The following is a 57,608-nucleotide window of genomic DNA, read 5'->3' as shown; positions in this document are numbered from 1 at the left end:
TAACTGAAACAGCATGAAGCGGTCCAAGATTAATCCGATTGCTGAAAAAAGAGCCACTTCGCTAAGTGTTTGCAAATGAGTGCGTGTAGACATAAAAGAACCTCCTTAGGTGAAAGGAGGCCCATGAAAAAAAGCAAGCAGACACAATCCCTACGCTAGTACGAACTAGATCAGGTTTGAGGATTTTGCAGATGCAATCTCAGCCAGAGGCACTCCTTTGTGATAGTTTTTTGACGAATAAGCAGTCAAAATAAAAATTATAAACAAAAATTAGTTAGCAGATCCGCCGAATAGCTTTTTGTAGACTTCATTTGGATCTTTTAGGGTGGTTAAAATATTGAGATCCAGGCTATTGGCAAATCCATTTAGATGACCTTCAGAAGTATATTGATGGAGGTCATAGTCAATATCGGTATTTGGTGCGGCATCAAAATAACCATTGTTGCTACCATAAATCGGAATCCAGACAGAATCAAATTTATCTGTATTGATGCTGTGTTCATTCATGAAATAGGTTCCGATATAGATACCAATTTTTTTCGCTCCCAGACTAGAGAGTTCAGATCGAAAAGCTTCAACACCTGCATTCATATCCGACATGGTTTTTTCTTCTACATCGATCCAGTAAAAGGTCGGATGATAGGGACTAGCAGCCTTGTAAAAACTTTGGGCTTCTTGTCGCATGGACTCGTCACTGGTACCTGTCGCATAGGCATATACAGCAACAGGGATTCCGCGAGCTTGAAACTCTTTGATGTGCGTTTCAAAGGCTTTGTCTAATCCGTTCGCATCTGAGGCGGTATTGTCTTTTTTCGTGCTGGAACCGCTTTGAACCCGAAGGATCACTCCAGAGATATTTTGGGACAAAGTGTCATAATCAATATCTTGAGGGAGTTGCCATCCAGAAAGATCAATAATCGGTTTCATGGTGAGGGCGTTATCAATATGCACTAACTGAGTAGTTGACGAAGCTGTCGTGGCATTTTGAGACGCTGTTGAACGAGGAGGATCGGACTTGCCTATTTCGTTGATTGTCTCAACTACTCCGTAGTTCATGATGAAAAAAATCATGAGAACTGCGAAGAAGAGATAGACAAAAATAGGTTTAATTTTCTTTCTCATCCGTTTTATTTTACCTTAAAAACCTTTTAAAAGTCAATAAAGAAGCCCTGAATAGAAAATTTTTCTTGACTTCTAGCTCTTTTTGAGATAGCTTAAAGAAGTATGAAAAAACAGAAGCAACAGCTAAGGTCTCTTCAGTACCTGACCCAAATTGCGATGTTAGCTGCCCTAGCAATTGTCTCTAGGCAGGTATTTGCCCCTTATCCGAATATTAAACCCATCACGGCTATTTTTCTGGTGACAGGTCTTTACATGGGCTATTGGCCCAGTTTTTGGGTGATGGCCATCACCATGCTGATCACTAGTTTTTATCTAGGATTTGGAGTGATCGTTTTATGGCAGATTGTCTCTTTTGGGCTAGTCTTGGGAGTTTGGCAATTACTCGCTGTAAAACTTCATGCGGATACTAGCAAAAATACACTGATTCAGATGGTGATTGCAGGTTTGCTTCCCTATCTCTATGGGGGTGTTATCGCCCTACCTGATTCAATTTATTGGCAAATTCCCTTGCCTGTCTATCTGCTAGGAAACATCCCTTTTGACACCTATCATGGTGTTTCGACCTTTTTGTTCTACCCATTTATTAAAAGCATTTTTAGGAGATTTTATCAATGAAAAAACAATCCTTTTTTTACTTAGTTTGTTAGCTGTCGTGTCCTTGTCAGCCTGCAGTCAGACGACTGACCAAACACAAGCTTCTAGCAAGGAGTCGGTGACCAGTCATTCTACTAGTCAGAGCCTATTGAAAGCTACGATTACTGTGACGGACTACGAGAAAAAAGAAACCAAGACAGATGTTGAATTTGAAGAAGGGCAATCCCTGATGGAGGTTTTAAAGGCTCATTTTACCATTGTGGAGGAAAATGGTCTGATTACTTCTATTAATGGTGTTAGCCAGGATAAAGACAAGGGGATTTACTGGATGTATAAAGTCAACAATGAGATGGCCTCTGTTGGAGCGAAAGATTTCGTACTCAAGAATGGAGATACGGTTCAATTTTATCAAGAAAAGTATTAAAAAGGTGCCGAAAGGCGCTTTTTCTATGCCATAAGGAGAATCCGATCTTTCGGATCAAATACGCGGATTTGATTAGATAGGACAGTCGAACTATGATATAATGGAACGAGGCTATATCCGAAGTAGAAGTAGCCAAGTTAGATGAAAGAGAAATTGTGAGAGAGAGAGCATGGATAACCAACTGAAACAGATTGACAAACGACATTTTTTAAACTACTCCATCTTGATTCCCTATCTGATTTTGTCCATTATCGGCTTAATCATGGTTTATTCAACCACTAGTGCGGTCCAGATTCGAGCAGGTAGAAGTGCAGAACGTTCCTTTGTGACCCAGGCAGCATTTTGGGGAGTGAGTTTAATTGGTATTTTTATCATTTATCGGATGCGCCTTAGTTTTTTACGAAGAGCAAGGGTTGTAAATGTTGCCATTTTGGTGGAAATTCTCTTACTGATTGCTTCTCGCTTTTTTACTCCGGTAAACGGGGCATACGGCTGGATCAGTTTTGGAGCCTTCACCATGCAACCTGCAGAATATCTGAAACTCATTATAGTTTGGTTTCTGGCGTATAAATTCTCAGCTATTCAAAAAGATATTTCGATCTATGATTACCAGGCCTTGACCAAGGGGCGTTGGATTCCAAATAGAGTCAATGATTGGCGCCTGGTCAGTCTCATCTTATTACTACTAGTTGCTTCTCTCCCCGATTTGGGAAATGCGACGATTATTGCCTTGACCATATTGATTATGGTATCCGTCAGTGGTGTCGGTCATAGGTGGTTCTCGGTGATTTTAGGAGCTGTTGTTGGAATTTCAACGATTGTTTTGGGTTCCATTTCCATCTTAGGTGTCAAAGTGGTGGAGCGTATTCCTGTTTTTGGTTATGTGGCGAAGCGTTTTGAAGCCTTTTACAATCCTTTTGTCAATCAAACAAGCTCCGGTCTACAGCTATCACATTCTTACTATGCGATGAGTAACGGAGGTTGGTTTGGTCGTGGATTGGGCAATTCAGTTGAAAAAAATGGCTACTTGCCAGAAGCTCATACTGACTTTGCTTTTTCCATCACGATTGAAGAGTTAGGATTGATCGGAGCCAGTCTCATCTTAGCCATCCTCTTCTTTTTAATCCTGCGAATCATCATCGTTGGGATTCGAGCCCGAAATCCATTCAACGCGATGATGGCGCTAGGGGTAGCAGGGATGCTTTTGATTCAGACCTTTGTGAATATCGGTGGAATTTCGGGATTGATTCCTGCAACAGGGGTTACCTTCCCCTTTATTTCGCAAGGAGGCAGTAGCTTGTTGATTATCTCCATCGCGATTGGCTTTGTGTTAAATATTGATGCCAATGAGAAACGGGATCAATTGCAACGAGAACTTGAATTTGGACATAGAGTAGGATAACCAGCGAGTTCTTAAAGGGAAATGAGGAAAATTATGTCGATTGAAAAATTAGAAAATTTCAGTAACAAGCAGACCGTAGCAGAGGAAATCACGATTCTCCAAGAAACGCTCAACCATGTTGCACGCAAGATTCTGACAGAAGAGACTGTTCAAAAGATTGAAACCCTATCAGAACTGGCAAAAGAGGATCACTACCAACAAATCCTCAGCATTATCAAAGAATCGAGCAATCGAGAACTGGGCTATATCTCTCGTTATTTTTCCATCCTCCCCTTGTTGATCAATATCTCGGAGGATGTGGATTTAGCCTATGAGATCAACCGCCAAAACAATACAGAACAAGATTATTTAGGGAAATTATCTACGACTATTGAACTCGTGGCCAAGCGAGAAGATGCTCCCTATCTTCTGGAACACTTGAATGTTGTCCCTGTCTTAACGGCTCATCCAACGCAAGTTCAACGGAAGACTATGCTTGATTTGACCAATAATATCCACGATCTCCTACGAAAATATCGGGATGTTAAGTCGGGTCTTGTCAATGAAAAAAAATGGCGAAAAGATCTCTTGCGCAATATCGAAATCATGATGCAAACGGATATCATTCGTGAGCGAAAGTTAAAGGTTCGCAATGAGATCACGAATGTTATGGAATACTATAATAGTTCGTTGATTAAGGCCATTACGAAATTAACCAGCCAGTACAAGGAACTGGCTGAGGAAAAAGGGATTTACCTGGACAATCCAAAACCTATTACGATGGGGATGTGGATTGGGGGAGACCGAGATGGCAATCCTTTCGTAACGGCGGATACCTTAAAACTTTCAGCGACTGTACAGAGTACGGTTATTCTCAATTACTATATAGAAAAACTGGGAGGACTCTACCGCACCTTCTCGCTATCGACTGCACTGTCTACTCTTTCTCCCGGAGTGCTCAAAATGGCGGAAGACTCAGATGATCAATCGGTCTACCGGGAAAATGAACCTTACCGCAGGGCCTTTCGGTATATCCAGTCTAGAGTGAATGAGACCTTGGAAGATCTTTCTCATTTGGAGGAGGCTAAGACGAAGGGTTCTCACCAAAGCGAAAGTAAGGCGACGATTCGTGCGTATGCATCCGCTCAGGAATTTAAGGCTGACCTGTTAGTGATTACCGAATCCTTGATGGAAAACGGGAATGAGGACTTAATAGCTGGTGATTTGGCAGAATTACTGCAAGCAGTAGATATTTTTGGTTTTTATCTTGCGTCGATTGACATGCGCCAAGACTCAAGTGTATTAGAATCCTGTGTAGCAGAACTTTTAAGGGGGGCAAATATTGAGGAAGATTATAGCAGTCTCTCTGAAGAAGATAAGATTCGTCTTCTCTTAAAGGAATTGACGGAGGATCCTAGGACTCTTTCATCCACCCATGTACCCAAATCAGAACAGTTACAAACAGAACTGGCAATATTTCAGACAGCACGGGTACTCAAAGATAAGCTAGGGGAAGATGTGATTAAACAACACATTGTCTCCCATACCGAAAGTGTCTCTGATTTGTTTGAGCTGGCAATTCTTCTAAAAGAAGTTGGACTAGTAAATCAAGATCAAGCTCGTGTTCAAATTGTCCCGTTATTTGAGACGATTGAGGATTTAGAGCATTCGAGAGAAATTATGCGCCAGTACTTAGACTACGACGTAGTAAAAGCTTGGATTGCTAGCAATCATCATTACCAAGAAATTATGCTGGGCTATTCCGATTCGAATAAAGACGGGGGGTATTTGGCGTCAGGTTGGACTCTCTACAAGGCTCAAAATGAGTTAACAAAGATTGGCCAAGAGTTTGGAGTTAAAATCACCTTCTTCCATGGACGCGGAGGAACAGTCGGGCGAGGAGGCGGCCCATCATACGATGCCATTACTTCCCAGCCGTTTGACTCCATTCGGGACCGCATCCGTTTGACAGAACAAGGAGAAGTGATCGGCAATAAGTATGGCAATAAAGATGCGGCTTATTATCACCTGGAAATGCTCGTGTCAGCGACGATGAATCGAATGGTCAGCAATATGATTACAGATCCAGATGAAATTGAAGGATTCCGCGCTACCATGGATGAAATCGTTGGCAACTCCTATGAAATTTACCGAAGTCTTGTTTTTGGAAATCCTTATTTTTATGATTATTTCTTTACAGCAAGCCCTATCCGAGAAGTATCTAGTCTCAATATTGGTTCACGTCCAGCTGCTCGAAAGACGATTACAGAAATTTCAGGCTTACGAGCTATTCCATGGGTCTTTTCATGGTCTCAAAATCGAATCATGCTTCCAGGATGGTACGGAGTTGGTTCTAGTTTCAAACAATATATCGACGCAGCCCCCGAAAATCTTGAGAAGTTGCAAAAGATGTATCAGAGTTGGCCGTTTTTCCGTTCCTTATTGTCCAATGTAGACATGGTTTTGTCCAAGTCCAATATGAATATCGCCTTTGAATATGCCAAATTGTGTTCAGACCCGCAATTAAAAGAAGTCTTTTATACCATCTTAGATGAATGGCAATTAACAAAAGATATTATTTTGTCAATTGAACAACACGAGGAACTGATAGAAGACTTGCCGTCTCTAAGGGAAAGCTTGGCCTATCGTCTCCCTTACTTTAATGTACTAAATTATATTCAAATCGAACTCATCCATCGTCTTCGTACCGGTCAGATAACGGATGGATTAGAAAACTTTATCCATATCACCATCAATGGTGTAGCTACAGGTCTTCGGAATTCTGGATAAGATGATTCCAAGAAACAAGAGCAATGGCGGTTTCATCTCTTATGAAATCCATGAGAAAGTGCAGTCACAGACTGATTTAGCTCTTGAAGAAGAGAATCCTGAGAAATTAAATAGAAAAAGCTTGCAATTCTAATGGAATTTGTTAGAATAGTAAGGTAAAGATAAACTGTGTTGACACTGTCTATCTATAAAATATATTTTATTGGAGGCTTTTACCAAAATGGCAAAAGAAAAATACGATCGTAGTAAACCACACGTTAACATTGGTACCATTGGACACGTTGACCACGGTAAAACTACATTGACTGCAGCTATCACTACTGTATTGGCACGTCGCTTGCCTTCATCAGTTAACCAACCAAAAGACTATGCGTCTATCGATGCTGCTCCAGAAGAACGCGAACGCGGTATCACCATCAACACTGCGCACGTTGAGTACGAAACTGAAAAACGTCACTATGCTCACATCGACGCTCCAGGACACGCGGACTACGTTAAAAACATGATCACTGGTGCCGCTCAAATGGACGGTGCGATCCTTGTAGTAGCTTCAACTGACGGACCAATGCCACAAACTCGTGAGCACATCTTGCTTTCACGTCAGGTTGGTGTTAAACACTTGATCGTCTTCATGAACAAGGTTGACTTGGTAGATGATGAAGAGTTGCTTGAATTGGTTGAAATGGAAATCCGTGACCTCTTGTCAGAATACGATTTCCCAGGTGATGACCTTCCAGTTATCCAAGGTTCAGCTCTTAAAGCCCTTGAAGGTGATTCTAAATTCGAAGACATCATCATGGACTTGATGAACACTGTTGACGAGTACATTCCAGAACCAGAACGTGACACTGACAAACCACTCTTGTTGCCAGTCGAAGACGTATTCTCAATCACTGGACGTGGTACAGTTGCTTCAGGACGTATCGACCGTGGTACTGTTAAAGTCAACGACGAAGTTGAAATCGTTGGTATCAAAGAAGAAATTCAAAAAGCAGTTGTTACTGGGGTAGAAATGTTCCGTAAACAATTGGATGAAGGTCTTGCAGGAGACAACGTTGGTGTGCTTCTCCGTGGTGTACAACGTGATGAAATCGAACGTGGTCAAGTATTGGCTAAACCAGGTTCAATCAACCCACACACTAAATTCAAAGGTGAAGTTTACATCCTTACAAAAGATGAAGGTGGACGTCACACTCCATTCTTCGATAACTACCGTCCACAGTTCTACTTCCGTACAACTGACGTAACTGGTTCAATCAAATTGCCAGAAGGTACTGAAATGGTAATGCCTGGTGATAACGTAACAATCGACGTTGAATTGATCCACCCAATCGCCGTTGAACAAGGTACTACTTTCTCTATCCGTGAAGGTGGACGTACTGTTGGTTCAGGTATGGTTACTGAAATCGAAGCTTAATTCGATTAAGTTCCCAAATTAACAATTATAATCAGACAAAAGAGAGGTTGGGACAAAAGTCCTAGCCTCTCAATTTTTTTTTGGATTGTCGAGCAAAACGCAGTGGTTGAGTGGGCTCTACTAGGCTGATTTCATCAGCTATTACAGCCCTACTCAACTGTGCGGAGGTGGGACGACGAAATCGCATTCTACCGAATGACCGATTTCTGTCCCACTCTCTTTTTTGATTTACGAACCATCAGGACAGAGAAGCGTCATAAAGCGCTAGAAAGATTTGTCCAAATGTGATATAATGATCAAGTAAATAAATAAAGAAGAGGTATGTGAAATGTCACGTAAACCATTTATCGCCGGTAACTGGAAAATGAACAAAAATCCAGAAGAAGCAAAAGCTTTTGTGGAAGCTGTAGCTGCTAAACTTCCATCAACCGATCTTGTTGAAGCAGGAATCGCTGTTCCTGCAGTAGATTTGACAACTGTTCTGGCTGCTGCAAAAGGTTCTAACCTTAAAGTTGCTGCGCAAAACACTTACTTTGAAAATGCAGGTGCCTTCACTGGTGAAACTTCTCCACAAGTTTTGAAAGAAATCGGTACAGACTACGTGGTTATCGGTCACTCAGAACGCCGTGATTACTTCCATGAAACGGACGAAGATATCAACAAAAAGCAAAAGCTATCTTTGCGAATGGTCTTTTGCCAATCATCTGTTGTGGCGAGTCACTTGAGACTTATGAAGCTGGTAAAGCTGCTGAGTTCGTAGGTGCTCAAGTATCGGCTGCTTTGGCAGGCTTGACTGCAGAGCAAGTAGCTGCATCTGTTATTGCCTACGAGCCAATCTGGGCTATCGGAACAGGTAAATCCGCTTCTCAAGACGATGCACAAAAAATGTGTAAAGTGGTCCGTGACGTGGTCGCTGCTGACTTCGGTCAAGAAGTGGCTGACAAAGTCCGTGTACAATACGGTGGTTCTGTTAAACCTGAAAATGTTGCTGAATACATGGCTTGTCCAGATGTGGATGGTGCTCTTGTTGGTGGCGCATCCCTTGAAGCAGAAAGCTTCTTGGCTTTGTTAAACTTCTAAGAATATGAAGTCATTAAAAAGAGGCTGGGACAAAAGTCCTAGCCTCTCAATTGTTTTTGGATTGTCGAGCAAGATGCAGTGGTTGAGTGGAGGTGGGACGACGAAATCGACTTCTAACGAATGACCGATTTCTGTCCCACTCTCATTTGTTTTGATGGAAGGGGGTGAGGTTCTTTGGAAGATTTGCTAAGCTTCCAATATCTTCCGCACGAGATGATGCTCGTCTCCTCTTAGGACTTCCGACTTCGTACTTTCTTGCGAATCGTATAAGCTAAGTTCGTCAATCGGTAGAAAGGGCTGGTTGGCAAGTTAAATTCGCCAATGTACTCCTCTATATGAGGATTTAGACGGGCTTTGAATGTGTAGAGACCACCATCCAAACTGTTTTCTACCCCGCCCATGTTTTGCCAACGATTGCCTCGTTCAAAGGCGTGTTTGGCTGTTTCAAACCAGGTCAACAAAGGAGCTTGGTATTGGCGATAGTCGTCGTCCATGCCGGCGTATATGTTTTCGGACGTATGAGCAAACTCTACGGATAAGGTGGCTGCTAGGGGGATAACAGTTCTTCCTTCTTTTAGTTTTTCAGATAGAAAATCAATTTCTTTTACGAGACGATCGATTTCTTTCTGTGCTTGATCAATCTTACTTTGACGGCCATTTTCACCTAAGGAAGCTAAATGGGTTTGGGCCTTTTCTAATTGTTGGTCTAGATTTTTTCTTCGGACTGCTAGATCTAGACTAGCCATGGTGATATAGGACTGTCCTGGATAAGTATTGAGAATCTTAAGGTAGTAATCCCGTCCTCGTAGGTGGATTTGCTTGCGAGCCTCAGTTTTTTTCATGAGAGCTGTAAAGTCGTCCACCAACTCTGGGCCACCATATTGAATATCAATTCCCTTATTTCGAGCTGTACGAAGTTCCTGTCTGACGCGTTTAGAGAAATGGCTCTCAGAAAAATCCGTTGCATAAAGGTTGGCTTGGAAACGCGGCTGGACATTTTCGGTGATATCCGTTGTCAAGCCTAGCCAATCACAGCCTAATTTTTGTAAACTGTCGATGGTATTTTGCGCAAGAGGATTTTCAGTTCGTTGCCCTCCCGCTTGTACTTGGCGTTGGATGAAGGGGTCAAACTTGATAAAAATGGCCTTGTAGGTCTTCGCAAGTCGCTTCAATGTTTTTAGGACATAGGCCAGCAAGTCTTGGTCTTGGTAGTCTAAGATCGGACCACGTGGAATATAAATCATGGTGCGTCCCAGTAAGAGGGGACGAATAAGGAGAGATGCAGCAGCTACCAGTCGGTCATCCTGATAGATGCCGAGGCGAACATTTCCCCATTCTTCTTTGACCTGGGCCCAGTTGCTGCTTTGAAAGACAGTGACCAACGGCTGTTGTTCAATGAAGGTGTCGTAGGTCTCTTTATCAAGGTCTAGTTTATAATGATACATTAAAGAACCCACTTTCTAATGGCGTAAGCAACGCCGTCTTCGTCATTTGATTTGGTAATCGACTTGGCAATTTCTTTGGTTTTGGGATTGCCATTTTCCATGACAACTGGATGTCCAACTACTTCTAGCATGGGACGATCATTTTCTTGATCGCCAATAGCCATTGTTTGGTCCATCGAAAGACCTAGTTTTTTGGCCAATTGTTGGATCGCATATCCTTTATTTCCTTCCTTAGGACAGATTTCATAATAAAAATCGGCCGATTTACCAGCGTTGAACCTCTTTTTCAGATCTTCTGGAATGAGAGGGATCAGGGCATCCAGTTTTTCCGGTTCATCTACCAGCATGGTTTTAATGATCTCAATGTCTCTCATCTCTTCTGTGGTGCGATAGAAAATAGGGGCGTTCACCAAAACGGATTCATAAATGGTGTATTTCCCAAGGTTTCGATTGGCAGTGTAGATCCCTTCTTTTGTAGAAGCGTGCATTGGGATATCGAGTTTTTGGGCAATGGTCTGAATATCCATAAACTCTTCATAAGTCAAGGTTGCCTGACTGATGATGTCGCCAGTTGCGACGTCAAGGACGAGTCCGCCGTTAAAAGTTATGGCGTAGTCTCCAGGTTCTCTCAACTGCAGTTCGGTTAAGAGATTCTGGATGCCAGAAAGAGGCCGTCCTGTTGCGAGGACAACTTTTACACCAGCTTTTTTAGCCTCCTGAATGGCTTCAAAAACAGCTGGTGTGATTTCTTTTTGGCTATTCAATAAGGTACCATCAATATCGATAGCAATTAATTTAATAGGCATATCATTCTCCATAGATGAATCGATCGTTATGAATATAAGAAAGGAAGTCTCGGCTATCCTTGGCAAAAATATCCGTCGCAGACAACATCTCTTTCGGGAAGTAGAAGCGGCTATCTCCATGAATGGTGCCAGACAAGGATTGGACGACAGGAGATAGTTGGGAGAGTTCGATCAACTGACCGTCCTTTCGTAATATATCGATCTGTGTGCGATGGTGTTTGGCCTCAGGCCGATAAATATCATAAGGGAGGTCGAAGTTTTTATGAATGGCTGTATAGTACTCAGGGTCAAAACCAACATTGGCTACGATATTTCGTAAGAGATCCAGGTCTTCTTCGTTCTGACTAGAAAATGTGATCGACTTAAAGACCTTGCGATTGATGTAGCGTTCGGCTAGGTTGGCAAGAACGGGATCAGGACCTGTCATCCAAGTCTGGAAATAGGTATTCATCACGCCGTCATCGAGAGCTAGATAATCGCTCAACTGGTAGGAGCGCTCTAAAAATGGAATCAAACCAGGAGAGGAGAGTGCAAAATACTCTTTTTCTACTGGGTAGAGGACCTTAGCTCGGTTTAGCAGATTTTGTAAGAGGACTTCCATAGACCGACTCGCGGGGTGAAAATAGACCTGCATATACATCTGATAGCGACTGAGGACGTAATCTTCTACCGCATGCATACCAGATTCTTTAAAGGCAATCCCATCTTCAGTAGGGATAATCACCCTTAAAATTCGTGTCAAGTCAAATTGACCATAATTTACGCCTGTAAAGAAGGAATCCCGCAAGAGGTAGTCCATCCGATCGGCATCGATCTGACTGGATATCAATTGGACCACCTGCTTGTTCGGATAAGTATGGTTGATGACTGCAGCGACCATATCCGGAAATGCTGGCGAAACGCGTCGCAGGACCTGATGGACTTCTGTTTCGGGATTTAGGATAATATCACAGGTCATGGTTTCATGGTTTGTATCAAACAGTCTTTCAAAGGTATGTGAATAAGCACCGTGGCCAATGTCGTGTAAGAGAGCAGCCACTAAGGTCACCAAGGATTCGCTGCTATCCCACAGATGGGCATAGTCTTTTTCAAATTTTTGGGTGATGCGACGTGCAATTTCATAGACACCAAGAGAATGGGAAAAACGGCTATGCTCTCCCCCATGGAAGGTGTAGGAGGTCGTTCCTAACTGTTTGATCCGACGCAATCGTTGGAATTCTTTGGTATTAATCAATTCATAAATGACGGGTTGATCCACATGAATATAATTGTGTACGGGATCTCGAAATACTTTTTCAATCATGACTCTATTATATCAAAAGTAAAGGCGCTTTTTCTAGCGAAAACCTTGGTCTCGGCAAGGGAGGAAGGGCTGAAGTTTATCATTGTATGTTAGACGAAATAATACTATAATAAAACAAAAGAGAGAGGAGAGGATGGATGCACCTGCAATTGCAAAATGAAATAAGGATTGGGGACCAAGTGGAAGTTGTATATCATACCTATGAGGGAGAATGGTTCGAAAAAAATGAGTTTTGTTTTTTGGTTTACCACAATGAAGACGGAGAAAAAGTCGTCATCAAATACAATCAACAGGAGTTATCCATGACTCGTTTTTCCAATCCCAAGTCTGTGATGCGTTTTTGTGTAGACCAAGAGTCCTTGGCGACGATCCCTACTCCGATGGGGCTCCAGCAATTGAAGACGAAAACATCCCATTACCAGTTGAAGCGTGCCGAAGGTCAAGTGCAACTCCATTATGATCTCTTGCCCATGGAGGGGGATGTCTCCTTTGCCAGCTATCAGATGGAAATTCGATGGCAAGAGTAAAAAAGTATTGAAGGTCCGTTGGTTTTCTGCTATAATGGTAAAAACTGAGGGAGTAGCTAGCGAAGGAATTCGTTACATTGTCGTCATTCCGAAACCATTTTCCGGCAATGTATTAAATAGCGAGACTTGTTTTAAAAAACAGGTCTCTTTTTTGTTGAAAGAGAGGCCAAGAAGGAGAGAACTTATGGCGAAAGAACAAAAACGTCATGCATTTTACGCTCAAGATGAAGAAACGGTCTTGACAGAAGTAGCCGCAAACAAAGAAGGATTAACGACTGCTGAAGCTCAATCCCGTTTGACGACATATGGGCACAATGAACTAGAAGAGGGAGAAAAACGGTCCGTCTTGGCTAAGTTCTTGGATCAGTTTAAGGATTTGATGATCATCATCCTTTTGGTTGCTGCGGCCCTATCAGTGGTCACAGAAGGGATGGAAGGTCTGACAGATGCCATTATTATCCTGATCGTAGTGGTTTTAAACGCGGCTTTTGGTGTCTACCAGGAAGGACAAGCAGAAGCAGCTATTGAAGCCTTAAAATCCATGTCTAGTCCTCTTGCACGTGTCCGTCGGGATGGTCATGTGGCTGAGATTGATTCAAAAGAGTTGGTTCCTGGGGATGTCGTCTTGCTGGAAGCAGGAGATGTGGTTCCCGCTGATCTCCGTCTGCTGGAGGCGGCTTCTCTTAAAATCGAAGAAGCAGCTCTAACAGGAGAATCCGTACCGGTCGAAAAAGATCTTTCTGTTGCGCTTACTGAAGATGCTGGAATCGGAGACCGGGTGAACATGGCCTACCAAAACTCAAATGTGACCTATGGACGAGGTTTGGGAGTTGTCGTTAACACGGGGATGTATACGGAAGTGGGCCATATTGCTGGAATGTTGGCCAATGCTGATGAAGCAGATACCCCATTAAAACAAAGCTTGAATCATCTTTCTAAGGTGTTGACCTACATTATCCTGGTAATTGCTATTATTACCTGTGCCGTGGGCTATTTTGTTCAAGGGAAGCCTTTCCTTGAAAGCTTGATGGTTGCGGTAGCGCTCGCTGTCGCAGCGATTCCAGAGGGCTTGCCGGCTATCGTAACTGTCGTCCTTTCCTTGGGAACACGGACGCTGGCAGAGCGCAACTCAATTGTTCGTCAGCTTCCAGCAGTTGAAACCCTTGGATCGACTGAAATTATCGCGTCGGATAAGACAGGGACCTTGACCATGAACAAGATGACGGTTGAGAAAGTCTTCTATGATGGACACTTACACGATGCCAAGGATGAGATTGAACTAGGACTTGAGATGCCTTTGTTGCGCTCCGTTGTCTTGGCCAATGATACTAAAATCGACTCAGAAGGGCACTTGATTGGGGATCCAACTGAAACAGCCTTTATCCAATATGCACTGGACAAGGGTTATGATGTCAAAGGATTTTTAGAAAAATATCCGCGTGTTGCGGAATTGCCCTTTGACTCAGATCGTAAGCTCATGTCTACCGTGCATCCTCTTTCGGATGGTCGATTCCTTGTTGCTGTAAAGGGAGCGCCAGATCAGCTCTTGAAACGTTGTGTGTCGCGTGATAAAGCGGGCGATGTAGCTGCAATCGATGAGCACGTTTCTGATTTAATCCAGACCAACAACTCCACAATGGCTCACCAAGCCCTACGTGTGCTTGCAGGTGCTTATAAGATTGTGGACAGTATTCCAGAAAACGTGACTTCTGAAGAGTTAGAAAGTGATTTAATCTTCACTGGTTTGATTGGAATGATCGACCCTGAACGTCCTGAAGCTGCGGATGCTGTACGCGTTGCCAAAGAAGCGGGTATCCGTCCCATCATGATTACTGGAGACCATCAGGATACAGCGGAAGCTATTGCGAAGCGCTTGGGGATTATCGATCCAAATGATACGGAAGACCATGTCTTTACTGGGGCAGAGTTGAACGAGCTTTCAGATGAAGAATTCCAAAAAGTCTTCAAGCAATATTCAGTCTATGCGCGTGTGTCTCCTGAACACAAGGTACGGATCGTAAAAGCATGGCAAAATGATGGAAAAGTCGTTGCCATGACAGGAGATGGAGTCAATGATGCACCATCCCTGAAAACAGCGGATATCGGTATTGGGATGGGGATTACAGGTACGGAGGTTTCTAAAGGAGCTTCGGATATGGTCCTTGCAGATGACAACTTTGCTACCATTATCGTTGCGGTGGAAGAAGGTCGAAAGGTCTTCTCTAACATCCAAAAATCCATTCAATACCTTCTATCTGCTAATATGGCAGAAGTCTTCACCATCTTCTTTGCGACTCTCTTTGGATGGGATGTGCTTCAACCAGTTCACCTCTTGTGGATTAACCTCGTGACAGATACTCTTCCAGCCATTGCTTTAGGTGTGGAGCCGTCTGAGCCCGGTGTGATGAAGCACAAGCCTCGTGGCCGGAAATCTGGTTTCTTCTCAGGTGGTGTATTAGGAGCGATCTTCTACCAAGGAATTTTACAAACGATGCTGGTTCTTGGTGTTTACGGTTGGGCTATTCTATACCCTGAGCATTTGGATAATACCGCTATTCACGGGGATGCATTGACAATGGCCTTTGCGACTTTGGGCTTAATTCAGTTAGTCCATGCCTATAATGTCAAGTCGGTCTATCAATCCATCTTTAAAGTTGGCTTCTTCAAAAATCGTCTGTTCAACTGGTGTCTCCCAGTAGCATTAATCGTCCTGCTTGCGACGATCGTCATTCCTGGATTTAACCAATTCTTCCATGTGACCAATCTATCCCTTACTCAATGGGCGGTTGTCGTAGGAGGAAGCTTGTCCATGTTTGTCATTGTCGAGATTATCAAAGCGATTCAACGTGCTTTGGGGATGGACAAAAATGCAATTTAATGAAATGATTGCAAGGATCGACTCCAACCAGTGAGTCCAATCAATGAAGCAAAGGATTTAGTTCTGTAAGGTGCAGGACTAAATCCTTTTTTGTGTGACCATTGTATTACAAGATGATGTCAGAGGTCACTGAAATTGTAATAGGGGAATGGAGGACTTTCTGGTATAATAAAGATTGCCTTCACAGTGTTCCATCAGAAAGGGGATTTAGATGAAATCAAAACGAGTGACCTATGGCTTATGCGGGGTCTACATATCCTATCTGATTTGGATTATTCTCTTTAAGATGCATCCGCTGGAAACGCTTCTTCATGCCAGTCAAACGGCTTATGGCAGTTTAAATACAACCTTATTTGCTGGGACAGCCATTATTGACGGGCATCTCGATTATCAAGAATTGCTATTGAATATTCTCATTTTCATTCCACTGGGAATTTATGTGAAGCTGCTTTGGGAGCGAATGAATGATTTCTTAGCGGTCGGTCTTGTCATCGGGACGAGTCTGCTTTTTGAAGGAATTCAGTATATTTTTTCTATTGGGGTGGCAGACATTACAGATGTGGCCACGAATAGTCTAGGAGGCATTCTGGGGCTTATCCTGTGGTATTTTCTAAAAGCCTGGTGGAAGAAAGAGACGCTATACCGGTTAAATTGGATTGGAACGATGGGGACCGTCTGCTTCATAGCGTGGATTCACACTCATTGATTTCAAGATTGAATGAGGAATTATGGATTTAAAAGAAGAAATCAAGCGGATTGCAAGGGAAGTCGGGATTTCAAAAATTGGCTTTACGACAGCAGATGATTTTGATTATCTCGAAAAATCCTTGCGAGCAGCCCAAGAAGAAGGGCGCTCGTCAGGCTTTGAACATAAAAATATCGAAGAACGGATTCGGCCACGCTTGAGTCTTGCTTCGGCAAAAACCATTATATCGATTGCGGTCGCCTATCCCAACCGCCTACCCCAACAACCCCAGAAAACGAGCTATCGTCGAGGCCGTGTGACACCAAATTCTTGGGGCTTAGACTACCATTACATTATGCAGGATAAGCTGGAACGTCTAGCTCGTGAAATTGAGAAGTTGACGGCTGATTTTGAGTACAAGGGAATGGTGGATACCGGTGTCTTGGTCGATACAGCTGTGGCGAGAAGGGCAGGGATTGGTTTTATCGGTAAAAATGGCTTGGTGATTTCCAAAGAATATGGTTCCTATATGTTTTTAGGGGAGCTAGTGACCAACTTGGAGATAGAGCCAGACCAGCCAGTCGACTATGGTTGTGGGGATTGCAATCGCTGTGTCGTGGCTTGTCCGACCGATGCTTTGTTGGGGGATTCTACCATGAATGCCAGACGGTGTCTCTCCTTTCAAACCCAGGATAAGGGGATGATGGACCTAGAGTTTCGAAAGAAAATCAAAACAGTCATCTATGGATGTGATATCTGCCAAATTGCCTGTCCTTATAATAAAGGGATTTCCAATCCACCCGTGGTCGAGATTGATCCGGAATTGGCCCAGCCAGAGTTAATCCCTTTTTTGGAATTATCAAATGGGCAATTCAAGCAAAAATTTGGTCAGATTGCCATGTCTTGGCGCGGAAAGAATATCTTACAACGAAATGCCATCATCGCTTTAGCCAATGCCCATGACCGTTCAGCGGTTCCAAAATTACTTGAAATTATTGATAAAATGCAAAATCCGATTCATGTAGCGACAGCTATTTGGGCCTTAGGACAGATTGAGAAAAAGCCTAACGAGGAGTTGATTGCTTTTATCGAAAATATCCAATCCCAAGATGAGATGATTATAGAAGAGCAGGCTGCATTTTTGAAATTGGTCAAATCATCACACGTATGATATAATGAAATTTAGTATTTAGAATGAGGTAACTATGGATACAGCAGAAATAAGACAAACGATTGAAACTTTGTCATCCAAATTGGACTCGTTCAGGGGGTCTCTTTGACTTAGACGGTCTTGAAGAAGAAATTGCCCTGGTCGAAAATGAGATGACGCATCCTGATTTTTGGAATGATAATCTAGAGGCTCAGAAAACATCTCAAAAACTGAATGAATTAAAGGAAACCTATACCAATTTCCAACGAATGTTAGATCTTTATGATGAGGCTGAAATTTTACTGGAATTCTTGGCAGAGGATGAATCTGTGCGGGATGAACTTGTAGAGAAGCTCGAAGATTTAGATCAACGGATGACCGCTTATGAAATGACCTTGCTCTTGTCCGAGCCGTATGACCACAACAATGCGATATTAGAGATTCATCCAGGTTCTGGTGGTACTGAAGCTCAAGATTGGGGCGAGATGCTTATGCGCATGTACATTCGTTTTGGGAATGCGCACGGTTTTCAAGTGGAAACACTGGATTACCAAGCAGGTGATGAAGCAGGGATTAAGTCTGTGACCTTGAGTTTTACAGGTCCTAATGCTTACGGTCTGCTAAAGTCTGAGATGGGTGTTCATCGATTAGTGCGGATTTCGCCATTTGATTCGGCCAAACGGCGTCATACATCGTTCACTTCAGTGGAAGTGATGCCCGAACTGGATGATTCCATTGAAGTCGAGATTCGTGATGACGAAGTCAAGATGGATACCTTCCGGTCTGGAGGTGCAGGTGGACAAAATGTCAACAAGGTTTCTACGGGGGTCCGCTTGACCCACATTCCGACAGGGATTGTCACGCAATCTACCGTTGACCGGACACAATATGGCAATAGAGACCGTGCCATGAAACTCCTCCAAGCCAAGCTCTACCAACTGGAACAAGAGAAAAAGGCAGAAGAAGTCAATTCTCTAAAAGGGGATAAAAAGGAAATTACATGGGGGAGCCAAATCCGATCCTATGTCTTCACCCCTTATACCATGGTCAAGGATCACCGGACCAATTTTGAAGTGAGTCAGGTAGATAAAGTGATGGATGGAGACTTGGACGGTTTTATCGACGCCTATTTGAAATGGCGGATTAATTAAGTGAAAGGAATGTCTTAGACAGAAAATTCTATGGGAATTATTGAAATGAAGAACGTTTCCAAAAAGTATGGAAACGGGACAACGGCCCTCCGAGGGGTTTCCGTGTCTGTGGAACCAGGGGAATTTGCCTATATTGTGGGTCCATCTGGCGCCGGGAAATCCACTTTTATTAAGTTGCTCTACCGAGAAGAGTCTATTGATAAAGGAAGCCTTAAAATTGGGCGGTTTGACCTAGCAAATATCAAGAAAAAGGAAGTCCCTTTGCTTCGTCGTAGTGTCGGCGTGGTCTTTCAGGACTATAAACTCTTGCCAAGAAAGACAGTATTTGAAAATATTTCATATGCGATGGAAGTCATTGGTGAGCGACCAAGGACGATTAAAAAACGGGTTATGGAAGTTCTGGATTTGGTTGGATTGAAGCACAAGATTCGCTCTTTCCCCAATGAACTATCTGGTGGAGAACAGCAACGGATTGCAATTGCACGGGCTATCGCGAATAACCCTCAAGTCTTGATTGCAGATGAGCCAACAGGGAATTTGGACCCAGAAAATTCTTGGGAAATTATGAACCTTTTGGAACGGATTAACCTTCAAGGGACAACTGTTCTAATGGCCACTCATAATAGCCAAATCGTGAATACTCTCCGTCACCGGGTGATTGCGATTGAAGATGGTCGCTTGGTACGAGACGAAGCAGAAGGAGAGTACGGATACGATGATTAGACGATTTTTTAAACATTTTATTGAATCATTAAAGAGCTTAAAACGGAACGGATGGATGACCGTTGCTGCGATTTCTTCCGTGACCGTGACGCTGACCTTGGTGGGTATTTTTGGTTCAGTGATCGTGAATACAACAAAACTAGCCTCCGATTTAGAAAAGAATGTCCGAATCGTGGCTTATATGAAACTGAGTGTTCATGACCAAGAACAACAAATTCAAGATGATAAAGGCAATATGGTCAACAACGATCAATATCAAGCTGTTTACCGTCAATTGATGAGTATGGACCAAGTCAAATCGGCGACCTTCTCCTCTAGGCAAGAACAGTTGGACGAACTAACAGAGCGAATGGGCGATACCTGGTCTATGTTCAGGAATGATTCCAATCCGCTCTATGATGCCTATATTATCGATGCTAAGACACCTAGTGCGGTAAAGGATTTGACAAATGCGATCAAAGGGTTAGATAGTATCGAAAAGGTGCAAGATGGTGAGGACGCGACAGCAAGAGTCTTTGCTTTTGCGAATATGATTCGAGTTTGGGGACTAGCAGGAACTGGTTTGTTGCTCCTGATGGCGGTCTTCTTGATCTCAAATACGATTCGGATTACCATTATTTCTCGGAGTCGTGAAATTCAAATCATGCGCTTGGTGGGTGCTAAAAACTCCTACATCCGAGGGCCATTCTTACTAGAAGGGGCATGGGTTGGCTTTTTAGGAGCCTTGATTCCAGCAGGGATTGTTTATTTCCTTTATGTGGTCGCTTATCGCAACTTTAATCCAGCCTTGGCCCAACAAAGTCTTTCCTTGATACCTGTTCGTTGGTTTGTGACGGTAATGGGTGGAGGCATTCTCATATTGGGGATCCTCATTGGAGCCTTAGGAGCCTCTCTCTCTATGAGACGGTACTTGAAAGTTTAAGACTGATTTAGAGTGCTGCTACATTAAAAAAGCAACCCAAGCGGGTTGTCTCAACTTAAAGATAAAGTCCTTAGAAGTGATGATTCTAAGGGCTTTTTTTGAAAAGTCGTATCACAATTTTGATGTTTAAAAGTTCTAAATAGGGGATAAGCTTGGATTTACTTTTGCATATTGAAGCCTTAAAAATGAGTGTAAGTGGATGGCGAAATCCCTTTTATTTTGCTTAAAAAGTGATTTTTGTCTGGAATATCGGAGGATCAAGCAAATAATAGCAAAAAGACAAAGGCCAAAAGGGACGTTTGTCTTCATTCAGAACATCTTCTCTCGTTTTTAGAAGGGACCTTTTAATGAAACTTAGTCTTTATTTCTATCAGTAATATAAAAGTAGCTTAGAAAAAAGAAAACATCCATAAATATTGAAGTGTAGTAGTTTAGACGTAGGTTAAATATATATTCTACCAATCAATTTAAAGCACACGATACAATGACAGTGAAAAGTATAAAGATCAATCGTTTCATCATTAGCCTATTACCCTTCGAAATTTATACGACCATTATTTGGATATTTATCATGTGAATCCCAATATTTTGCTAGATGGTAACCAGGAGAGTTCAGATTTAAAGCGAAATCTAATCCTTTTTCTGAAATAAACCCTCCTAACAATCCGTAGCGTGCTAAGACTTGTTTTAACTTTTTCTTTGCTTCATGTTTGCCTACTTTTGAGATAGAAGATGCAATACTAGTGATTCCCGCTCCTAGCAAAGTTCCAACCGCTACATCTATGACAGCTCCCATTTGGTCTACTGTTACGCCACGCCACAAGGCAGGAAATGAAGTCCCTGTTTTAGGGATCGAATAATCACCTTGCAATTGTCGTCTTAGAGTTTCTCTACTAAACGCTTCTGACACAGTGATATGATTCTTCTTAAGTAGACATGGTAAATAACCAAAATCTACTTAAGAGGTATTTTTATGTCTAGTAGAGGAAGAGTCAAGGAAGCAGGATGAAAACCTTACTCAATAGTCGGCTTAATTGTTACCTCTCCCCTTCAAGCTTTTACTTCCGATAAAGACCAACAGATAACTCGCAATCCCTGAAAGATGCAATAGCGTTGAGATCCATCCAGTGATTAGTGGTAAGAGCATGAGACCAGATAGAAAAATTAAGAATAGATAAAGCCATTTTACGGTGCGTGATAATTCTTTCCACACGTTTGGCAGGAGCATAATCCCTCCGGTCACAAAGGCATAGCCGACGGCAGAGATCCCTGTTGCCTGAATGTCCTGCCCGCGTGTTAAGAAGTGAAAAACGATGGAGGAGAGGACTGTCGCCGTTACAAAAACGATTAAGACTTGTATGGAGCCTCTTTTTCTTTCAAGCAGTCCACCGAAGGGAAGGATCATGAGTCCGTTTAAAATCAAATGGACCCATAAAAACCAGACTGGGGCTCCTTTACTACCGTGCATCAGGGTCCCACTGACATATTGCCAACCATACACCGGCTTCGAATGAAAAGCTAGTAGGTCATACATAGCCTCCCCATAAAAGGAAGTCAATAGACCGAGCAACAAACAGAATAGAGCTAAAGTACTGATAACAGGGTAGGTTTTTATCATCGTTTTCATTTTAAAACTTCTTTTCTATAAATAAATCAATAGTCTGAGTATACTTTCATTATACCATCCCTTAATCGAAAATAAAATCACTTTTAAAAAGCGCTCCTAGTTTCATTAAACAACTCCAACCTCTAACTCCCATTTCACGCCCAGCTACAGAAACAGAGCTGTTAGACAAGAAAATGCCAGTAGATATAATTGAAGATGAAAATCCAAATCGGTTTCCAAAAAGTGAGAAAATTGCTAAAGGCATGTAAGAAGATGGGCAACCGGATATCTTTAATTTTCTTATAGACAGCTGCGAAGAAAAGTTCTGAACAGAAATAAAGAGAAAAGGTTACAGAGTCCCGATATTGATGAATCAGATGAAAGGTCAAGAAGAATCCATGGTTATCAATCCGCAAAAAATCTGTTTGAGCTAAATCAAACAGCTTGAAAAGCACTCACTTAATCAGAGGAATATCTTTGTTGCACTTGACTTGACAATTGGGGACTTCCTAAAATTAGTATTGTAGAAAAGAAAGCTAGGATAAAGGGACAGACTGACTCTCTAAAAAATCGAGGATGAGATGGTAGGTACGGTCTTGTTGCTCCATCAGGGTGATAAGGGCTTTCCCGTCGCCTTTCTGAGGACCGTAAAGTCCAAATCCAGCATGGTTTCCACCTTCGATTATCTGATAGGAGGTGGATTTTGGGAGACGATTTTTAGCTTCCTTATACTTACTTTGACGGAGCACTTTGTCCTCGCTAGCGGTAATGGATAGGACCCGGATCTTTTCTTGGGACAAGTCAGTATCGTCACTCGGATAAGAGGCCAGAAGGATCAGGCCTTGGACAGCAGGATTCGTTTTTGCTGCTGTGGCACTCATTGTCCCACCTAGGGAGTGACCGGCTAAAAAGACACGTGTCAAGTTTTTTTCTTGAATCAGAGATTGAGCAGCATTCTGGTTCAGGATGGGCAAGTTGAACAGTGCTTTAAGGAGGTAGACATCATAGCCTTTTTGACTCAGCTCCTCCGCTAAGAAACTATAGGCTTGAACTTCCACCAGGGCTCCTCCTTGAAAAAGAATGGTTCCTTTGTCTTCTTTTCCATCGAAGAAGATGTAGTGGTTGTCTTCTGTCACATTAGCAGAATGGTATTCTTCCATAGATCGACTATTTGCAGGATATTGGAGTGACTTGAGCCAAAGTAAAAAGATGAAAAAGCTAATCAAGAAGAGGTTGAATCCTATCCAAAACCAGCTTTTTTTTGTCTTCCTTTTTCTAAAAGAAGGGGTTGAACGTTTTTTCATGACCGATAGTGGTATCTCCTCCATGTCCAGGATAAACCCGATAGTGGTTGGGTAGGGTGAAGAGCTGCTGACGAATGCTTCTTAAGAGCTGATCTTGGTTTCCGGTAGGGAGGTCACTGCGACCAATCGTTTCACGAAAGAGGGCATCTCCGCTAAAGACAACTTCTTCTGATGGAAAGATGACCGAGACACCTCCGATGGAGTGTCCTGGTGTTGGCACTACTTGAAACGTAAAGTCATCGATCGTGTAGGGGGTATCATATTGGTAGAAGTGTTCTGCAGGACGGCAAATGACATCCTCCAGATCGTCATGTCGGGGGAGACCTGAAAGATTGTCAATTGGCTGATAGAGCCAGGCTGCCTCTGCTTCTGCTACGTAGACTGGTGGTCGATGAAAAGTTTCTCTCAAACGCTCCAGACTCAGGATATGATCGTAATGTGTGTGGGTCAATAAAATAGCCGAGATAGGCTTTTCCAAAATAAGGAGTTGGCGTTTGATGGACTCCCAGTCACTCCCTGGGTCGATGACTAAGAGGGACTGTTCCTTTTCAAGAATATAGGTATTTTCATAAGCAATAGGGTTGATTTGTTTATACAGGTTCATGGGCAATCTCCTTTTCCTAATAAGTGTAGCAAAAAATGGAGACTTTAGCATGTCTGGACTTGTCATGAAGCGTGATGATTTGATCGGTGAGGACTGTTTTTTGCTTGTTGAGAGATCCAATTAAAAAAATGAAGGGAGCCGTCGGCACAAATAGTGAAGCCCCTATATGGAAACGAGGATAAAAAGAAGTAAAACCGTTTATTCTTTGCAGAAAGTATATTATAATGAATCGGTACGGCTCTTTTTATCGGACAGACGATGAAGAAGATAGTAGAAAGAAATCAGCTGATGTTCAGATATCAGCACAGCACATGAAAATGATATCAAATACGATGAGAGAAAACAATCAGGCTCCACGATACGCAGTTGTGGATTTGGAAGCAACGGGTGCTGGGAGCAATGCAAAAATTATTCAAATCGGGATTGTCCTGGTTCAAAATGGGGAAATTTTGGAGCGATATGAAACGGACGTCAATCCCCATACTCGCTTGGACCATCATATTAAGACCCTAACAGGAATTTCTAATCAGCAGTTACAGAAGGCTCCTAGTTTTGAGCAGGTTGCGCCCAAAATTGCAAGATTGCTGGAAGATACGATCTTTGTGGCTCACAATGTCAAATTTGACGCCAATTTATTAGCAGAAGCTTTATTTTTTGAAGGATATGAGTTGCGCAATCCTCGGGTAGACACCGTAGAATTGGCCCAAGTGTTTTTTCCGACCTTGGATCGGTACGGTCTCGGAAATCTCACCCATCATCTCGGAATTCCCTTGAAACAAGCGCACACAGCAATTGCAGATGCAGAAGCTACAGCAGAGCTCTTAATCCGAATCCAAGAGAAAATCCGTACCCTTCCAAAAGGGACGGTCGCCCAACTATTAGAATATGCGGATCACCTAATTTATGAAACACGCTTTGTCATTGAGGATGTTTATGCGAGCATGCCAGATTTGCCACTTTCAGAGGCATTTGAACAGGCGCATGGTCTAGTGTTCAAAAGACCGCATCGATCCAAACAGGAACGCCACTTTTCAAAACAGTTTTCTCATAATATGGCCCTTTTGGGCTTAGAAGAGCGTCCTGCACAAGCACGCTTTGTTTCCTACTTGGAAGGCCATCTGGAAGATCAATGTCCCTACTTTTTGGAGGCTCAGTCAGGGATTGGAAAGACTTTTGCCTATCTCTTGACCCTACTGGCTCATAAACCTCAACAGCAAGTGGTGGTGACGGTCCCTACAAAGCTCCTACAAGATCAGATTATGGGGAAAGAAGCAAAGCGGATTCATCACGTTTTTCAGACCTCTTTTCACAGTTTAAAAGGACCGGGAAACTATCTAAAACTCAGTCGATTTTACGATAGCCTACTTGAAGTAGATGAAAATCCTCATGTTAATCGGTATAAGATGCAACTCTTGGTTTGGTTGCTGGAGACGGAGACAGGGGATTTAGATGAGATTCGGCAACAACAACGATTTCAGACCTATTTTTCCCGCATCTGTCATGATGGAAAACTCTTGGAGAGTGATCTCTTTAGGGAACAGGATTTTTGGTATCGGTCTTATCAAAAGGCCAAAACTTGTCGAGTCCTGGTGACCAATCATGCCTATTTTTTGACAAGAGTAGAGGATGATCCTGATTTTATTTCCGGAAAAGTCCTGCTGATAGATGAGGCCCAGCAACTGTTTCTAAATCTAGAAGCTTTTTCTCATCGGCAGGTTTCGCTTAGTCGCATCTTGCGTGAAGTCGCGAGCTTGTTGTCTAAAGAGACGGATTTGGTACAGAAGCGATTACTTGAGAGTCTACAATATGGTGCCAACCAGCTCTTACTGGATTGGAAACAACATCGTGCAGATCTGGATGAAAATTTGTTGGAACAAGTGAAGCAGGATCTGAAAGAACTAAAACAAGATTCTGTACTGTTGTCGGAATTGGCAGAGACCCTTTCCTCCCATTTTGAGGAGTACTGGATTCGTTCTCAAAAACACGGAGACCAGCAAGACTATGTTCTTTTTTCCTCAAGGTTAGACTTTTTGGACTTTTCTTCGTTTTTACCAGAAGATTGTCAAGTTTTTGCGATCAGTGCCACCTTACAAATTAGTAAAAAAGTAAACGTCGCGCAGGTCCTTGGATTTCGTGACTTCCAATTTGACCGCGTTCAATCGGACTTTAAGCCTCAGCAGGTGGTCTATGTGGGGCAAGATTTACCAGCTATTCCGGCTCTTTCTGATGATGAGTATGCCTATCTGATTGCAGAAAACATACGGTCCGTCTCCGATTTGTGCGTGCCTATTCTCGTTTTGTTCAATGCGAATACAACTTTAGAGGCCACCTCGGATTATCTTCAACAATGGGGGATAGATCACCTCGCTCAAAGGGAGGACGTCAGCCAGGATAAGCTAAAACGGCGTTTTGAAGCAGGCGAAAGTCAGATTTTACTGGGGTCAGGAGCTTTCTGGGAAGGAGTGGATTTGGCCGAATTACAAAAACTTATTCTCGTCGTGACCCGGATCCCATTTTCGAATCCCAATGACATTTTTACGAAGAAAATCAACCGCTTTTTCTGGGGTCGACAACTCAACCCTTTTTATGAGTACACACTTCCGACAGCTATACTGAAGCTGAAGCAAGCCTTGGGACGTAGTATGAGGAAGGAAAAACAGGTTTCAGCCGTCTTTCTTTTGGACAATCGTCCGTTAAGAAAACGCTACGGGAAACAAATTATGGATAGCATTGCAGAAGAACGTCCTGTTCTTCCAATGAGGACAAGAGAGATTCCGGAGAGTGTTCGTGAATTTTTTGAGCAACATCCTTAAAAGTAGGAACGCCATCGCATTTCTCTTGGGAGGGAATGGTATTTTTAGTAAAAATATGTTATAATTTTCCTTATATATAGCAAAAAGAGGAATAAATATGAATGAACAAACCTTGGTATTTAAGGTTGGGACTAGTTCGATTACCCAAGAAAATGGCATGATTGATCGGATAAAGATAGCCCGAATTACCAATCAACTAGCCCAACTGCACCAAGCAGGTCATCGCATTATCTTGGTGACCTCAGGATCGATTGCCGCAGGTTTTCGACGCTTGGGATTTGAGAAACGTCCGAGCAAGATTCCCGAAAAGCAAGCAGCTGCAGCCGTTGGTCAAGGGCTTCTAATCGAGGAATACACTAAAAATCTCATGATGGATGGCATTGTAGCAGCACAGGTTCTCTTGACCCAGGATGATTTTGCGGACGAAAGACGCTATCAGAATGCTTCCCAGACCCTGCAGGTTCTGCTTCACCAGCGGGCGATTCCAATCATCAACGAAAATGACACCATCGCCATTGATGAAATAAAGGTCGGGGATAATGATACCCTCTCTGCTCAAGTCGCTTCCTTAGTGAAGGCAGACCTCTTAGTCCTCTTAACAGATGTAGATGGCCTCTATACAGCAAATCCAAAAACTGATCCCAACGCCCAACATTTGGATCAAGTGGAAACGATTGGTCCAGAGCTTTATGAAATGGCTGCTGGAGCAGGATCGGCTAATGCGACAGGTGGGATGACCACCAAATTAAGAGCCGCTAGCATTGCGACCAAGTCAGGAGTCCCTGTCTTTATCTGTTCTTCGCAAGAGGATACCTCCCTCCTAGCAGCAGTTCAGCAGGAGAATCGCGGGACTTTGTTTGTGGCAGATAAGCATGCGATGAATCAAAAGAAACAATGGATGGCCTTTTATGCTCGGACACAAGCCTATGTCCTAATAGACGATGGGGCTTTGCAAGCCTTACGATTTCAAGGAGGAAGTCTTCTTGCAGCAGGTGTTACAAACGTCTTTGGCGAATTTGAGGCTGGAGATATCATAGAAGTATACAGTAAAGGGAAAGAGCACTTAATAGGAAAAGGACGAACTCGTATGTCTTCTGATCAACTGCAAGTACGCTTGCAGGAGATGACCGAAGGAATATTGATCCATCGAAATGATTGGGTGAGTGTAGAAGGATAAAGATGAAAACAACACATGAATTGCTGGATCGTTTGGTAGAACATCGATTTGCGATTAACCAAGCGAGTACAGAGAAAAAAACGAAGCTTTGGCTTTCATGGCGGATCAATTAGAAGCAGATCTAGACCTTATTTTGGAGGCTAACCAGAAAGATCTCAAAGAGGCTGAAGATCAGATTTCTAAAGTGATGTTGGATCGCTTAGCCTTGACCAAAGAGCGTGTCTTAGCCATGGCTGAAGGGGTTCGTAGCTTGATCCAACTAGAGGATCCGGTTGGGAGAATTCTTGAGGAAGTTCGGCTTGAAAATGGTCTCTTGTTGCAAAAACGAGCTGTTCCATTTGGTCTCATCGCCATGATTTATGAGAGCCGTCCCAATGTCACCTCAGATGCGGCAGCACTCGCCATCAAAAGTGGAAATGCGGTCATTTTAAGAAGTGGAAAAGAGGCCTTTCGATCGGCCAAGAGTATTGTCACTTCCTTGAAAAAAGGGCTGGAAAAGTCAGGTATCGATCCAAGAGTATTGGAACTTGTGGAAGATGTCTCGCGTCAATCTGCTCAGGACTTGATGACTGCAAAAGGGAAAGTTGATTTGCTCATTCCGCGAGGTGGAGCTGGGTTGATCCAAGCAGTGGTTCAAAATGCTACTGTGCCAGTCATTGAAACGGGGACGGGGATTTGCCATATTTATGTAGATGCTGCTTCAGATATGGATAAGGCTCTAGCGATCATCAATAATGCCAAGACGAGTCGTCCTTCCGTCTGTAATGCGGCCGAGGTGCTTCTGGTGCATAAAGATCAGGCGGCTACCTTGCTCCCAAGGCTAGAGCAGGCCCTTGATCATCTAGTAGAATTTCGAGCGGATCAAAAAGCCCTCTCTTTTTTCTCAGAGGCAGTAGTTGCTGAGGAGAGTGATTTTTCGACCGAGTTTTTAGATTACATTCTAGCAGTAAAGGTCGTAGAGAGTTTGGAGGAAGCCATCACACATATCAATCGTCATTCAACCGGGCACAGTGAGGCCATCGTGACAGAGGATGAGGAGCGAGCGGAACGTTTTGTATCCTTTGTGGACTCCTCAGCGGTTTATGTCAATGCTTCCACTCGGTTTACCGACGGGGGAGAGTTCGGCTTGGGCTGTGAGCTAGGGATTTCGACGCAAAAGATGCATGCGCGTGGGCCCATGGGATTAAAGGAAATGACTACCTATAAATACATCATTCGCGGGAATGGACAGATTCGAAAGTAGGCACAGATGAAAATTGGATTTATTGGTTTAGGAAATATGGGAGGAGCAGTTGCACGATCCGTTGCAGCGCTTGGAGAACATGATCTTTTGTTGAGTCATCATAACCTTGTAAAGGCAGAGAGCCTGCAGAAGGAAATCGGCGGAAAGATTACTTCCAATGATCACATTGTATCGCAAGCTGATGTGGTATTCTGGGGGATTAAACCCCAACTGTTGGATCAAGTGCTTTCAAGCTTCGTAGGGAAGGAGAAGCCAGGAGCCCTTTGGATCTCCATGCTAGCGGGTGTATCCTTGGATCAACTCGGACGCTATCATGCTCAGCAACATTGGGTTCGGATGATGCCCAATACGCCAGTAGCTATCGGAGCGGGCATGACCAGTTATACTTGTGAAACGACAGATGTTGCCTCCCTCTTTGAGGACTTGATGAAACAGTCAGGGCGACTTATGCGCCTGCCAGAAGGACTACTGGATGTTGCAACAGCTATTGCAGGATGTGGCCCAGCCTTTGTCTTTGAATTTATTGAGGCACTTTCCTTGGCTGGGCTGGAGCAAGGGCTTCGTAAGGAGGATGCGACCCTCTTAGCTGTCCAAACCTTATCAGGGGCTAGCCAATTGGCACTAAACAGCGATGAAACACCTTCTCAGTTACGAGACCAAGTGACTTCACCGGGCGGATCGACCATCGCTGGAGTGGTAGAGATGAAGGAAGCTGGTTTTCAATCAGCAATCATCCGAGGCGTCAAAAAAGCCCTGCAACGAACACAGGAGCTTGGAAATAAGGAATAAAAAACTGAAAAGTTTAGATTGAAAATAGGAATCAGTCTTTTTGAAGCGGGGTGAGCCCGCTTTTAATTTTTTTCTGATAGAAGCCCATTTTTTTGATGGCAGGGACATCCATGAGTCGTCCTTTCTGTTGATGGATGAAGTCAATAAAGGCCGTAGGAATCTCTGATAACGGGGATCGTTGACTGAAGCTTTGCCAGGCAAAGATGAGCTTTTTGGTTGTTTTTCCAAAGTGTTTACTTAAAATCTCTTCTTTACTCTTATAATTTCGATAAAAGGCATTGCGGGAGACACCCGCTGTACGAACCAGCTCAGCAATCGAAATCTTTTGTAATTCTTTTCGTTGTAGCAAGTATAAGAGAGCAGTTTCTAAGGCTTCTTTGGTTAAGGAATTCGCTTCTTGATTGGATTTGGTCAGGTTTCGAAGTGAATTTGATGAAATCTTTCTTTGCATGTTTCCGATCCTTTCTCCAAAGTGTTACAGCCGAAAGTAGAACTGAGTCAAACGCCAGCTCGCATGATATAATTGTACTGAATAATAATTTGAATGTCAAATAAAAAAAGAGAAAGAAAGCTATGAAAACAGGCTTATAAAAGGTAAGGGAATGACAAAGTGGAAAATTGTTGTGGATTCAGGTTGTGATTTGCCTCAGCTAGAAGAAAGGTCAGCCGAGCTTGCGTTTGTCAGGGTCCCCCTGACGATTACAGTGGCTGATCAAGTTTTTGTAGATTCAGAAGACTTGGATATCGATCAGATGATGGCCGCGATGGCAGCATCAAAAGAGGCGGCTCAATCAGCTTGTCCTAGCCCTCAAGCTTATCGAGAAGCTTATGAAGATGCAGAAAATATCCTTGTGTTGACCATTACAGGCGGTTTATCAGGCTCCTTCAATGCAGCTAGAGTCGCAAGGGAGATGTTGTTAGAAGACAAGCCAGAAGTCAATATCTACCTCCTGGACACCCTATCAGCCGGTGGGGAAATAGACCTCTTGGTCTTGGAAGCCGCACGATTAATCCAGGAAGTGGGAGAGTTTGAAGGGGTGGTAGAAGGAATTCGCGATTACCAAAGCCATACCAAACTTTTGTTTGTTCTCTCCAAAATTGATAATTTAGTCAAAAATGGTCGCGTTAGTAAGCTCCTAGGTCATATGGTAGGTCTCCTAAATATCCGGATGGTGGGAGAAGCAAGTGATGAAGGCAAATTGGAACTCCTGCATCGACCACGTGGACATAAGAAATCACTCCAGGCAGTCCAAACAGAGCTTGAAAAAAATGGGTATCAGGGCGGTCGGATGGTCCTTGCCCATCGGAAAAACGATAAATTCTGTCAGGATCTAATCGCCCAGATTCAAAAAGAATACCCCCAAGCAGATATTCGTGTCCTTCCGACTTCGGGTCTTTGTTCCTTTTATGGGGAAGAAGGTGGAATCCTTCTAGGATATGAATGTTAGTTGGATCAAAAGATTGATGGTGATTGCATCAGTCTTTTTTTGTGGCTCTAAGATGACAAGCCGCTTTGTCAGGATGTGTTTTGCCAAAGAGGGGGATTCAGTACTTACGTTTTTCTTGTCAAAAGCGAAAATTAGGCGTACAATGAGAAGATGTGCTCAAACGAGCTTTTTTGAAGACAAAAGATAGAATAAGAGGGTTGGTTATGTCAGTCATACGACGGTTAGCTTGGTTCTTCAAGTTAGAAAGAAAACGCTATTTAATAGGGATTTTTGCACTCATTTTGGTGAGTGTTTTTAATCTGATCCCACCACGGATCATTGGGACTGTCATTGATCAGATTGATGCCAAACGCCTTTCCTCCCCCTCTTTGTTTTGGAATATCCTTCAACTGGTGGGAGCGGGTCTTGCGATGTATGGTCTGCGTTTTCTATGGCGTCGCTATATTTTTGGAACGGCTAACCACCTGGCGCAACTGTTACGTTTTCGCTTGTTTGATCATTTTACCAAAATGTCCCTGTCCTTTTTCCAAACCTTTCGTACGGGGGATTTGATGGCCCATGCTACCAATGATATTAATGCCGTGACCATGTATGCTGGAGGTGGGGTCATGTCGGCTGTGGATGCATCCATCACTGCGATTGTCACTTTGTTGACCATGTTTTGGATGATTGACTGGCGACTCACCTTAGTGGCTGTTTCACCTTTGCCTTTCTTGACCTTGGCAACAAACCTTGTAGGATCACGCAATCATCACGCTTTCAAGGCTTCCCAAGAAGCTTTTTCTGATTTAAATAACGCCGTCCAAGAGTCAGTATCAGGGATTCGCGTGACCAAATCTTTCGGCTATCAAGGAGAGGAAATTCAGCAATTTTCAAAGACCAATCAGATGGTTTTTGAGAAAAATATGACAGCTGCTCGCTACAATGCTTTGTTTGATCCAGCCACGCTGGTATTTATCGGACTGTCCTATATCTTGACCCTCTTTTTGGGAGGCTATTTGATTCAAAAGGGGGAACTTTCTGTTGGGCAACTGGTGACTTTTATGACCTACCTAAACATGTTGGTTTGGCCCTTGCAGGCGATTGGTTTTCTTTTTAATGTCAGTCAACGAGCTAGTATCTCCTATGATCGAATTGAGCAACTCTTGGCTCACGAATCGGATATTGCAGAGCTAGAAAGTCCTTTAACAACGATTGAAAATGGGGATATTTCTTACGAACTGGAAAAATTTTCTTATGAGGGGGCAGATGGCCCGACTAGCTTGGAAGACATCCGGTTTTACCTGAAAAAAGGTCAAACCTTGGGGATTGTGGGGCCGACAGGTAGTGGAAAGACGACGCTCTTACGCTTGATCATGAGAGAGCAAGATATCCAGAAGGGCCATATCTTGCTGAACGGTCAGGATATCCGGCATTATTCTCTCTCCGATCTGAGGTCCTTGATGGGGTATGTACCTCAGGACCAGGTCTTATTTGCCCTGTCTATTCGGGATAATATCCGTTTTGCCAATCCCCAGTTGACAGATGAAGAAATGTTGCAGATTACTCAGGCTTGTGGCATTTATGAAGACATTCTAGCGATGTCAGATGGGTTTGATACAATGATCGGTGAGCGAGGTGTGTCTCTGTCAGGTGGGCAAAAACAACGGATAGCAATCTGTCGTGCCTTAGCGATGCACCCAGCAATCTTACTCTTGGACGACTCCTTATCGGCAGTGGATGCTAAAACAGAGCACCATATCCTGGAACACTTAAAGAGCAGTCGTAGAGGACAGACAACCCTGATCGTTGCCCATCGTTTATCAGCTGTGGTACATGCGGATATGATCTTAGTTTTGGAAGAAGGGCGAATCAAAGAAAAAGGAACCCATCAAGAATTAATGGCGCTTAAAGGCTGGTATTACCAAACGTATCAATCGCAACAGTTGCATCAACAGATCTCTAAAGATTTGGAAGGAGGTGTTTCATGAACTCGAACCAACAGAGTGACTTTTCGGTCATCAAACGCTTAGGAAGGTATATGTGGCGATATAAAGGGATGACGCTACTCGCATTTCTCTTTGTTTTTGCCAGCAGCCTGTTATTGACAGCTATTCCCTTGGCTGCACGCTGGTTTATTGATCAATTTCTTGGTACGGAATCTCAAACAAGCCTTGGAATGAAGACAGGGCAGTTTTTACTCTTCTATTATGGTATTTTTCTTTTACGTGTTCTCACCACCTACTTGGGACAATTGAGCTTTGCCTATGTTTCAAATTCCATTGTCAGAGATTTGCGGACGGATATTTTTTCGCATATCCAATCATTGGGAATGTCGTTTTATGACCAAACACCAGCTGGTTCTATCGTTTCGCGGGTGACCAATGATACGCAAGCGGTAGCGGATATGTTTAGTACGGTATTTTCTAGTTTTATTTCCTCTATGATTCTATTTTTGGTGACCTTGACGACCATGTTTCAGTTGGATGGGCAATTAACGATTTGGATTCTCCCCTTTCTCCCCTTGATTTGGCTCTTCATTACTCTCTATCGTCGCTTGTCCAATCAGCTCATTCATATGACGCGAGCGACCCTTTCGGATATCAATGTCAAACTTTCCGAATCCATAGAAGGGATGCGGATTGTGCAGGCTTTTCGGCAGGAAAAGCGATTGATAGATGAATTTGAACAGATCAATCAAAAGCATCTATACTATGCGAATCGATCCGTAGATGTTAATTCGATCTTGTTGCGCCCGGCGATGTCTCTCTTACAGGTTTTAGCGTATGCAGTCATTTTGACCTTTTTCGGACTAAACTGGAAAAACACTGGTTTTACCGCTGGCTTGGTTTACGCTTTTATCCAGTACATCAATCAGCTCTTCAATCCGCTTATAGATGTGACACAAAATTTTGCGACCTTACAGACATCGATGATTGCGGCATCTAGAGTCTTTCAGATGATGGATCGCAAGGATTATGAACCTCAGCAAGTCGGACAGATAGAACAGATCGATCAAGGGAATATTTCCTTTGAGCATGTTTCTTTTTCCTATGATGGAAAGCAGGATGTCTTGAAAAACATCAGTTTCCAGGTGAAGAAGGGAGAAATGATCGCCTTTGTCGGCCATACTGGATCAGGAAAGTCTTCTATAATCAATTTGATTATGCGATTCTACGAGTTTGATCGGGGGAACATCTGGATTGATGGGCAGAATATCAAAGCCTATCGTCCAGCTACTCTCCGTAAAAATATTGGCTTGGTGCTACAAGAGCCTTTTCTGTATCATGGAACGGTGGAATCCAATATCAGGATGTATCAAGAACAACTCTCTCGTAAGGAGGTCGAAGAAGCAGCCCAGTTTGTCGATGCATCGGACTTTATTGAACAACTTCCAGATGGCTATGACCAAGTGGTGACAGAGCGTGGGACCACCTTTTCAGCAGGGCAACGTCAGCTATTGGCTTTTGCACGAACCATCGCCTCCCAACCCAAAATTTTAATCCTAGATGAAGCGACAGCCAATATTGATTCTGAAACAGAGGAAGTGATTCAAACTTCCCTAAAGAAGATGCGTCAAGGACGCACCACCATTGCGATTGCACACAGACTATCGACCATCCAAGATGCAGATTGTATTTATGTATTGGACAAGGGACGAATTATTGAATCAGGGACGCACGAGGACTTGCTTTCCTTGAAGGGGACCTATTTCAACATGTATCAATTGCAAGCAGGGATGCTGACGAATGAAAAAAACAGGGCCTAAGGCTCTGTTTTTTGATGGCACTGTTTCCAAAAATCTTGAACTTCCTGGAAACCTGAAAAGAGTAAATAGCAGTAAGCTTGTCCTTCAATAACCTTGGAGACACTGCGATGATGCTTCTGTTCAGCTGTCAGCTCTTGTCTCAGAAATGGGAGTAAGATCCCTTGTTGCGTCATCTGATAAGAGCCAAGAGGGAGAAACTTTTCCATATTCCGTTTCGTCTGTTCCTGATCGGTGTGGAAGCGATCTTTTAGAAGTTTTGTATTCTTTGCAAACATACCATTGTCGATATAAAGTGAAAGAGCTTTTTGCATAATGAGGTTGGTATCGTAGTCCATGAGTCCTTTTAGCTGGAGAAAAGCAGAGACAAGTTCAGATGGAAGAACGACACAGCCGATCCGTAAAGCAGGAAAGAGAGTTGTGGTAAAAGACTTGATGTAGATGACTCGATGGTTCGGATCCTGGTAATAGAGGGGAAGACTGGAGCTGGGAGCAAAGTCCGCAAGATAGTCATCTTCGATGAGGTAAACCTGGTATTTCTCAGCTAGTCTCAGGATAGCCATTGCCTGGTCTTTTCTGTAGCTGGTCCCTAAAGGATTGTGTAATCGAGGAATGGTGTAAAAAAATTTGAAGTGGCCTGACGCAAATAAGCGCTCTAACTCTTCTAGATCGATTCCATCTATGGTTCTTTCGATAGTTGCGTAGGGCTGGCCCTGAGAGCTAGCTAGCTCTTCCATTCGATGGTAACTTGGTTTCTCCATCAGAATGCCTTGGCCAGGAGTTGGAAAGGACATTTGACTTAAGATATACAAGGCTTGCTGACTTCCAGCTGTAATGACCAGTTGCTCCTTTTTGGAGTAGACAGAGTAATCCATGAGCAAGGTGTGGACAGAGTTTATGAGCTCTTCTAGTCCTTCCTGCCTATGATAGTAGTTAAAAAGATAGCGCTCCCGTCCAACCAAACTTTCATTGACACAGGTCCTAAAATCTTCATAGGGGAGCTCCTCAAAAAAATAAGAATCAAAGGAAACCGTTTGGTCTTGAAAGCTGGGATCTTCTAAGACATAGTAGCCACTCTTTTCTACCGAATAGACCAAGTGTTGATAGCGAAGTTCTTGGAGGGCCTTGATGGCCGTATCTTTGCTACAGTTGTATTTCTCACTCAATTTGCGGATGGAAGGGAGTTTTTGGCCACGTTCCAGAGTGCCATTTTCAATTTTTTCTTTCAAATCCTGAATGATCTCTTCGTATTTTTTCATGTGCCTATCTCCCTCTACCGAATCATGTTTATTGTATCGTAAAAAGAAGAAGGAAACAACAAGAGAAACGAGGGTCTCTCTTTAAAAATGACTTGTTTGTAAGAAAAAGGGCGTCACTGCGCGATCATGGCGATGTAAGGTAGATAAATCCGGAGATCCGGGTCCCTTTTGTGACTAGATAAAAAACGCCTTGTATCTGAGGGCTCTTAGATACAAGGCATATCACATTTTATGGAAGCATGTAAAACACGATCGCCAAATATTGCAAGAAGCTGGCTAGCATAATGAAAAGATGCCAAATCATGTGGAAATAGGGGCGTTTAAAAGAGTATATGACAGCCCCAACTGTATAAGCTAAGCCACCCGCGAGCATGAGAAGCCAAAATGTAGGCCCTGTCTGCTGGATGATCGCAGGCAGGATGAAGAGGACCAACCAACCCATGATGAGATAGAGCGCCAAACTAAACTTTTCATTGACTTTGGGGGAAAATATCTTGTACAAGATTCCATAAAGGGTCGTTCCCCATTGGAGAGCTAAGATGAGGTAGCCCAACCAATTATTCATAATAGATAAGAGGACCGGAGTATAGCTACCTGCAATCGCGATATAAATCATCGAATGATCGATTATGCGAAGAACGTACTTATGGGTTGACTGGTAATCCATAGCATGATAAATCGAAGATGAAAGGAACATCAGAAAGAGCGCAATTACAAAGATGGAAACGCCGATGGACTGGATCGGGCCATTGACTTCATAGCTGTAAACGGCAGAAAATGGCAATAAAAGCAACATCAGCGCTGCCCCGACAGCATGCGTCACACTATTAGCAACTTCTTCTCCAAAGCTTAATTTTTTTGAGAGTTTTAGCGGATTAGACATGGTCAACCTCCTGTTGCGGACTGGGAATTAAGGCAAGGGTTTCGTGAAAGGCTTGAATAGTCTGACAGGCCTTTTGAATAATCGGCGCAATCTGATGGACAGCCCCTTCGTTATAGTAGCTGACAAAATGGTTATAACTTTCTTTAGCTCCTTCTGATTGGCTCATTTCTTGAATCACTTGGATAATATCTGCAATGGCAAATACTGGTTTACAGATTGATAAGATAATGAGACGGGCTAAGTGCTCTTGTCCGTATTTCTTCTTAATAGGCTTTGGTAGATAGCCATGCTTGACGTAGTTATTAATCATGGCTGGGGTTAATCCCTTGTCTCGTTTGGAATCTGTGAGAGTATGTTGGTTCACATAAAGCAATACCTGGTCCAGATAGAGTTCAATCGTAGGGAGTTCCTCCCAACGGGGTAAAGAATGCATGATAGAAACCTCGTAACAACTAGTAATAATAACTAGATAATATCATAACTATAATCAAATAGCAAATTTAAGGGCAGATTCGAAGAGCTATGATATACTAAGGGCATGAAAGTTTTAATTCCAAATGCAAAAGAATTACGGACCCAGCAAGATGTCTCTCCCTTTCCAGTGCTAGGCGAGCGGGAGCAGAAAGTCTTAGGAGCCATACGAACGCTAGAGATGTCCGAATTAGCGGACAAATATGGTATGACAGTGGAACGTGTCCAGTTGGAATGGGACCGATGGATGCGTATCGATGAGCGAGATGCCAAAGGCTATCCTGCTATTGACTTGTATGATGGTCTCATGTATCGGCATATGTTGCGATCCCAGCTGCAGGATGAAGAACGTCAGTATTTAGAACAGCATTGTTTGATTGCGACAGCCTTTTATGGATTGGTACGTCCTTATCAACTGATTTCCCCCCATCGGCTTGATTTTCAGGTACCTCTGATCGTTGAGGGGGCTTCTTTGAAACAGTTTTGGCGGGAAAGTTATGATCAGACAGTGTCTGACGAGAACTTACTCATTTCCTTTCTCTCTTCTGAGTTTGAAGCTGTCTTTTCTCCTGACATCCAACGTCGGATGGTCAAAGTCCTCTTTAAGGAAGAACGGGATGGGAAGCTTAAGGTCCACTCAACCATTTCCAAAAAGGGGAGAGGACGCTACTTAGCAGCCATGGCTCAAGAGAAAGTTCACACGATTGAAGCCTTAAAAAAGGTTTCGGTTGATGGTTTTGCTTTTAGAGAGAGTCTTTCCAGTGAAAAAGAACTGGTGTTTGTCAGAAAAATAAAGGAATAGAAATAAAAAAACCATTACTCCATACGCACATCCTCCCCAAGGCAAGACAGAAGTGTCGCTTTTAGGGTGGGAAGTATATGAAGTAGTGGTTTTTCTAGTTAACGGAACTTACGATTTCTTCCATGGTTTCTTTTAGGATTTTCATCGTAGAAGGACTGGTTTCAAATCGAAGAATCATCAGCGTGGTGCCTTTTTGACCAATATAGTAAGTAAAGGCAGTATTGGTTTCCTCATTTGTCGCTGTATAGAGGACTTGATAGTAGTTCTGACCTGCTAAAGATACTTGAGATAAGGAGGGTTCTCCCTCTCCTAGTTGGTTCATGAGGCTCTCTGCATTGGCATAGAGTTCCCCTTCAGCACCTGTTCCTTCAGCAGTAATAACGGTAAACGCAATCGTTTGGTCTTTCGAGAGATAGACCCGTTGATGGTCAGAGGATTGGTCGGTCTGTTCAGTCCAGTCTGTCGGGATCTTTGTTTTCAAATCAGTTCCTGGGAGAGTGATTTCTTGAGACAATTGGTAAGAAAGAGAGATGGCGTGATCCGTCCAAGAAGCACGAGCCTGTTTTAAAATGGTTTCTGCACGGTTCACATTCCCTTCAACAGGAGTTTTCGCAACAATTCCCTTGTAATATTCCCCGTCTTGATAGTAAAAAATGGATAAATCGTAGCTATTTTTGGCATCCTTGATTTGCTTTGTAAGACCGATTCCTTTTTTATCATCAAGGGTGATTTCTTTTAAATCATCCTTGTGGAGGCTGTTGGAAAAAATAGATTGTTGTAGTGATTTCCAGGCGAGATCTTTGATTGAAAGGGTGAAGTCCATTTTAGAAAAGCGATTGGCGGCCAAGTAGGTCGTACCATCACTGGAGACTAAGGTCATACCATTTTGAGCGCCATTTGACGCATCGGATAGTTGATCTGGGCCGGTGATGCTGAAAGAGCCACTTGCGCTGGTATATACCTGTCCACTATTTACGACGCTTTGGTTAGAAGGAGTTGAGGATGAGGTATTCTTGGATGGTTGGCAAGCCGTCAGACAACAGACACTTGAGACGAGCAGTAATGAGGTTAAAAAAGGTTTCATGGTCATTCTCCATAAGGGATAAAGTCTTGTATAAGAAAGCTTTTGAGTTAGATGGGACTTGGAAAGAGCAAGAAGAGGGATTCGATAGGCCTGATACGATGAATCCAACAGGCCAATGAGGCTACTGATTCACAGGCAAGAGAAAATGCCTAAAGGTTTTTAAATTTCTTCATGATTTGCACCAACTGATCTTGCTCTTTTTTAGACAAGACCGAGAAAATCCTGCCAATGTTGTGATAGTGCTCCTCAAGGATGGCTTCGATGGTCTTTTTTCCCTTCGGAGTCAGCTGGATGAGAGAAGCCCTCCCATCTGTAGGATCACATACTTTGGTGACATAGCCATCACGGACCATGTTTTTAATGACGAGTGTCATATTTCCAGAGGTACTCAGCAATTTTTCAATGAGGGTTTGAATTCTCAAATCTCCTAAATTATAAAGAGCTTCCAAAACGCCAAATTGTGTGAGCGTTAGGGGACTTTTTCTGATGACTTCTAACTCTTCTTTTTCGATTTTATTTTGAGCCCGACGGAGGGCAATCAGGCTGTGCAGGGCAGATTGATTCCGATCGATAGCAGATTTAATCTCTTTTTTCATATTTTTATTTTACCAAGATTACAAGAGAGTCGCAATATCCAATTCCTTCCGTTAGAAGCTCCTTTGCCGATTTATGCAGAATTCTCTTTGAAAGGATGGCACATCACTGGGAAATATTGTATAATTATTTTTATGAAGAAAAATCGAGGAAAAGTACGGCGAAAGCGCTATCCCCTCTCTAGTCAGTTACTATGGGGGACGTTACTGGTTGCCATCACCATTGTTTTTTCAAGCCTCTACCTGATCATGGCTTCTGCAGACCCCTTTCGTCAGGCGAAACTTCAGGCAGAAGAAGTAGCTCAACAAACAGCAGGTCTTCGGACAATTACCTCCATCGATCTCTATAAAGGGTCTGAGCTCTATTATAGTGTCATTGGACGAGATCAAGCAAATACGGTTCAACTGGTCTTGATTTCAGAAAAGAGCCATAAAATACGGATGTATCCTCTCTCGTCTGGGATTTCAAAGGATAGGGCGATAGAGGTGGCTCGTCAGCAAGGAGCTAAGAAGATTGATCATGTTATCGCTGGATTTGAAGGCGAGCAGCCAGTCTGGGAAGTGCGCTCAGGGACTGCTTACTATGTGATTCATTTTAAGACAGGTGCATTTGTTCATAAGGAGGGAATCTAGATGACGAAGTTATCAAAGCGTGTAGTAGAGATGGAAGAATCCGTGACACTAGCTGCTGGTGCAAGAGCCAAGGCCTTGAAAGCTGAAGGGCGAGATATTTTGGAGTTAACCCTGGGTCAACCAGACTTTGTGACTCCTAAAATATCCAGCAAGCAGCAATCGAGTCCATTGAAAACGGAAAAGCGTCTTTTTACACCTTGGCTTCCGGATTGCCAGAGTTAAAAGATGCCATCTGTCTGCATATGCAAGACTTTTATGGATACCGTGTTGAAGGCAATCAGGTTGTTGTGGCGACGGGGGCGAAATTCATCCTTTATGCTTTCTTTGCGGCTGTGGTCAATAAAGGAGATGAAGTGATCATCCCGACACCATACTGGGTTTCCTATGCGGATCAAGTCAAGATGAACGAAGGGGTTCCTGTATTTGTCCAAGCTACAGAAGAGACACACTTTAAAGTGACCGTGTCTCAACTGGAAGCCACTCGGACAGACAAAACCAAAGTCCTCCTACTCAATAGCCCTTCTAACCCAACGGGGATGGTCTATGAGCCCGAGGAACTAGAAGCTATTGGAAATTGGGCAGTAGCCCACGATATACTGATCTTAGCAGATGATATCTATAGTCGCTTGGTCTATAATGGTGTGTCCTATACATCGATTTCCAGTATTTCAGAAGCCATTCGAAAGCAAACGATCGTCGTCAATGGGCTATCAAAAGCCTATTCTATGACCGGTTGGCGGGTTGGCTACGCGACAGGGAACTCCGAAATCATCTCTGCCATGGCCAAAATGATTAGCCAAACAACCTCTAACTTAGCGGCGGTTTCCCAATATGCCGCCATCGAGGCTTTGACCGGAGACCAGAGCTCTGTTGAGGAGATGCGTCAAGCCTTTGAACACCGCCTTAACACCGTTTATCCGCTATTGGCTCAAGTCCCTGGTTTTGAAGTAGTTAAACCACAAGGAGCCTTCTATCTTTTCCCAAATGTCAAAAAGGCTATGGAAATGAAGGGTTACACGGATGTGACGGCCTTTACCACTGCTATTTTGGAAGAAGTAGGGGTTGCCCTCGTGACAGGAGCAGGATTTGGAGCACCCGAAAATGTCCGTCTGTCCTATGCAACTGATTTGGAAACCTTGAAAGAAGCTATCCAGAGACTTCATCAGTTTATGGAGACTTAGACTGGGTAAAAAGAAGCGCCCTTCCAAGCAGGAAAATGCAACTCACAGTCCTTGATAGGGAGGAGCGCTTGCTTGAGTTAAAAGAGGGATAGGCCTTTCAATCATGGGGCCAGTCAATCTATCCTAAATAAAATTAGACAAACTATCAGTAAATTAGAAAGAGAGCATTATGTCAAAAAAACGTATATCAATTATCGATGTTAAGGATTATGTGGGTCAAGAAGTGACCATTGGAGCTTGGGTTGCCAACAAGTCCGGAAAAGGGAAAATTGCCTTCTTGCAATTGCGGGACGGTTCTGCCTTCTTTCAAGGGGTAGCCTTTAAACCCAACTTTATTGAAAAATTCGGGGAAGAAGTGGGTCTTGAGAAGTTTGACACCATCAAACGCCTGAGCCAAGAAACCTCTGTTTATGTGACAGGGATTGTTAAGGAAGACGAGCGTTCGAAGTTCGGCTATGAGCTGGACATTACGGATATCGAAGTCATCGGTGAATCAACTGATTATCCCATCACTCCAAAAGAGCACGGGACAGACTTCCTCATGGACAATCGTCATCTCTGGCTTCGTTCTCGCAAGCAAGTAGCCATCATGCAAATTCGTAACGCCATCATCTACGCAACTTACGAGTTCTTTGACAAGAATGGCTTTATCAAGTTTGATAGCCCGATTCTTTCAGGCAATGCGGCAGAAGACTCAACCGAACTCTTTGAAACAGATTACTTTGGCACACCTGCCTTTCTTAGCCAATCTGGTCAGCTTTACCTAGAAGCAGGTGCCATGGCCCTTGGTCGTGTTTATGACTTTGGACCGGTCTTTCGCGCGGAAAAATCCAAAACCCGCCGTCATTTGACTGAGTTCTGGATGATGGATGCGGAGTACCCGTTCTTGAGCCACGATGAATCCCTTGATTTGCAAGAAGCCTATGTCAAAGCCCTTCTCCAAGGAGTTTTGGACCGTGCCCCTCAAGCCTTGGAAACTTTAGAGCGGGATCCTGAGCTCTTGAAACGCTACATTGCAGAGCCTTTTAAACGCATCACCTACGATGAAGCCATTGCCCTTCTTCAAGAGCATGAAAATGATGCAGATGCTGAGTATGACCACGTAGAAGCAGGAATTGACTTTGGTTCACCACACGAAACATGGATTTCTAACTATTTTGGCGTACCAACCTTTATCGTCAACTATCCGGCAGCTATCAAGGCCTTCTACATGAAGCCAGTTCCTGGAAATCCAGAGCGCGTGCTCTGTGCAGACCTGCTTGCTCCAGAAGGTTACGGAGAAATCATCGGAGGATCAGAACGGGAAACGGACTACGATGCTCTTGTTGCCAAGATGGATGAGCTTGGAATGGACAAGTCTGAGTACGAGTTCTACCTAGATCTCCGTAAGTACGGTTCCGTTCCTCACTGTGGATTTGGAATTGGAATTGAGCGCATGGTGACCTTTGCGGCAGGTACCAAACATATCCGCGAAGCCATCCCATTCCCACGGATGCTCCACCGGATTAAACCATAGTCTGTTTCAATAGACAAGACACATACGAGAGAGGGGAGATAGCCAATGACAACGACCATCATGTCCAATTACACTTTTGGAGAAACCGCCTATCAGGAAATTCCTGCTGTACTTGCTTCCTATTCCTTTAAGAAAATAGCCTTGATTGGGGGAGAGACGGCCCTTTCGGTTGCGAAAGAAGAAGTCCTTGCAGTCCTTGAAGCAGCAGGATATCAAGTGACGGGAGTCTTTGTCTATGGACAAGATTCCACCCAGTCCAATATTGATAGGCTAGTAGCTCATCCAGCTGTGCAAGAAGCAGACGTTTTATTTGGATTTGGAGGAGGCCGAGCGCTGGATACGAGCAAAATGGTCTCCCTTGAGCTAGATAAGCCGATGTTCTCTTTTCCCACTATCTGCTCCAACTGTGCAGCGGGGACGGCTATCGCCGTAGTCTACAAGGATGATCATAGTTTAGCCTATTATGGTTATCCGAAGGCCCCCCTTCATATTTTTATCAATACTAAAATTATTGCAGAAGCCCCGGTGAAATATTTTTGGGCTGGTGTTGGAGATGGTTTGTCGAAAGGACCGGAGGTTGAGCGGGCGATTCTCGAAGCCCAAAAACGGGGTCAAGAATTAAACCATGCGGCCTTGTTAGGAGAGGCGATTGCAAAGTCATCTGAATTTGCCTTTTATGCCTATGGGGAGGAAGCTATTGAGGATGTGCGCCAACAACGACTTAGCAAGGGTGTGGAGGAGATTATTTTGTCCATTATTGTCTCAACCGCCTATGCTTCCAATTTAGAGAATCAAAAGGATTTTGATTTCGTATCGGCTCACGCTCACGCTTTTTACAATGCCACAACGACAATCCCAAGATCAGGGACTTACCTGCATGGGGCTGTAGTAGCCTTTGGTGTCATGGTCCTTCATGCCTACTATGAGGAAGACGATAAGCTTGCGAAAGTAGCCCAATTTAATCAGTCCATAAAGCTTCCTCTGACCTTATTTGATTTAGGCTTGACCGTCAATGATGTAGAAGAGTTAGCTACCTTTGCCATTACCACGACGGAGTGTCGCAATACACCATTCACAAAAGAAGAATTCCAAAAGGCTATTCTCAAGGCTCATCAGTACGGTCTCTCGCTGACGTCTGAGCAAGCTTAAGATCTAAGGAAAGCACTCTGGCCCAACATTCCGTTCTGGGTCGCATGTATGCTAGGATAGAAACGGTCTCATCTGAAGTCAAGGTTTTCTTAGAAATTCTAAGAGAGAGGGACAAATCACTCTTAAACAGAGGAAAGAGCGTGGGACAGAAATCGGTCATTCCTTAGAATTCGATTTCGTCGTCCCACCTCCGCACAGTTGAGTAGGGCTGTAAAAGCGGATGAAATCAGCCTTGTAGAGTCCACTCAACCACTGCGTCTTGCTCGACCATCCAAAAACAATGGAGAGGCTGGGACTTTTGTCCCAGCCTCCTTTTCTTTTCATCTTTTTCATAGTTTGGTATAATAATGGTAATGTGACAGACGAAAAGGAGATTTTAATATGGCAAATGTTGTTCATACGGATAAAGCACCGAAGGCCTTAGGGCCTTACGTTCAAGGTCGAATCGTAGGCAATCTACTCTTTGCATCTGGGCAAGTCCCTCTTTCACCTGAAACGGGTGAAATCGTTGGAGATACGATCCAGGCTCAGACAGAGCAAGTGTTAAAAAACGTGGAGGCTATTTTGGCAGAAGCTGGGACAGATTTTGATCATGTGGTTAAAACCACTTGCTTCCTCAGCGATATCAATGACTTCGTAGCTTTTAACGAAGTCTATGCGACGGCCTTTCAGCAAGCCTTTCCGGCCCGTTCTTGTGTAGAGGTAGCTCGTTTGCCAAAGGATGTAAAAGTAGAAGTAGAAGTCATTGCAGAACTTCCATCCTCTAACTAGCCTTTTATGAAAACAGACATGAAAGAAGCTGTGATACGACTATTGTGGAGTATTTCACTTCTTTTTTTTATGTCCCTTCTTTACTTGTGCTATAATAAGACAAGTATAAAGTGATCTGTAAAGGAGTTTGTAGGAATGGATAAGAAGATTCATCTCGTGATTGTAACGGGGATGTCCGGTGCAGGAAAAACCGTTGCAATCCAATCTTTTGAAGATTTGGGGTATTTCACCATGGACAACATGCCCCCAGCATTATTACCCAAATTTCTTGAATTAATTCGTTCAAGTCGTGATTTGGACAAGCTGGCTTTGGTAGTAGACATGCGAAGCCGAAGTTTTTTCTCTGAAATCATCGATATTTTAGATGATATTGAGAGTGCAGATGACATCAATTTTAAAATTCTTTTCCTGGATGCTACAGATAGTGAGCTGGTGGCGCGCTATAAAGAAACGCGACGGTCGCATCCTTTGGCAGTCGATGGACGCGTTTTAGATGGGATTCACAAGGAGAGGAAATTATTAGCCCCCCTCAAAAATATGAGTCAGAATGTCATTGATACTTCGGATCTGACTCCTCGCAATCTGCGTAAAGAAATTACGGATCAGTTTGGAACCCAAGAAAATCAGGTTCATTTCCGAGTGGAGGTGATGTCCTTTGGTTTCAAATATGGGATCCCCTTAGATGCAGACCTTGTTTTTGACGTGCGCTTTCTGCCTAACCCATACTACCTGCCAGAATTACGTAACCAAACCGGGCTTGATCCAGATGTCTATCAATATGTGATGCAACACGAGGAATCAGAAGAGTTTTACCAACATTTGGTAGGCTTGTTGCGTCCGATTTTGCCGGGCTACCGAAAGGAAGGCAAGTCCGTCTTAACGATTGCGATTGGCTGTACAGGAGGGCAACATCGAAGTACCGCTTTTGCCAAGCGCTTAGCGGAAGATTTAGGAAAAGATTGGCCTGTCAACCAAAGCCATCGGGATAAAGATCGTCGAAAGGAAACGGTAAATCGTTCATGAGAAAGCCGAAAATAACGGTCATCGGAGGGGGAACGGGAATCCCTGTCATCTTGAAAAGTCTACGCGATAAGGATGTAGATATCACAGCCATTGTCACCGTGGCGGATGATGGTGGCTCTTCTGGTGAGATTCGTGAAGCCTTGCAGGTGACCCCTCCAGGGGATTTGAGAAATGTTCTTGTCGCTTTGTCAGATATGCCCAAATTTTATGAGAAGATGCTCCAGTACCGCTTTGCAGATACAGATGGCCCCTTAGCTGGTCACCCATTGGGAAATTTAATGATTGCTGGAATTTCTGAGATGCAAGGGTCGACTTATAGTGCCATGCAAGTCTTGTCTAAAATGTTTCATACTGTTGGAAAAATCTATCCCGTTAGTGAGGTCCCTTTAACCCTTCATGCGGTCTTTTTCGATGGACATGAGGTGGTAGGGGAAAGTAAGATTGCAGACTACCCAGGATTGATTGAGCGGGTTTATGTGACGAATTCCTATAGTGATGAGGAACCAACTGCCAGTCGCAAAGTGGTAGAATCCATCCTGAATAGCGATATGATCGTATTGGGACCGGGCTCTCTCTTTACTTCTATTCTACCCAATCTCATGATATCAGAAATCGGGCAAGCCCTTCGGGAGACCAAAGCTAAGGTGACTTATGTTTGCAATATCATGACCCAAAGAGGAGAGACCGAGTATTTCTCTGATGCGGATCATGTGCGTGTTTTGAACAAGCATCTCGGTCAACACACTATTGATACGGTTCTCGTCAATGTTGAGCCAGTCCCTCAAGAATATATGAATTCCAATAAGTTTGACGAATATCTCGTACAAGTGAAGCATGATTTTCAAGGCTTAAAAGAGCAAGCAGATCAGATTATTTCTTCGAATTTTCTTCGTCTGGAAAATGGGGGAGCCTTCCATGATGGAGATTTGGTGGTGGATGAATTGCTTAAGATTATACAGGTGCGGGCATGAGTTTTACAGTAAAAGTCAAGGAAGAAATTTTGACTCTTGATCGAGTGGATAAGGCAGAGTTGGCAGCTATTATTAAGCTGTCTGGCAGTGTCGGTTTGACCTCATCCGGTTTAACCTTATCTATTACGACTGAAAATGCCAAGGTGGCTCGCCATATCTACGAGCTGATTGAGCGGATCTTTGCGATCAAGGGGGATCTCCGTCATCATCAAAAGACGAATTTGAGGAAAAATCGGGTTTACACGATTTTCTTAGAGACCCGAGTCAACGACATATTGGATGAGCTCTATCTAGCAGATGACATGTTTGGGCTGGAGACAGGGATTGCGACGGAGATTATGAGAGATGATGAGCAGAGCCAAGCTTATCTGAGAGGGGCCTTCTTAGCTGCTGGGACCATTAAGGATCCTGAAAAAGGTCGGTATCAGCTTGAAATTGCTTCTGTTTATCAGGACCATGCCCAGGACTTATCTGTCTTGATGCACCGGTTTTTACTGGATGCTAAGGTGATCGTTCGTAGTAAAGGTACGATCACCTATTTGCAACGAGCAGAGGATATCCTAGATTTTCTCTTGGTGATTGGAGCAGATGAGGCCAAGGTTGAATTTGAAAACATTAAAATCATGCGTGAAGCAAGGAATGATCTCAACCGGGCTACCAATGCTGAAACAGCCAATATTGCACGAACGATGACAGCTAGCTTAAAAACGCTTAATAATATTGCAAAAATCCGAGAAACCATTGGTCTGGATCAGTTGCCACTAGAGTTACAAGAAATAGCCCATCTTCGCCTTCAAAATCCTGATTTTTCCTTGCAACAGTTGGCGGAGCAATTAACGACCCCTATCAGCAAAAGCGGCGTGAACCACCGGTTACGAAAAATTAACAAAATCGCAGAAGAGCTGTAAAAAATCTTTACTTTCCAAAGAGCATCTGATATAATTATAAGAGTATGTAATGGACATACAGAAATACAGTTTATCCGCTGGGCTTAAAGGCGCCTATGATTGACGAAGATAGGAGAAAAAAATGAATCCATTAATCCAAAGTTTGACTGAAGGTCAACTTCGTACTGATATCCCTTCTTTCCGTCCTGGTGATACTGTTCGTGTTCACGCGAAAGTTGTCGAAGGAAGTCGCGAACGTATCCAGATCTTTGAAGGAGTTGTTATCTCCCGTAAAGGTCAAGGAATCTCAGAGATGTACACTGTTCGTAAGATTTCTGGCGGTATCGGAGTAGAGCGTACATTCCCAATCCACACTCCACGTGTTGACAAGATTGAGGTTGTTCGTTACGGTAAAGTACGTCGTGCGAAATTGTACTACCTTCGTGCATTACAAGGTAAAGCAGCACGTATCAAGGAAATCCGTAAATAAGAAGAGTCTGGGGCAGTTGTCCCAAACTCTTTTTTTAAGGATAGGAATGGTCTATCCCAGCTGAGAATAGCTAGGATGGATTTGGAGAGAAGTAGAAGGCGTTCCATGTGACCCTTTTCTTTCTCTTTTCCCTCCCCTTAGTTCAATGGATATAACAACTCCCTCCTAAGGAGTAGTTGCTGGTTCGATTCCGGCAGGGGAGATAGTAAAGTGCTTATTTGGTGGGTTTTCTGGGGATCGCCCAAAATTCACCCGACAGATTTACAGTGGAGTATCGGTAGATAGCGAGGAAAGACCTAACATAACTTTTCTGAAAAGCTTTTGGTCTATTAAATCCGATGTATACCAACGAGAAGAGTTTAGAGCGCTAATCACAATAGAATAACAGAATTCACAAGCAAGACCTCTTCAGGCCTTGTTTTTTTACATTGGATGAAAGAGGAATGGAATCGGTTTTCTTCTTAAAAAACGATACGTGTGCCATGCACTTGTTCGATTCCTGGAATGGCCAGAAATTGATCGCGATTGGTCGTGGAGATACCGCCTCCTGCAAGGATTTCTAACTGCCCATCGGCCAGTTGAGAAAACTCTTTGTAGCGCTGTAATCGTCTGTCTAAAGGAGTATCAGGACCTCCAGCTCGGGTCAGTAGTCGAGTGACACCCTGTTCCTTGAGCCATTGGATAGCACTTCCCTGATTTGCCTCAGGAAGTTGATCAAAGGCCATATGCAGGGTGAATTCGAATCCTTGACTGGCTTTCAACAAGGTTAACAGTGCTTTTTTATCGAGGAGATCATCAGCAGTTAAAACCCCAGTAGCAAACCCATCGACCCCTAAGGATCGTGCACATTGTATATCCTCTAGCATGATTTCTAACTCTTGGGGACTATAGACAAAATCGCCTCCACGGGGACGGATCATGACGATGACTTTTGCCTGATACATTTTTGCTATCCGAACGGCTTCTTTTATGACCCCGTAACTAGGTGTCGTTCCTCCGACCGCTAGATTGTCACACAGCTCTACCCGGCTGGCACCGGCTTTAAACGCTTTCTCTAATAAGGTGATGTTTTCTGCACAAAATTCATAGACTGGCATGTAGAACCTCCGATTTCCTGTCTTTATTGGCTGATGGTGATGGCTCTGACTGGATCAGAATGAGCGTATGGCAGGACAGTAGCAATGCCGCACAGATAACCTAACCCGTTAGAGTCGTTTTGTATCTACAGAGTACCATAAGTGATGGCAAATATTCAAGAAAAAGATAGCGTTTTCCTATTCTATCTGTATCTGATTTTTACGTAACGAAACGTTTTCGCCCTCTTTGCTAAGGTTCCTGACGGTCAAGAACGAGTTGATTTGAGTCTTGTCAGCAAAGAGAAATATCCAGACTTGAGAGTGGTGATTGACTAAGAGCCTGATCGATAACCGGAGCTAGCTTTTCAAAATGAAATGGCAACTTCAAAATGAACTAGACTTGTCCCTAAATGAGGAGATCCCTTAGCTTTTTGAAAGAAAATAGAAATACCTTATCCGTATAGGGAGGAATGGGGTCTGGAAAATGAAAATCTAAAAATTCATGTCTTATTGGTCCATCTCATGTCAATGTTCGGGATTAAATAATGATGTTACAGGATAGATTGACAGTGATCGGGATGTTTGGTATAATATCGAGGTGAATTATTTGAATGCGCTTACTATTCAAATAAAAGAAAAGGAGAAGAAAAATGGAAAGTCAAAATAAGTTTGAACTCAAGTCTTTTGTAGCAAAATATAAAAAGATCTTACTTGCTTTCGGAGGTGTTGTCCTTGTAGCCATTGTAGGCTTGCTCATTTTAAATTTTATTCATTCTCAACCCAAATCAGTTGTTCAAGAGGTATCGGTCGAATTTACGGGATATGATGGCTATGGTGAAGCAAAGGTAGATAAGAAAAAAGTGGAAGATACTATTCGACGCTTAGCCTATCAAAAAGTTGGAATCAGCGAAGAGCATATTAAAGGGCTCTTGTCAGGAGACTTATCAATGTCTAGTATTGCAGGACTGGCTGATCGGGTCAACCAAGCAGAACGGCTGGTTTCGGGCGTATCGATTGATGTTGATCCGACACAAAATCTCAAAAATGGAGATACGGTGACCATTAAAGTCACAGTGGACAATCCTCAGCAATCCCCAATCAAGCCAGAGGAGAAAACGATTAAGGTTTCTGGATTGAAGGAAATCGAAAAACTAAGTGAGTCAGATATTTTAGAACAGTATCCTGTCACATTTATTGGATTTAACGGGACTGCTCATATCAAATTACCTGATGATGAGGCGGGATATAGCGTCTACCAAACACCTTCTACCGATGAGAGTTATTCAAATGGAGATAAAATCAGTCTCACTTTGACGGACGAATTTAAGCAAAACTTACTGACCCAAGGGAAGGAAACTGCAGTAAAAACGGTCACTGTAGAAGTCAAAGACCTTAAAGAAGTAGCAGATATTTCCAATGTGAAACAGGCTATTGCAAACAATGATACCCTCATCAAGTCACGTTTGGAAAATTCAAGCTATACAACTTATACAACGGAAGCCTTGAAAACCTATGCCCGTACTTCTGTTCAGTCCGGTTGGTATAGTTCGACAGAAAATACAGTTTCTGTCTTTATCGTCACAACCTATAAGGTTACGGAAAAGCAGAAGTCTGGTGATTCAGAAACGTATTATGTGTATTTTGGATACCAGTACCGACTCAAGTCAGATGGAAGTTTGGATTTGAATAGTGACAATATGGAATCGATTGGAAACTCATTTTCTAAACCAACGGATGTTAGCAACTTGAATGCCCGTCTCGAGGCAGATGGCTACAAAGAATTGACAGTGAAATAACACAATCCCTCGGACATCGGTCCGAGGGATTTCGTGTTTATCGGCTGGTTTAGTGGCTTAGTTTTTGTAGGGGGTAAATCGTGTGTTTTTGACTGATTGCAAAGGCAAAGAAGGCTGCGATGACGTAGGTTGCGACATTGTTTGCCCCAAAGACTTCGACTCCGATAAAAATAGGAGCAATCAGGGTATTAGTAGCAGAACCAAACACGCTGATATAGCCTAGGGCAATGGCAAGTGGGAAGGGAATTCCTAACAGGGGGCCTAAAAGGGCTCCAGCACTCGCTCCGATTGCAAAAAGGGGGGTGACTTCTCCTCCTTGAAAGCCCGCAGCCAGTGTCAAAACCGTCAACAGAAGTTTTAACAGCCAATCGACAGGTAAGATGTCTTGTCCGTCGAGACTAGCCTCAATGAGATTGGTCCCCAGTCCGGAATACCGTCCTTGAAAGAGAACTGTGAGGCTGATCGATAGAACTATTCCGACCACAAAGATTTTGACAAAAGGATTTGTAAAGTAGTAGGAGAGGACCTTCTTCCCTTTTTTGAGCAAATAAGCAAAGAGATTTCCGATGAGGCCAAACAACATTCCCGCAAGCGCTAGGAGGCAGAACTGCTCAAAGTCTATCTTCCAGTTAAGGGCAATGAGATGACTGAACTTTTCTAGGCCAAGCTCGTAAGAAGTAAAACTAGCCAGGTAAGAGGCGGTGAGGACGGGTAATAGTCCCTTGAGGGAAAGTCGCCCCACCTGTAATACTTCAAGAGCAAAGAAACTCGCGGCCAAGGGGATTTGGAACAGCCCTGAAAAGCCCGCAGCGATACCAGAAACAATCAGGATGTGGCGCCCCTTTTTCAAGCGAAGCGTGTGAAAGACCTGATCTGCCAGTGTCGCACCTATCTGTACGGCAACGCCCTCTCGCCCAGCAGAACCACCAAAAAGGTGAGTCGCCCAGGTAGAGAGCATCACCAGTGGGATAAGCCGAAGGGGGATCTTTTTTCTTTCTTCAGAAGCTGCTTCAAAGACGAGACTCATCCCCTTTTGGGAGTCTTTCCCCCAATGTTGGTAGAGATATTGAATGCTCATACCGATAAGGGCTAAAAAAGGGATAAGCAGTAAAAAATGTTGGTTTCGAACATCACTCAAGGAGAGAAGGACTTGTCCGAAAAGCGTATCGATGGCTCCGATAACAATCCCCATAACTCCAGCGACCAGGATGAAAAAGACAGACTCTCTCACTGGCTGGTGCGATTTCACAGGGATTCCTCCTGTGATTGCAGGCGTTCAGACTGGAAAGCTCTAGAATGCTTCATAATATCTTGATAGGTGGCGAGGATGGTCGCTTCATAGACTGGATTTTGAACGTTTTTTGCGACCTTCTGGAGCAGTTGCATTTCTCGGTCCTTGTCTAGGACAGCCTTTCCAGTTTCCTTTTTATAGGCTGTGACCTGTGTCACCAAATCCATCCGCTTTTCCAATAGCTGGACAATGCTGCGATCGACTTGATCAATTTCCTGACGGATTTCTTCTAGATTCATCATCTCTCCTTTGATATAGATATGAAAAAGGGAGTTCTTGTCTCCCTTTTGTCTGTTAGTCTAAAGCTGCAACCAGTTGTTCTGCGAACTCTTCTAGGTGTGCAATGTCTTCTTCTTCAGCGGCCAAGTCGACCTTGACACTTTCTGCTCCTTTTTTCGCACCACGTGAGCTGAGCATAAGGTCAAATTCATCTACAGACTTACAAAATTCCTCATAGAAGGTGTCACCAGATCCACACACACCATAGACTTTTCCTGTTAAGTCCATATCCGCAAGGTCTGTATAAAAGTCTACGATCTCATCTGGCAACTCTCCATCTTCGCCATAAGAGTAGGTGTAGGTTGCTACAATGATGAGATCGGCATCCAAAATTTCCTCTGATTCAATGGTGGTACATTCGTCATTGCGTACCTCAAGACCCAATTCTTCTAGTTTGTTGGCAACGATATCTGCAATTTCTTCGGTGTTTCCTGTCATACTTGCGTAGACGATTTGTGCTAAAGCCATAGCATCCTCCTCATTCCATAATGAATTCATTATAGCACAATTCCCCTTATTACAAAAGGGGAAGAAATGTGGTAAAATATAGCCTATGTAAAGGAGAAGAGATGTCAGTTTTAAAAGAGATTTTTCATAAAATCAAGGAGTATGACCGGATTGTTATCCATCGCCACCAGCGACCAGATCCAGATGCGATTGGAAGCCAAGTTGGCTTAGCTCGTATCTTGCAAGAACGCTTTCCGGAAAAAGAGGTTCGTGTCGTAGGGGCGACAGAACCAAGTCTTCGTTGGATGGCAGAGATGGATGTTGTAGCGGATGCTTTTTACCAGGGAGCGCTGGTCATCGTGACAGATACTGCCAACCAACCACGGATTGATGATGATCGGTATCAACAAGGGGATTTTTTAATCAAAATCGACCATCATCCAAACGATGATCCGTATGGGGACTTACGATTTGTCCAGACGACAGCCAGTTCTTGTAGTGAGATCATTACCCAGTTTGCGCGGGAGTTGGACCTTGTGATTCCCAACGAAGCTGCACGCTTGCTCTATGCGGGTATGGTGGGAGATACAGGTCGTTTCTTATACCCTTCTACGACTACACAAACCTTCGAGGCAGCTGCTTACTTACGTTCGCTTGATTTTGATTTTGCAGGTTTATCGAGGCAGATGGACTCCATGGATATTCGAATCGCTAAGCTAACGGGTTATGTGTATGATCATATGGAAGTAGACGAAAATGGGACGGCCCGCGTCGTGATTACGCGCGACTTGATGGAAAGCTATCAGTTGACTGAAGCGGAAACATCAGCAATCGTTGCGGCACCTGGTCGGATTGATACGGTCCGGGTATGGGCGATCTTTGTCGAGCAAGAAGACGGTAGAAGCTATCGCGTGCGCATCCGAAGCAAGTTTGCCCCGATTAACCAAGTGGCCAAACGCCACGATGGTGGCGGGCATCCCCTAGCTTCTGGAGCTAATTCATTTTCTGTGCAAGAAAATGAGCTTATTTATCAAGAATTACAAGAGGTAGCTGCCCATGCCTGTCAGCAGTAGAAAAATTGCCCTCATGGGGACTAAGATTGTCACGAAAATCTGGCATGAAGATCCTGAGCCAATTCTGGATCAGGTAGACCATCTTCTTTTCATGTACAAGGATCGTTTTTCAGCAAATGACCCAGATTCTGAACTCATGCAGGTCAATCATGCAGCCGGTTCTCATCCAGTGACAGTGGCTCCCGACCTTTTTGAGCTCATTGCCCTCGGAAAAAAGCATTCATCAGTTCCAGGAAGCCACCTCAATATTACCATTGGCCCCTTGATTCAGACCTGGCGAATTGGTTTTTCAGACGCAAGACGTCCTAGTCAGGCTGAAATCGAGGAAAAACTAGCTGTGATTGATCCTTCGGACATTATCCTCGATTCGGAGCAATTAACGGTCTTTCTGAGAAAAAAGGGAATGGCCATTGATCTTGGCGCATTAGCAAAAGGCTATATTGCGGACAAGATTGTGGACCATTTAAAACGAGCAGGAGTCCAAAAAGGCTTGATCAATCTGGGCGGGAATGTACTAACCTTTGGAGTAGCAGACCACCATCCGACAGCTGACTGGATGATTGGGATTCAACATCCATCTGCCCCTCGAGGAACGAATCTCGCAATCGTTCGAATTAAGTCAGGTTCTGTTGTCACGTCAGGAGTTTATGAGCGGACCTTTACAGTAGAAGGGAAAACCTATCACCATATCTTTGACCAAGAAACAGGCTATCCTGTGGTGAGTGAGCTAGCAAGTCTCACGATTGTATCGGAGCACTCCGTAGATGGGGAAATTTGGACCACCCGTTTATTTGGAAAGACACCTCGAGAGATTTTTGATGAGGTGAATCAAACAGAAGGAATTGAAGCGATTCTCATCACGCATCAAAATGAGCTTATTGTCACCAACGGGCTCTTGCAACGCGTGATTTACCCCTTGTAAAATGAAATACAAGATCAAAAATTCTAAAACAGTGTTTTGGAATTTTTTTGATCAGACAGTCGACCTTTGTTCCAGTTTGGGATGAGCAGGTTGGAAGAAAAGTAGGTTTAGAAGCAGGATGGACGCTGTACCACGAGGGGTGAAAATAGGAGTTTGACGGAGATGTACGGATTGCCCTTGAAAAGGTTTACATTTTTTTCAAAAAAGGTTACAATAGAACTGTTAGAAATGATTTATGAAGGAAGGATCAAATGATGAAATTTATCGCTATCGTTGGTACGAATTCAGCCAAGTCCACCAACCGGAAGTTATTGCAATATATGCAAGAACACTTTGCAGATAAGGCTGAGATCGAATTGGTAGAAATCAAAGATATCCCTGTTTTCAATAAACCTGCTGTCAAGGTTGTTCCAGAACGGGTGAAGGAGATTGCGGCGAAGATTGATGCGGCGGACGGTGTCATTATCGGGACACCAGAATATGATCACTCCATCCCAGCAGTCTTGATGAATGCTTTGGCTTGGTTATCTTATGGTATTTTCCCACTATTGAATAAACCGGTCATGATTACTGGAGCCTCCTTTGGAACTCTTGGTTCCTCCCGGGCTCAATTGCAGTTGCGTCAGATTCTCAATGCCCCTGAAATCAAGGCAAATGTCATTCCGGAAGAATTTTTGCTATCTCATTCTTTGCAAGCTTTTGATGCAGATGGTCAATTGACAAACCCTGAGACCGTTGCGAAGCTAGAGGCTTTGTTTGATGATTTCCGACTGTTTGTCAAGATCACCAGCAAGTTGCAAAACGCGCAAGCCTTGCTTCATAAAGAAGCTGAAAACTTTGATTGGGAAAGCTTGTAAGAGAGGAGTAGAATTATGAAATTTGTCGGTATTGTTGGTTCGAATTCTGAAGAATCCTATAACCGTAAACTGTTGCATTTTATCAAAAACCACTTCAAAAAGAGTTTGAATTAGAAGTATTGGAAATTGACCAAGTGCCAATGTTCAATCAGGACGAAAGCTGGAAGGATTCCTTCCAATTGCGCCGTCTGAACAATCAAATCATGAAGGCAGACGGTGTCATTATCGCGACTCCTGAGCACAACCACACTATTTCAGCTGCCTTAAAGAGCGTGATTGAATGGCTTTCTTGTGAAGTCCATCCTTTCCAAGACAAACCTGTCATGATTGTAGGAGCTTCCTACTATGATCAAGGAACTTCCCGTGCGCAAGTCCACTTACGGAAGATTTTAGATGCACCAGGGGTCAATGCCTACACTTTACCAGGGAATGAGTTTCTCCTTGGGAAAGCAAAAGAAGCTTTTGATGCGGCAGGAAATATTATCAACGAGGGAACGGTAAAATTCCTTAGCCAATGTTTGGATAACTTTAAAAATTATGTTGGAGTGGTTTCAAAATTACAAAAACCACGTCCGATCCTTCCAGAAGATTTGGACTGTAACCATCCAATCGCAACCACGGTTACAGAAGTCGATCCAGACGATCCAGACTGGGTAGAAAAAGTAGCAGAAGTGACAGGCGCTGTTTCTGGCAATACCTATGTCAAACTGAACCATGGAATCTTGACAGTTGACCAAATCAACATGTTCCTTGAGTCTATGCCGTTTGAGTTGACTTATGCGGATGACAACAACCAATTCTTGTACTACAACAATGCCCATGAAGATCCAAATACCATGTTGGCCAAACGGGTACCATCACAGTCTGGAAATCGCTTGTCCACGGTTCACAATTCTTTACCAGCTGGTCGGATGAAAAATGTGGAATATGTTGTTGGAACGCTTCGTAACTTTAATGATGAGTATGTACGGACCATTGTACCAAATTCCCCTGAAGGAATTATCAATACCCACAACTATCAGGCGAT

General features: G+C 43.5%; 50 protein-coding genes, 1 tRNA gene, 5 pseudogenes and 1 riboswitch. Of the genes and pseudogenes, 36 read left to right on the top strand and 20 right to left on the bottom strand.

From position 1 onward, the window contains the following. Together STRDD13_RS08820 and STRDD13_RS03185 are read right to left on the bottom strand one after the other, a co-directional pair. Positions 1-93, bottom strand: a 93-nt coding sequence (locus tag STRDD13_RS08820) for a hypothetical protein (protein ID WP_269450104.1), incomplete at its 3' end; no start/stop codon positions are given. A gap of 37 nt (positions 94-130) precedes the next feature. Continuing rightward, a riboswitch (TPP riboswitch) is annotated at positions 131-227 on the bottom strand. Between the two features lie 43 nt (positions 228-270). Then, the gene (locus STRDD13_RS03185; protein ID WP_067101777.1) at positions 271-1,122 is read right to left on the bottom strand and encodes a glycoside hydrolase family 25 protein; all 852 of its coding nucleotides are present in this window, start codon (positions 1,120-1,122) and stop codon (positions 271-273) included. 102 nt (positions 1,123-1,224) lie between these two features. Here STRDD13_RS03185 and STRDD13_RS03180 point away from each other — a divergent pair, with 102 nt between their 5' ends. From STRDD13_RS03180 to tpiA, 6 genes and pseudogenes are all read left to right on the top strand, one after another. Beyond that, positions 1,225-1,737, top strand: a complete 513-nt coding sequence (locus STRDD13_RS03180; protein ID WP_067101774.1) for an ECF transporter S component — start codon at positions 1,225-1,227, stop codon at positions 1,735-1,737. Further along, complete coding sequence (locus STRDD13_RS03175; RefSeq protein WP_156471237.1) at positions 1,661-2,140, top strand: DUF4430 domain-containing protein; 480 nt, start codon at positions 1,661-1,663, stop codon at positions 2,138-2,140. The genes STRDD13_RS03180 and STRDD13_RS03175 overlap by 77 nt, the downstream gene beginning before the upstream one ends. Positions 2,141-2,309: 169 nt before the next feature. After that, a complete protein-coding gene (gene ftsW / locus STRDD13_RS03170) occupies positions 2,310-3,542 on the top strand; it encodes a cell division peptidoglycan polymerase FtsW (protein ID WP_067101768.1) in 1,233 nt (410 codons plus the stop codon). 33 nt (positions 3,543-3,575) lie between these two features. Continuing rightward, positions 3,576-6,311: a phosphoenolpyruvate carboxylase gene (gene ppc, locus STRDD13_RS03165; RefSeq protein ID WP_067101764.1), complete on the top strand. Its 2,736-nt coding sequence runs from the start codon at positions 3,576-3,578 to the stop codon at positions 6,309-6,311. Between the two features lie 220 nt (positions 6,312-6,531). Continuing rightward, complete coding sequence (gene tuf / locus STRDD13_RS03160; protein WP_067101761.1) at positions 6,532-7,728, top strand: elongation factor Tu; 1,197 nt, start codon at positions 6,532-6,534, stop codon at positions 7,726-7,728. 328 nt (positions 7,729-8,056) lie between these two features. After that, positions 8,057-8,808 (top strand): annotated as a pseudogene (gene tpiA, locus STRDD13_RS03155) (triose-phosphate isomerase). Between the two features lie 230 nt (positions 8,809-9,038). On the opposite strand, the gene STRDD13_RS03150 reads toward tpiA, so the two are convergent. Genes STRDD13_RS03150 through STRDD13_RS03140 form a run of 3 tightly spaced genes read right to left on the bottom strand, consistent with a single transcriptional unit; the run spans position 9,039 to position 12,362 of the window. Next, positions 9,039-10,253, bottom strand: coding sequence for an aminoacyltransferase (locus STRDD13_RS03150; RefSeq protein ID WP_067101758.1), 1,215 nt, complete (start codon positions 10,251-10,253; stop codon positions 9,039-9,041). Beyond that, a complete protein-coding gene (yidA, locus tag STRDD13_RS03145; RefSeq protein ID WP_067101755.1) occupies positions 10,253-11,059 on the bottom strand; it encodes a sugar-phosphatase in 807 nt (268 codons plus the stop codon). The genes STRDD13_RS03150 and yidA overlap by 1 nt, the downstream gene beginning before the upstream one ends. A 1-nt stretch (position 11,060) precedes the next feature. Next, complete coding sequence (locus STRDD13_RS03140) at positions 11,061-12,362, bottom strand: HD domain-containing protein (protein WP_067101753.1); 1,302 nt, start codon at positions 12,360-12,362, stop codon at positions 11,061-11,063. Between the two features lie 137 nt (positions 12,363-12,499). Between STRDD13_RS03140 and STRDD13_RS03135 the strand changes: the two genes are divergently transcribed. The 7 genes from STRDD13_RS03135 to ftsX all read left to right on the top strand — a co-directional run bounded on the left by STRDD13_RS03135 (position 12,500) and on the right by ftsX (position 20,398). Beyond that, positions 12,500-12,889, top strand: coding sequence for a YwiB family protein (locus tag STRDD13_RS03135; RefSeq protein WP_067101750.1), 390 nt, complete (start codon positions 12,500-12,502; stop codon positions 12,887-12,889). A 184-nt stretch (positions 12,890-13,073) separates the two neighbouring features. Beyond that, positions 13,074-15,767 (top strand): cation-translocating P-type ATPase, encoded by a 2,694-nt coding sequence (locus STRDD13_RS03130; RefSeq protein ID WP_067101747.1) that lies wholly within the window; start codon positions 13,074-13,076, stop codon positions 15,765-15,767. Between the two features lie 211 nt (positions 15,768-15,978). Beyond that, positions 15,979-16,473 carry a VanZ family protein gene (locus tag STRDD13_RS03125; protein WP_067101744.1) on the top strand — a complete coding sequence of 165 codons (495 nt, stop codon included), beginning with the start codon at positions 15,979-15,981 and terminating at the stop codon, positions 16,471-16,473. Between the two features lie 22 nt (positions 16,474-16,495). Next, positions 16,496-17,623 (top strand): tRNA epoxyqueuosine(34) reductase QueG, encoded by a 1,128-nt coding sequence (gene queG / locus STRDD13_RS03120; protein WP_067101741.1) that lies wholly within the window; start codon positions 16,496-16,498, stop codon positions 17,621-17,623. A gap of 34 nt (positions 17,624-17,657) precedes the next feature. Next, a protein-coding gene (prfB, locus tag STRDD13_RS03115) for a peptide chain release factor 2 (protein ID WP_156471236.1) occupies positions 17,658-18,753 on the top strand; the annotation gives its coding sequence in 2 pieces (ribosomal slippage) (positions 17,658-17,729 and positions 17,731-18,753; 1,095 coding nt in all). Between the two features lie 30 nt (positions 18,754-18,783). After that, positions 18,784-19,476: a cell division ATP-binding protein FtsE gene (gene ftsE, locus STRDD13_RS03110; protein ID WP_067101738.1), complete on the top strand. Its 693-nt coding sequence runs from the start codon at positions 18,784-18,786 to the stop codon at positions 19,474-19,476. Next, a complete protein-coding gene (gene ftsX / locus STRDD13_RS03105; protein ID WP_067101736.1) occupies positions 19,469-20,398 on the top strand; it encodes a permease-like cell division protein FtsX in 930 nt (309 codons plus the stop codon). The genes ftsE and ftsX overlap by 8 nt, the downstream gene beginning before the upstream one ends. 529 nt (positions 20,399-20,927) lie before the next feature. On the opposite strand, the gene STRDD13_RS03100 is transcribed toward ftsX, so the two are convergent. The 5 genes from STRDD13_RS03100 to STRDD13_RS03080 all read right to left on the bottom strand — a co-directional run bounded on the left by STRDD13_RS03100 (position 20,928) and on the right by STRDD13_RS03080 (position 23,912). Beyond that, positions 20,928-21,308: a hypothetical protein gene (locus STRDD13_RS03100; protein ID WP_156471235.1), complete on the bottom strand. Its 381-nt coding sequence runs from the start codon at positions 21,306-21,308 to the stop codon at positions 20,928-20,930. Between the two features lie 120 nt (positions 21,309-21,428). Continuing rightward, positions 21,429-22,025, bottom strand: a complete 597-nt coding sequence (locus tag STRDD13_RS03095) for a rhomboid family intramembrane serine protease (RefSeq protein ID WP_067101730.1) — start codon at positions 22,023-22,025, stop codon at positions 21,429-21,431. Positions 22,026-22,186: 161 nt separating this feature from the next. Next, entirely contained in the window at positions 22,187-22,459 is a 273-nt protein-coding gene (locus tag STRDD13_RS08885; protein WP_067101727.1) for a CPBP family glutamic-type intramembrane protease, read from the bottom strand. An 81-nt stretch (positions 22,460-22,540) separates the two neighbouring features. Beyond that, entirely contained in the window at positions 22,541-23,164 is a 624-nt protein-coding gene (locus STRDD13_RS03085) for an alpha/beta hydrolase (protein WP_197457145.1), read from the bottom strand. 115 nt (positions 23,165-23,279) lie between these two features. Further along, positions 23,280-23,912 carry an MBL fold metallo-hydrolase gene (locus tag STRDD13_RS03080; RefSeq protein WP_067101721.1) on the bottom strand — a complete coding sequence of 211 codons (633 nt, stop codon included), beginning with the start codon at positions 23,910-23,912 and terminating at the stop codon, positions 23,280-23,282. A gap of 224 nt (positions 23,913-24,136) precedes the next feature. Here STRDD13_RS03080 and STRDD13_RS03075 point away from each other — a divergent pair, with 224 nt between their 5' ends. The 4 genes and pseudogenes from STRDD13_RS03075 (at position 24,137) to proC (ending at position 29,934) form a co-directional block, all read left to right on the top strand. Continuing rightward, positions 24,137-26,725 carry a bifunctional DnaQ family exonuclease/ATP-dependent helicase gene (locus STRDD13_RS03075; RefSeq protein ID WP_231852550.1) on the top strand — a complete coding sequence of 863 codons (2,589 nt, stop codon included), beginning with the start codon at positions 24,137-24,139 and terminating at the stop codon, positions 26,723-26,725. Between the two features lie 97 nt (positions 26,726-26,822). Then, the gene (proB, locus tag STRDD13_RS03070; RefSeq protein WP_067101719.1) at positions 26,823-27,902 is read left to right on the top strand and encodes a glutamate 5-kinase; all 1,080 of its coding nucleotides are present in this window, start codon (positions 26,823-26,825) and stop codon (positions 27,900-27,902) included. A gap of 2 nt (positions 27,903-27,904) precedes the next feature. Continuing rightward, positions 27,905-29,145, top strand: a pseudogene (locus STRDD13_RS03065) (glutamate-5-semialdehyde dehydrogenase). Between the two features lie 6 nt (positions 29,146-29,151). Then, complete coding sequence (gene proC, locus STRDD13_RS03060; RefSeq protein WP_067101717.1) at positions 29,152-29,934, top strand: pyrroline-5-carboxylate reductase; 783 nt, start codon at positions 29,152-29,154, stop codon at positions 29,932-29,934. A 231-nt stretch (positions 29,935-30,165) separates the two neighbouring features. On the opposite strand, the pseudogene STRDD13_RS08880 reads toward proC, so the two are convergent. Next, a pseudogene (locus tag STRDD13_RS08880) lies at positions 30,166-30,385 on the bottom strand (TetR/AcrR family transcriptional regulator); the annotation flags it as partial. Positions 30,386-30,536: 151 nt separating this feature from the next. Between STRDD13_RS08880 and STRDD13_RS03050 the strand changes: the two are divergent. The 3 genes from STRDD13_RS03050 (at position 30,537) to STRDD13_RS03040 (ending at position 35,130) form a co-directional block, all read left to right on the top strand. Continuing rightward, positions 30,537-31,382, top strand: coding sequence for a DegV family protein (locus tag STRDD13_RS03050; RefSeq protein WP_067101711.1), 846 nt, complete (start codon positions 30,537-30,539; stop codon positions 31,380-31,382). A gap of 203 nt (positions 31,383-31,585) precedes the next feature. Further along, positions 31,586-33,352: an ABC transporter ATP-binding protein gene (locus tag STRDD13_RS03045; protein WP_067101709.1), complete on the top strand. Its 1,767-nt coding sequence runs from the start codon at positions 31,586-31,588 to the stop codon at positions 33,350-33,352. Further along, positions 33,349-35,130 carry an ABC transporter ATP-binding protein gene (locus STRDD13_RS03040; RefSeq protein ID WP_067101706.1) on the top strand — a complete coding sequence of 594 codons (1,782 nt, stop codon included), beginning with the start codon at positions 33,349-33,351 and terminating at the stop codon, positions 35,128-35,130. The genes STRDD13_RS03045 and STRDD13_RS03040 overlap by 4 nt, the downstream gene beginning before the upstream one ends. On the opposite strand, the gene STRDD13_RS03035 is transcribed toward STRDD13_RS03040, so the two are convergent. The 3 genes from STRDD13_RS03035 to STRDD13_RS03025 all read right to left on the bottom strand — a co-directional run bounded on the left by STRDD13_RS03035 (position 35,127) and on the right by STRDD13_RS03025 (position 37,702). Continuing rightward, the gene (locus STRDD13_RS03035; RefSeq protein WP_067101703.1) at positions 35,127-36,386 is read right to left on the bottom strand and encodes an aminotransferase-like domain-containing protein; all 1,260 of its coding nucleotides are present in this window, start codon (positions 36,384-36,386) and stop codon (positions 35,127-35,129) included. The two genes, STRDD13_RS03040 and STRDD13_RS03035, sit on opposite strands and share 4 nt — an antisense overlap. Before the next feature lie 229 nt (positions 36,387-36,615). Beyond that, positions 36,616-37,269 carry a PAQR family membrane homeostasis protein TrhA gene (trhA, locus tag STRDD13_RS03030; protein WP_067101700.1) on the bottom strand — a complete coding sequence of 218 codons (654 nt, stop codon included), beginning with the start codon at positions 37,267-37,269 and terminating at the stop codon, positions 36,616-36,618. Continuing rightward, positions 37,262-37,702: a DUF1836 domain-containing protein gene (locus STRDD13_RS03025; RefSeq protein ID WP_067101693.1), complete on the bottom strand. Its 441-nt coding sequence runs from the start codon at positions 37,700-37,702 to the stop codon at positions 37,262-37,264. Before STRDD13_RS03025 ends, trhA begins: the two co-directional genes overlap by 8 nt. 105 nt (positions 37,703-37,807) lie before the next feature. Here STRDD13_RS03025 and yaaA point away from each other — a divergent pair, with 105 nt between their 5' ends. After that, positions 37,808-38,542: a peroxide stress protein YaaA gene (gene yaaA, locus STRDD13_RS03020; protein WP_067101691.1), complete on the top strand. Its 735-nt coding sequence runs from the start codon at positions 37,808-37,810 to the stop codon at positions 38,540-38,542. A 94-nt stretch (positions 38,543-38,636) separates the two neighbouring features. Here the strand turns inward: yaaA and STRDD13_RS03015 are convergent, their stop codons facing one another. Together STRDD13_RS03015 and STRDD13_RS03005 are read right to left on the bottom strand one after the other, a co-directional pair. Next, positions 38,637-39,626 carry a hypothetical protein gene (locus STRDD13_RS03015; RefSeq protein ID WP_156471233.1) on the bottom strand — a complete coding sequence of 330 codons (990 nt, stop codon included), beginning with the start codon at positions 39,624-39,626 and terminating at the stop codon, positions 38,637-38,639. Between the two features lie 149 nt (positions 39,627-39,775). Further along, complete coding sequence (locus STRDD13_RS03005) at positions 39,776-40,222, bottom strand: MarR family winged helix-turn-helix transcriptional regulator (RefSeq protein WP_067101684.1); 447 nt, start codon at positions 40,220-40,222, stop codon at positions 39,776-39,778. Positions 40,223-40,354: 132 nt separating this feature from the next. Between STRDD13_RS03005 and STRDD13_RS03000 the strand changes: the two genes are divergently transcribed. The 10 genes and pseudogenes from STRDD13_RS03000 to STRDD13_RS02955 all read left to right on the top strand — a co-directional run bounded on the left by STRDD13_RS03000 (position 40,355) and on the right by STRDD13_RS02955 (position 49,043). Next, positions 40,355-40,852, top strand: coding sequence for a cell wall elongation regulator TseB-like domain-containing protein (locus STRDD13_RS03000; RefSeq protein ID WP_067101681.1), 498 nt, complete (start codon positions 40,355-40,357; stop codon positions 40,850-40,852). Beyond that, positions 40,853-42,033, top strand: a pseudogene (locus tag STRDD13_RS02995) (pyridoxal phosphate-dependent aminotransferase). Between the two features lie 169 nt (positions 42,034-42,202). Beyond that, positions 42,203-43,549 (top strand): asparagine--tRNA ligase, encoded by a 1,347-nt coding sequence (gene asnS, locus STRDD13_RS02990; protein ID WP_067101677.1) that lies wholly within the window; start codon positions 42,203-42,205, stop codon positions 43,547-43,549. 45 nt (positions 43,550-43,594) lie between these two features. Continuing rightward, positions 43,595-44,698 (top strand): iron-containing alcohol dehydrogenase family protein, encoded by a 1,104-nt coding sequence (locus STRDD13_RS02985; RefSeq protein ID WP_067101674.1) that lies wholly within the window; start codon positions 43,595-43,597, stop codon positions 44,696-44,698. Between the two features lie 381 nt (positions 44,699-45,079). Beyond that, positions 45,080-45,469 carry a RidA family protein gene (locus tag STRDD13_RS02980; RefSeq protein WP_067101671.1) on the top strand — a complete coding sequence of 130 codons (390 nt, stop codon included), beginning with the start codon at positions 45,080-45,082 and terminating at the stop codon, positions 45,467-45,469. A 135-nt stretch (positions 45,470-45,604) separates the two neighbouring features. After that, positions 45,605-46,492: an RNase adapter RapZ gene (rapZ, locus tag STRDD13_RS02975; protein ID WP_067101668.1), complete on the top strand. Its 888-nt coding sequence runs from the start codon at positions 45,605-45,607 to the stop codon at positions 46,490-46,492. Beyond that, positions 46,489-47,463, top strand: coding sequence for a YvcK family protein (locus STRDD13_RS02970; protein WP_067101665.1), 975 nt, complete (start codon positions 46,489-46,491; stop codon positions 47,461-47,463). The genes rapZ and STRDD13_RS02970 overlap by 4 nt, the downstream gene beginning before the upstream one ends. Further along, on the top strand, positions 47,460-48,371 hold the full coding sequence (whiA, locus tag STRDD13_RS02965) for a DNA-binding protein WhiA (RefSeq protein ID WP_067101663.1): 912 nt from the start codon (positions 47,460-47,462) through the stop codon (positions 48,369-48,371). The genes STRDD13_RS02970 and whiA overlap by 4 nt, the downstream gene beginning before the upstream one ends. Positions 48,372-48,492: 121 nt before the next feature. After that, positions 48,493-48,840 (top strand): 50S ribosomal protein L19, encoded by a 348-nt coding sequence (gene rplS / locus STRDD13_RS02960; protein ID WP_067101660.1) that lies wholly within the window; start codon positions 48,493-48,495, stop codon positions 48,838-48,840. A gap of 131 nt (positions 48,841-48,971) precedes the next feature. Beyond that, a tRNA-Arg gene (locus STRDD13_RS02955) sits at positions 48,972-49,043 on the top strand. Between the two features lie 258 nt (positions 49,044-49,301). Here STRDD13_RS02955 and STRDD13_RS02950 read toward each other — a convergent pair. Continuing rightward, positions 49,302-49,937, bottom strand: a complete 636-nt coding sequence (locus STRDD13_RS02950) for a copper homeostasis protein CutC (protein ID WP_067101657.1) — start codon at positions 49,935-49,937, stop codon at positions 49,302-49,304. Positions 49,938-50,566: 629 nt separating this feature from the next. On the opposite strand from STRDD13_RS02950, the gene STRDD13_RS02945 reads away from it, so the two are divergent. After that, positions 50,567-51,712, top strand: coding sequence for a hypothetical protein (locus STRDD13_RS02945; protein WP_067101655.1), 1,146 nt, complete (start codon positions 50,567-50,569; stop codon positions 51,710-51,712). 49 nt (positions 51,713-51,761) lie between these two features. Here STRDD13_RS02945 and STRDD13_RS02940 read toward each other — a convergent pair whose 3' ends face one another. From STRDD13_RS02940 to STRDD13_RS02930, 3 genes are read right to left on the bottom strand one after another with little or no spacing between them, the layout of a single operon-like run. After that, positions 51,762-52,904, bottom strand: a complete 1,143-nt coding sequence (locus tag STRDD13_RS02940; protein WP_082781198.1) for a chloride channel protein — start codon at positions 52,902-52,904, stop codon at positions 51,762-51,764. Between the two features lie 53 nt (positions 52,905-52,957). Next, positions 52,958-53,242: a chorismate mutase gene (locus STRDD13_RS02935; RefSeq protein WP_067101650.1), complete on the bottom strand. Its 285-nt coding sequence runs from the start codon at positions 53,240-53,242 to the stop codon at positions 52,958-52,960. A 55-nt stretch (positions 53,243-53,297) separates the two neighbouring features. After that, complete coding sequence (locus STRDD13_RS02930) at positions 53,298-53,750, bottom strand: flavodoxin (protein ID WP_067101647.1); 453 nt, start codon at positions 53,748-53,750, stop codon at positions 53,298-53,300. A 101-nt stretch (positions 53,751-53,851) separates the two neighbouring features. Between STRDD13_RS02930 and STRDD13_RS02925 the strand changes: the two genes are divergently transcribed. From STRDD13_RS02925 to STRDD13_RS02910, 4 genes and pseudogenes are all read left to right on the top strand, one after another. Continuing rightward, complete coding sequence (locus tag STRDD13_RS02925) at positions 53,852-54,802, top strand: DHH family phosphoesterase (RefSeq protein WP_067101645.1); 951 nt, start codon at positions 53,852-53,854, stop codon at positions 54,800-54,802. Further along, positions 54,786-55,724 carry an FAD:protein FMN transferase gene (locus tag STRDD13_RS02920; protein WP_067101642.1) on the top strand — a complete coding sequence of 313 codons (939 nt, stop codon included), beginning with the start codon at positions 54,786-54,788 and terminating at the stop codon, positions 55,722-55,724. Before STRDD13_RS02925 ends, STRDD13_RS02920 begins: the two co-directional genes overlap by 17 nt. A gap of 254 nt (positions 55,725-55,978) precedes the next feature. Further along, entirely contained in the window at positions 55,979-56,581 is a 603-nt protein-coding gene (locus STRDD13_RS02915) for an NADPH-dependent FMN reductase (RefSeq protein WP_067103170.1), read from the top strand. A 15-nt stretch (positions 56,582-56,596) separates the two neighbouring features. Further along, positions 56,597-57,608, top strand: a pseudogene (locus STRDD13_RS02910) (NAD(P)H-dependent oxidoreductase); the annotation flags it as partial.

It is taken from the genome of Streptococcus sp. DD13, from assembly GCF_001578875.1.
Lineage (GTDB): Bacteria > Bacillota > Bacilli > Lactobacillales > Streptococcaceae > Streptococcus.
This window is presented reverse-complemented; position numbering and strand designations above follow the sequence as displayed.

Excerpts from the sequence above, each read along its gene's own strand:
- STRDD13_RS03000 (WP_067101681.1), top strand. The coding sequence starts at position 40,355 with ATGAAGAAAAATCGAGGAAAAGTACGGCGAAAGCGCTATCCCCTCTCT.
- STRDD13_RS02940 (WP_082781198.1), bottom strand. The coding sequence starts at position 52,904 with ATGGGGATTGTTATCGGAGCCATCGATACGCTTTTCGGACAAGTCCTT.
- STRDD13_RS03075 (WP_231852550.1), top strand. The coding sequence starts at position 24,137 with ATGAATCGGTACGGCTCTTTTTATCGGACAGACGATGAAGAAGATAGT.
- yaaA (WP_067101691.1), top strand. The coding sequence starts at position 37,808 with ATGAAAGTTTTAATTCCAAATGCAAAAGAATTACGGACCCAGCAAGAT.
- STRDD13_RS03015 (WP_156471233.1), bottom strand. The coding sequence starts at position 39,626 with ATGAAACCTTTTTTAACCTCATTACTGCTCGTCTCAAGTGTCTGTTGT.
- STRDD13_RS03135 (WP_067101750.1), top strand. The coding sequence starts at position 12,500 with ATGCACCTGCAATTGCAAAATGAAATAAGGATTGGGGACCAAGTGGAA.
- STRDD13_RS03140 (WP_067101753.1), bottom strand. The coding sequence starts at position 12,362 with ATGATTGAAAAAGTATTTCGAGATCCCGTACACAATTATATTCATGTG.
- STRDD13_RS03035 (WP_067101703.1), bottom strand. The coding sequence starts at position 36,386 with ATGAAAAAATACGAAGAGATCATTCAGGATTTGAAAGAAAAAATTGAA.
- STRDD13_RS03150 (WP_067101758.1), bottom strand. The coding sequence starts at position 10,253 with ATGTATCATTATAAACTAGACCTTGATAAAGAGACCTACGACACCTTC.
- STRDD13_RS02945 (WP_067101655.1), top strand. The coding sequence starts at position 50,567 with ATGGAAAGTCAAAATAAGTTTGAACTCAAGTCTTTTGTAGCAAAATAT.
- proB (WP_067101719.1), top strand. The coding sequence starts at position 26,823 with ATGAATGAACAAACCTTGGTATTTAAGGTTGGGACTAGTTCGATTACC.
- whiA (WP_067101663.1), top strand. The coding sequence starts at position 47,460 with ATGAGTTTTACAGTAAAAGTCAAGGAAGAAATTTTGACTCTTGATCGA.
- STRDD13_RS02920 (WP_067101642.1), top strand. The coding sequence starts at position 54,786 with ATGCCTGTCAGCAGTAGAAAAATTGCCCTCATGGGGACTAAGATTGTC.
- STRDD13_RS02950 (WP_067101657.1), bottom strand. The coding sequence starts at position 49,937 with ATGCCAGTCTATGAATTTTGTGCAGAAAACATCACCTTATTAGAGAAA.
- STRDD13_RS03040 (WP_067101706.1), top strand. The coding sequence starts at position 33,349 with ATGAACTCGAACCAACAGAGTGACTTTTCGGTCATCAAACGCTTAGGA.
- STRDD13_RS03095 (WP_067101730.1), bottom strand. The coding sequence starts at position 22,025 with ATGAAAACGATGATAAAAACCTACCCTGTTATCAGTACTTTAGCTCTA.
- STRDD13_RS02970 (WP_067101665.1), top strand. The coding sequence starts at position 46,489 with ATGAGAAAGCCGAAAATAACGGTCATCGGAGGGGGAACGGGAATCCCT.
- ppc (WP_067101764.1), top strand. The coding sequence starts at position 3,576 with ATGTCGATTGAAAAATTAGAAAATTTCAGTAACAAGCAGACCGTAGCA.
- ftsX (WP_067101736.1), top strand. The coding sequence starts at position 19,469 with ATGATTAGACGATTTTTTAAACATTTTATTGAATCATTAAAGAGCTTA.
- STRDD13_RS02985 (WP_067101674.1), top strand. The coding sequence starts at position 43,595 with ATGACAACGACCATCATGTCCAATTACACTTTTGGAGAAACCGCCTAT.
- STRDD13_RS03185 (WP_067101777.1), bottom strand. The coding sequence starts at position 1,122 with ATGAGAAAGAAAATTAAACCTATTTTTGTCTATCTCTTCTTCGCAGTT.
- STRDD13_RS03130 (WP_067101747.1), top strand. The coding sequence starts at position 13,074 with ATGGCGAAAGAACAAAAACGTCATGCATTTTACGCTCAAGATGAAGAA.
- rplS (WP_067101660.1), top strand. The coding sequence starts at position 48,493 with ATGAATCCATTAATCCAAAGTTTGACTGAAGGTCAACTTCGTACTGAT.
- STRDD13_RS03005 (WP_067101684.1), bottom strand. The coding sequence starts at position 40,222 with ATGAAAAAAGAGATTAAATCTGCTATCGATCGGAATCAATCTGCCCTG.
- STRDD13_RS02930 (WP_067101647.1), bottom strand. The coding sequence starts at position 53,750 with ATGGCTTTAGCACAAATCGTCTACGCAAGTATGACAGGAAACACCGAA.
- STRDD13_RS02915 (WP_067103170.1), top strand. The coding sequence starts at position 55,979 with ATGAAATTTATCGCTATCGTTGGTACGAATTCAGCCAAGTCCACCAAC.
- STRDD13_RS03045 (WP_067101709.1), top strand. The coding sequence starts at position 31,586 with ATGTCAGTCATACGACGGTTAGCTTGGTTCTTCAAGTTAGAAAGAAAA.
- ftsW (WP_067101768.1), top strand. The coding sequence starts at position 2,310 with ATGGATAACCAACTGAAACAGATTGACAAACGACATTTTTTAAACTAC.
- STRDD13_RS03085 (WP_197457145.1), bottom strand. The coding sequence starts at position 23,164 with ATGGAAGAATACCATTCTGCTAATGTGACAGAAGACAACCACTACATC.
- STRDD13_RS02935 (WP_067101650.1), bottom strand. The coding sequence starts at position 53,242 with ATGAATCTAGAAGAAATCCGTCAGGAAATTGATCAAGTCGATCGCAGC.
- STRDD13_RS03125 (WP_067101744.1), top strand. The coding sequence starts at position 15,979 with ATGAAATCAAAACGAGTGACCTATGGCTTATGCGGGGTCTACATATCC.
- tuf (WP_067101761.1), top strand. The coding sequence starts at position 6,532 with ATGGCAAAAGAAAAATACGATCGTAGTAAACCACACGTTAACATTGGT.
- STRDD13_RS03180 (WP_067101774.1), top strand. The coding sequence starts at position 1,225 with ATGAAAAAACAGAAGCAACAGCTAAGGTCTCTTCAGTACCTGACCCAA.
- proC (WP_067101717.1), top strand. The coding sequence starts at position 29,152 with ATGAAAATTGGATTTATTGGTTTAGGAAATATGGGAGGAGCAGTTGCA.
- rapZ (WP_067101668.1), top strand. The coding sequence starts at position 45,605 with ATGGATAAGAAGATTCATCTCGTGATTGTAACGGGGATGTCCGGTGCA.
- ftsE (WP_067101738.1), top strand. The coding sequence starts at position 18,784 with ATGGGAATTATTGAAATGAAGAACGTTTCCAAAAAGTATGGAAACGGG.
- trhA (WP_067101700.1), bottom strand. The coding sequence starts at position 37,269 with ATGTCTAATCCGCTAAAACTCTCAAAAAAATTAAGCTTTGGAGAAGAA.
- STRDD13_RS02925 (WP_067101645.1), top strand. The coding sequence starts at position 53,852 with ATGTCAGTTTTAAAAGAGATTTTTCATAAAATCAAGGAGTATGACCGG.
- asnS (WP_067101677.1), top strand. The coding sequence starts at position 42,203 with ATGTCAAAAAAACGTATATCAATTATCGATGTTAAGGATTATGTGGGT.
- yidA (WP_067101755.1), bottom strand. The coding sequence starts at position 11,059 with ATGCCTATTAAATTAATTGCTATCGATATTGATGGTACCTTATTGAAT.
- STRDD13_RS03025 (WP_067101693.1), bottom strand. The coding sequence starts at position 37,702 with ATGCATTCTTTACCCCGTTGGGAGGAACTCCCTACGATTGAACTCTAT.
- STRDD13_RS02980 (WP_067101671.1), top strand. The coding sequence starts at position 45,080 with ATGGCAAATGTTGTTCATACGGATAAAGCACCGAAGGCCTTAGGGCCT.
- queG (WP_067101741.1), top strand. The coding sequence starts at position 16,496 with ATGGATTTAAAAGAAGAAATCAAGCGGATTGCAAGGGAAGTCGGGATT.
- STRDD13_RS03080 (WP_067101721.1), bottom strand. The coding sequence starts at position 23,912 with ATGAACCTGTATAAACAAATCAACCCTATTGCTTATGAAAATACCTAT.
- STRDD13_RS03050 (WP_067101711.1), top strand. The coding sequence starts at position 30,537 with ATGACAAAGTGGAAAATTGTTGTGGATTCAGGTTGTGATTTGCCTCAG.